Origin of the sequence: Streptomyces sp. NPDC059009 (assembly GCF_042740175.1) — a bacterium.
In the GTDB taxonomy this organism is placed as follows: domain Bacteria; phylum Actinomycetota; class Actinomycetes; order Streptomycetales; family Streptomycetaceae; genus Streptomyces.
Genome location: NZ_JBHYJB010000035.1, coordinates 57672 through 115342, shown reverse-complemented (window position 1 = coordinate 115342; position 57671 = coordinate 57672). Strand labels below are relative to the sequence as shown.

Here is a 57671-nt window from a genome sequence, read left to right as displayed (position 1 = left end):
CGGGCTCGGCGCGCGCGTCGAGAAGATCCTCCGCCTCGCCGAGGAGGAGGCCAAGGACCTGCGCGAGGAGGCCCGGCGCGCGGCCGAGCAGCACCGCGAGCTCGCCGAGTCGGCCGCCCAGCAGGTGCGCAACGACGCCGAGTCGTTCGCCGCCGAGCGCAAGGCCAAGGCGGAGGACGAGGGCGTCCGGATCGTCGAGAAGGCCAAGGGCGAGGCCAACGCGCTGCGGGCCGAGGCGCAGAAGGACGCGCAGTCCAAGCGCGAGGAGGCGGACGCCCTCTTCGAGGAGACCCGCGCCAAGGCCGCCCAGGCGGCCGCGGACTTCGAGACGAACCTCGCCAAGCGCCGTGAGCAGTCCGAGCGCGACCTGGCCTCGCGTCAGGCCAAGGCCGAGAAGCGGCTCGCGGAGATCGAGCACCGCGCCGAGCAGCTCCGCCTGGAGGCCGAGAAGCTCCGCACGGACGCCGAGCGCCGCGCCCGCCAGACGGTCGAGACGGCCCAGCGCCAGGCCGAGGACATCGTGGCGGACGCCAATGCCAAGGCCGACCGCATCCGCAGCGAATCGGAGCGCGAGCTGGCGGCGCTGACGAACCGTCGCGACTCGATCAACGCCCAGCTGACCAACGTCCGCGAGATGCTGGCGACGCTCACCGGTGCGGCCGTGGCCGCCGCCGGTGCGCCCGCCGAGGACGAGCCGATCTCTCGCGGGGTCCCCGCGCAGCAGACCCGCTAGTCCCCACCCCTTCGGGGCACGACGAAGCCCCCTGCCACGCCTAAGTGGCAGGGGGCTTTGTCCCGTTTTAGCGTTGCGGTCATGATCGAGCTCGAGGGGCTGACCAAGCGGTACGGCGAGAAAGTGGCCGTCAATAACCTGACCTTCACCGTGCACCCCGGTGTCGTCACCGGCTTCCTCGGGCCGAACGGCGCGGGCAAGTCCACGACCATGCGCATGATGCTCGGCCTCGACCGGCCCTCGGCGGGCCGCGTCCGGATCGACGGCCGCGCCTACGACCAGATCAGGCACCCGCTGAAGTACATCGGCGCCCTGCTCGACGCGAAGGCCATGCACGGCGGCCGCAGCGCCTACAACCACCTGCTGTGCCTCGCACAGTCCAACGGCATCCCCGCGAGCCGCGTCCGTGAGGTCCTCGACACGGTCGGGCTCACCGCGGTCGCCAAGAAGAAGGCCAAGGGCTTCTCGCTCGGCATGGGCCAGCGGCTCGGCATCGCGGGCGCGCTCCTCGGCGACCCCGAGATCCTGATGTTCGACGAGCCGGTCAACGGGCTCGACCCCGAGGGCATCCACTGGATCCGGAACCTGATGAAGGGGCTCGCCGCCCAGGGCCGCACGGTCTTCGTCTCCTCGCACCTGATGAGCGAGATGGCGCTGACCGCCGACCACCTGGTCGTCATCGGGCAGGGCCGCCTCCTCGCGGACACCTCGATGGCCGACTTCATCAAGCAGAACTCCCGCGGCTACGTACGGCTGCGCTCCCCCCAGCAGGAGCGGCTGCGCGATGTGCTGCACGAGGCCGGGATCGCCGCCGTGGAGGCGGGCAACGGCACCCTCGAGGTGGACGGCCGCTCCTCCGACGAGATCGGTGAACTCGCCGCGCAGCACCAGCTCGTCCTGCATGAGCTGAGCCCGCAACAAGCCTCCCTGGAGGAGGCGTTCATGCAGCTCACGGCCGAGTCCGTGGAGTACCACGCGCACTCCGAGACCAAGCCCCCGGACACCAGCGGCTGGGGCGGTCAGTGGTCGCAGCAGTCACCGCAGAAGCAGCAGGAGGGCTGAGCCGATGTCATCGACACGGGTTCTGAAGTCGGAGTGGACCAAGATCCGCTCGGTGTCGTCGACGGTGTGGACGCTCGGCCTCGCGGTGGTCGTCACCATCGCCCTCGGGCTGCTGATCAGCATTCTGTCCAAGAACGACTACGACAAGCTCAGCACGGAGGACAAGCTCACCTTCGACCCGACCTTCATCAGCTTCGCCGGGATGAGCCTCGGCCAGCTCGCGATGATCGTCTTCGGTGTCCTGGTGGTCTCGAACGAGTACAGCACCGGCATGATCCGCACCTCGCTCGCGGCCGTCCCGCAGCGCGGCAAGTTCCTCTTCAGCAAGGTCGCCGTCGCCACCGCGCTCGCCCTCGTCGTCGGCATGGCCACCGCCTTCCTGGCGTTCTTCGTGGGCCAGTCGGTGCTCGGCACCCACAGGGCGCACATCGGCGACCCGGGCGTGCTGCGCGCGGTCATCGGCGGCGGGCTCTACATGACGCTCATCGCGATGTTCTCGATGGGCGTCGCGGCGATGCTGCGCAGCCCGATGCTCTCGCTCGGCATCCTGATGCCGTTCTTCTTCCTGATCTCCAACATCCTCGGCAACGTCTCGGCGACCAAGAAGATCGGCCGCTTCCTGCCCGACCAGGCCGGCAGCAAGATCATGCAGGTCAAGACGCCGTTCGACGACGACACCCCGTACGGGCCCTGGGGCGGCCTCGCGATCATGGTCGCGTGGGTGGTGGTGGCGCTGATCGGCGGGTACGCGCTGCTGAAGAAGCGCGACGCGTAGCCGTACGGCGGTTCAGTCCTCCTCCGGGGCCGTAGGCGGCGGCAGCAGCTCGTCGAAGCCGTCCCACCCCTCCCACGTCCACACGTCCCGCTCCAGGTCCGGCTGGAGCGGGACGAAGCGCCCGAGCTCGAAGTCGCCCTCGTCCACGTCGAACCAGCGCTCGTCGGCGACCTCGGTGCCCAGGCGTACGGTCCGCGCCGTCAGCCGCACCAGCAGCTTCACGCCGTACGACCGGCTGAGGTCCTTCTCCTGGATCTCGGTGAACGGCAGCTCCGGCACCGGCGCCCCCACCGGTATCCACACCGTGAAGGGCGCCCCGCGCTCGACCGCGAGCCAGTACCGCTCGTCGGCGGGCTGGCCCTTCTCGTCCAGGACCTTCAGCCACTTCTTGTAGATGACGAGGCTGCCGTCGTGCGGCGAGCGCTCCAGGTAGCGCAGGTGCGCGCGGGCGCGCAGGTCCACGACGGAGAGGTTGTCGAAGCGGTTGTAGAAGCGCACCGCGATGATCGCGGCCTGGCTCTCGGCGTGCTCGCGCGCATAGCCGGGGAAGTCGGCGGTCCACGCGTGCGAGATGCTCGCCTTCTCCCGCCACACGAAGGGCCGCAGGGCGAACATCTTGATCACCACGATGCCGAGGAGTACAGCGGGCGCGAGCGCGCCGGTCACCGAGGCGAGGGTGGCGAGGAGCTGGTGGGTGGTGGAGTGCGGCTCGGGGTCGAGGTTGTCGGTGCCCACGCCGGCGCGCAGCACGGTCAGGCTGATGTCGAGAACTCCCTCGACGTCGGTGAACCGCTCCTCCACGGAGCGGGGTGAGCTCTCCGTCAGCGTCCACACCACGCCGATGAGGACGGAGAACACCGCGAGCGCGGCGAGCGTCATCAGCAGCAGCGCGTGGACGGAGCGTCCGGCGATCCACCAGCGAACAGAAGTCCGGTATCGGGGGTGCGCCCGCGGCGCCCCCCCCCCCCCCCCCCCCCCCCCCCCCCCCCACAAACCCCCCCCCCCCCCCCCCCCGGGCCCCCCCCCACTCACGTAATGCGGCTACGCCTCGCGCCGCACCGACAGCAGGTCCTCCAGCTGCTCCTCGCGGGCCTGTGCGGCCACGAACAGGAGCTCGTCGCCCGCCTCGAGGGAGTCCTCACGGGTGGGGGCGAGGACGCGGGTGCCGCGGATGATGGTGACCAGCGAGGTGTCCTCGGGCCACTCGACGTCCCCGACCTGGGTGCCCGCGAGGGCGGACTCGGGCGGGAGCGTGAGCTCGACGAGGTTGGCGTCGCCGTGGCTGAAGCGGAGCAGGCGCACCAGGTCGCCGACGCTCACCGCCTCCTCGACCAGGGCCGACATCAGGCGCGGGGTGGAGACGGCGACGTCCACGCCCCACGACTCGTTGAACAGCCATTCGTTCTTGGGGTTGTTGACGCGGGCGACGACCCGCGGGACCCCGTACTCGGTCTTCGCGAGCAGGGAGACGACGAGGTTGACCTTGTCGTCGCCCGTGGCCGCGATGACCACGTTGCAGCGCTGCAGCGCCGCCTCGTCCAGCGACGTGATCTCGCAGGCGTCGGCGAGCAGCCACTCGGCCTGCGGGACGCGCTCGACCGAGATGGCGGTCGGCGCCTTGTCGATGAGCAGGATCTCGTGCCCGTTCTCCAGGAGCTCACCGGCGATGGAACGGCCCACCGCACCGGCTCCGGCAATGGCGACCCTCATCAGTGACCGCCTTCCTCGGGGCCCTCGGCGAACGCCGCTTCGACCTTGCTGACCTCGTCGGTGCGCATCATCACGTGCACCAGGTCGCCCTCCTGCAGCACCGTCTGCGACGTCGGCAGGATCGCCTCGCCGAGCCGGGTCAGGAAGGCGACGCGCACGCCGGTGTCCTCCTGCAGCTGGCTGATCTTGTGGCCGATCCAGGACGGCGCGGTGTGCACCTCGGCGAGCTGGACGCCGCCGGTGGGGTCGCGCCACAGGGGCTCGGCGCCGGACGGGAGGAGTCGGCGCAGCATCTGGTCGGCGGTCCAGCGGACCGTGGCGACCGTGGGGATGCCCAGGCGCTGGTAGACCTCGGCGCGGCGGGGGTCGTAGATGCGCGCCGCGACATTCTCGATGCCGAACATCTCGCGGGCCACGCGGGCGGCGATGATGTTGGAGTTGTCGCCGCTGGAGACGGCGGCGAAGGCCCCGGCCTCCTCGATGCCGGCCTCGCGCAGCGTGTCCTGGTCGAATCCGACGCCGGTGACCCGGCGTCCGCCGAAGCCGGAGCCCAGGCGGCGGAAGGCGGTGGGGTCCTGGTCGACCACGGCGACCGTGTGCCCCTGTTGTTCCAGGGTCTGGGCAAGAGCGGAACCCACTCTTCCGCAGCCCATGATGACGATGTGCACGACCGTCCTTCCGGCTGTGTCAATACTTTGTGCTCAGGCTGAACGGTAAAAGCGTCTCAGACCGAGCCCCAAGCTACACACGCGCGGTCCGCCGACGGCACCCCCGTGCAGCTCCGGTTGCGCACCGGAGGCGGCCGATCCCGCTCGGCGACGCCGGGTCGGTCCCCCTGCTGCTCGGCGCGTCACTCGGTCCGCTCAGTCCACGCTGAGCAGGAGCTTCTCCAGGGCCTTGACCTGGTGGCTCATCTCCACGAGCTGGAGCTTGGTCGCCTCCTGCTCCGTCCGGGCGCGCTCCACCACCACGCGGTACTGCTCCATGGCATCGGCCCACTGCCGGTCGCGCTCGCGATTGCGCAGCGACTGGAAGTACGCGACGGCCACGACGGCGCCGGCGAGTATGAGGAAGAAAGCGACCGGGATGATCACGTCGTCCATCAGGGCGTCCCCTTGTCTGAGTGCTGTCCGGGCGTGCCCGCTGGATCCTGGCGGACGGCTGCGGTGATCGCAGCCACGTTCAACTGCACGTCGAACGGCGCCAGTTCGAAGTATTTGAGGGCCTTGCCGTCCTCGGAGAGCGCCAGGTTCCCGGTCACCAGACCGGCTTTCTCCAGGCGCTCCAGGTGCATGTAGAGCAGCGGCCGGGACACGCCGAGCCGGCGCGCCAGCTCGCTGACGTAGAGCTGGCCGTCCGCGAGTTCGTTGATGATCCGGATGCGCTGCTCATGGCCCACGGCGGCGAGGAAGGCCAGCAGCTCGGTGCTGTCCATGGCCTCGTCCGCCTTGTCGGCCTCGCCCACCGCTCGCCCTCGCGCTTCTCCGGAACCTGTCAGCCAAGACTTACGCATGGCGGGTTTCGCTGTCAATCCACGTCAGCCCTGATGTCCGGCCCGGGCGCCCCCGAAAGATCTCAGGGTTGACGGTCCGAACCTTCACCTGTCAGCCTCCACTTACATGTAAGTCCGAACTGACACATGAAACGCGGGAACTGATGAGGGTGGGGCTGTGAGAGCAGGGATGGCTGTGACGAGGAAGCGATCGGCCACGGTGCGCGTGGCGCGGTGGAGCGCGCTGCACCCGGGGCGCGCGATCGTCGGGTGGCTGGTGTTCGTGGTGCTGTGCCTGGCGGGCGGGATGGCGCTGGGGACGAACGCCGCGACATCGGCGGACTTCGGCGTCGGCGAGGCGGGGCGCGCCGAGGCCATGGCGACGGAGGGCGGCCTGCAGACCAGGTCCACGGACCAGGTGGTGATCCGCGCCAAGTCCGGCCCGCTGGACCGCGCGGCGGCCGAGGAGGTGGCGCGGGACGTCACCGCCCGCATGAAGAAGCTGCCCGAGGTCCTCGACGTGGAGGCCCCGGTCCGCTCCGCGAACGGCAAGGCCCTGCGCGTGCAGGTCGCCCTGAAGGGCGAGGAGCAGGAGGACCGGGAGAAGGTCCCCGCGCTGCTCGCGGAGACCGAGAAGGTGCAGCGGGCCCACCCGGACCTGGTCGTCGAGGAGTCCGGCAACGCCTCCGTGAGCAAGGGAGTCGAGGACCAGCGCGACGACGACCTCGCGTTCTCCGAGAAGATCACGCTGCCCATCACGCTGATCACGCTGGCCCTGGTCTTCGGCTCCGTGGTCATGGTGGGCGTGCCGCTGCTGCTCGCGATCACCTCGATCATGGCGGCCATGGGGCTGTCGATGGTCGCCTCGCACCTGGTGCCGGACACCGGCGTCGGGATGAGCATGATCCTGCTGATCGGCATGGCCGTCGGCGTCGACTACACGCTCTTCTACCTCAAGCGGGAGCGGGAGGAGCGGGCCCGCGCGGGCGGGCGGCTGAGCTCCGAGGCGCTGGTGGAGGCCGCCGCCGCGACGGCGGGCCGGGCCATCGTGATGTCGGGCCTCGCCGTGGCCGTGTCCACCGCGACGCTCTACCTGGCCGACGACGTGATCTTCTCCTCGCTCGCCACCGGCACCATCCTCGTCGTGGCCGTGGCGGTCGTCAGCTCCGTGACCGTGCTGCCCGCGCTCCTCGTCCGGCTCGGACGGAGCGCGGAGCGCCGGGCGGCCCGCCGCGCCGCCAAGGGCAAGACCCCGAAGCCGTACGCGAAGAAGGGGGAGATGCGCAACGGCAAGGTGTGGACGGCGCTCCTCGCCCCGGCCCGCAAGCACCCCGCGGCCACGCTCCTCGTCTCCGTCCTCGCCATGGTCGGGCTCGCCCTGCCCGCCCTCGACCTGCACCTCAAGGACCCGTCCCGGGACAGCTTCTCGCGGTCGATCCCGGCCATGAAGGACTACGACAAGCTCCTCGCCGACTTCCCCGACCTGCGCATCCGGCACCAGATCGTGGTGCGCGCCGACGCCTCGAAGTCGGCCGTGGTCGACGGCCGGCTGCGCGAGCTCGACCGCAAGACCCAGGCCGACCCGCTCTTCGCGCACCATGCGGGCGAGCCGCGGATCCACAGGTCCGACGACCGCCGCGTCACCACCCTCGAGGTGTTCGCGCCGCACGTGACGTACTCGAAGAAGGCCACCGAGTCGCTCGACCGCATCCGCGAGGACTATGTGCCGGTCACGGTCGGCGCGGTGGCCGGCGCCGAGACCGCCGTCACCGGCGACGTCCCGCGCGGCATCGACTACGTCGCCCACCAGAACGAGAAGATGCCGCTCGTCCTCGGCCTGCTGCTCCTGACCACCTTCGTCATGACGGTCTACACGTTCCGCTCCGTCGTGCTCGGGCTGCTCGGCGCCGTGCTCAACCTGCTCTCCGCCGCCTCCGCGCTCGGGCTGCTCGCCCTGGTCTTCCAGGGGAGCTGGGCCGAGGGGCTGCTCTCCTTCGTGTCGCTCGGCGGGATCTCCTCGCGGGTGCCGCTGTTCCTCTTCGTGATCCTCTTCGGGCTGTCGATGGACTACCAGGTCTTCGTGGTCAGCCGGATCCGGGAGGCGGCGCTGAACGGGGTGCCGACGCGGCAGGCGGTCCTGGACGGGATCGCCTCGTCCGCGAAGGTCGTCACCAGTGCGGCGCTCGTCATGGTCACCGTCTTCGCGAGCTTCGTGATGCTGCACATCCTGGAGATGAAGCAGATGGGCTTCGTGCTCGCTGCGGCCGTGCTGCTCGACGCGTTCGTGATCCGCGTCATGATCCTGCCCGCGGCGCTGCTGCTGCTCGGCGAGCGGACCTGGTGGCCCTCGCGCGCGGTGCGTCGCGCAGGGGAGCACCTGACCAAGAGGTACGCGACCGCGGCCGGTGCGCCGGAGCGCTCGCTGACCGGATACGGGGCACCGGAGCGCCGCTGAATCGAGCAGTTGGGGGAGCGGAGTGGTCGGCATCTTGATGGACCCCTTACGATCCTCTGCGTGTCCAAACTGACCGACGTGCCCAAACGGATCCTCATCGGGCGCGCGCTGCGCAGCGACCGGCTCGGCGAAACGCTTCTGCCCAAGCGCATCGCGCTTCCCGTGTTCGCGTCCGACCCGCTGTCCTCCGTGGCGTACGCACCGGGCGAGGTCCTCCTCGTCCTGTCCATCGCGGGCGTGTCGGCGTACCACTTCAGCCCCTGGATCGCCGTCGCGGTCGTGGTGCTGATGTTCACCGTCGTCGCGTCGTACCGGCAGAACGTGCACGCGTATCCGAGCGGTGGTGGCGACTACGAGGTCGCCACCACCAACCTCGGTCCCCGGGCCGGACTCACCGTCGCCAGCGCCCTGCTGGTCGACTACGTCCTCACCGTCGCCGTCTCGATCTCCTCGGGCATCGAGAACCTGGGCTCCGCGGTGCCCTTCGTGGTCGAGCACAAGGTGCTCTGCGCGGTCGCCGTCATCGTGCTCCTGACGCTGATGAACCTGCGCGGCGTCAAGGAGTCGGGGAAGCTCTTCGCCATCCCCACGTACGTCTTCGTGGCGGGCGTCTTCATCATGATCGCCTGGGGTGCCTTCCGCGGCCTCGTCCTCGACGACACCATGAAGGCCCCCACCGCGGACTACGAGATCAAGCCGGAGCACCAGGGCCTCGCGGGCTTCGCCCTCGTCTTCCTCCTCCTGCGCGCCTTCTCCTCGGGCTGTGCCGCGCTCACCGGCGTCGAGGCGATCTCCAACGGCGTCCCGGCCTTCCGCAAGCCCAAGTCGAAGAACGCCGCGACGACCCTCGCGCTCATGGGCGGCCTCGCCGTCACCATGTTCTGCGGCATCATCGCGCTCGCCATGGTCACCAAGGTCCGCATGGCCGAGAATCCGGCCCACGACCTGGTCCACAACGGCTCGCCGGTCGGCTCGGACTATGTGCAGAACCCGGTGATCTCCCAGGTCGCCGAGGCCGTCTTCGGCAACGGCAGCTTCCTGTTCATCATCCTCGCCGCCGCCACCGCGCTGGTCCTCTTCCTCGCGGCCAACACCGCGTACAACGGCTTCCCGCTGCTCGGTTCGATCCTGGCCCAGGACCGCTACCTGCCGCGCCAGCTGCACACGCGCGGCGACCGGCTCGCCTTCTCCAACGGCATCGTGCTGCTCGCGGGCGCGGCGGCCCTGCTCGTCGTCGTCTACGGCGCCGACTCGACCCGCCTGATCCAGCTCTACATCGTTGGCGTCTTCGTCTCGTTCACGCTCAGCCAGACCGGCATGGTCCGGCACTGGAACCGGCACCTGCGCACCGAGACGAGCCCCGACAAGCGCCGCCACATGATCCGCTCGCGCGCGATCAACACGTTCGGCGCCTTCTTCACCGGCCTCGTCCTGGTCGTCGTCCTCGTCACGAAGTTCACCCACGGCGCCTGGGTCGCGCTGCTCGGCATGGTGATCTTCTACGCGACGATGAGTGCGATCCGCCGCCACTACGACCGCGTGGCCGAGGAGATCGCCGCCCCCGAGGGCCCCTCCGACGACAGCGTGCGCCCCTCCCGGGTCCACTCCATCGTCCTCGTCTCCAAGATCCACCGCCCGACGCTCCGCGCCCTGGCCTACGCCAAGCTGATGCGCTCCCACACGCTGGAGGCCGTCAGCATCAACGTCGACCCGGCCGAGACGAAGGCGCTCAAGGAGGAGTGGAACCGGCGGCACATCGACGTACCACTGAAGATCCTCGACTCGCCGTACCGCGAGATCACGCGCCCGATCATCGAGTACGTGAAGGGGCTCCGGAAGGAGTCCCCGCGCGACGCGGTGTCCGTGATCATCCCGGAGTACGTGGTCGGCCACTGGTACGAGCACCTGCTGCACAACCAGAGCGCGCTGCGCCTCAAGGGCCGCCTGCTCTTCACCCCCGGCGTCATGGTGACCTCGGTCCCGTACCAGCTGGAGTCGTCCGAGGCGGCGAAGAAGCGGGCCCGCAAGCGGTCGGAGTGGAACGCTCCGGGCTCGGTGCGACGCGGCCCCGTGGAGAAGCAGCGGGCGAAGGAGCCGAGCAAGCCCGCGTAGACTGGTCGGTCGTTGTCCGACCGCCCCCCTCTCACGTAGTGGAGTCACCCCGCCATGCAGGCAGAACCGAAGAAGTCGCAGGCGGGGTCACCGGCGGAGGAGAAGAAGTCGCTGGTCGGGGCGGAGTACGAGGTCGAGGTCGGCCCCGTCGCACACGGCGGCCACTGCATCGCCCGTACGTCGGAGGGCCAGGTCCTCTTCGTACGGCACACCCTTCCCGGCGAGCGGGTCGTGGCCCGGGTGACCGAGGGCGAGGAGGGCGCACGCTTCCTGCGCGCCGACGCGGTCACGGTGCTCGACGCGTCCAAGGACCGGGTCGAGGCCCCCTGCCCCTACGCCGGCCCCGGCCGCTGCGGCGGCTGCGACTGGCAGCACGCCAAGCCGGGCGCTCAGCGCCGCATGAAGGGCGAGGTCATCGCCGAACAGCTGCAGCGCCTCGCGGGCCTCACGCCCGAGGAGGCGGGCTGGGACGGCACCGTCATGCCGGCGGAGGGCGACAAGCTCCCCGCGGGCGAGGTCCCCGCCTGGCGCACGCGCGTGCAGTACGCGGTCGACGCGTCGACCGGCAAGGCGGGCCTGCGCCGCCACCGCTCGCACGAGGTCGAGCCGGTCGAACACTGCATGATCGCTGCCCCGGGCGTGACCGAGCTGGGTGTGGAAGAGCGCGACTGGACCGGCATGGAGTCGGTCGAGGCGATCGCGGCGAGCGGCTCCCAGGACCGCCAGGTGATCCTGACGCCGCGTCCGGGCGCGCGCCTTCCGATCGTCGAACTCGACAAGCCCGTCTCGGTGATGAGGGTGGGGGAGAAGGACGGCGGAGTCCACCGCGTCCACGGCCGCCCCTTCGTCCGCGAGCGCGCCGACGGCCGCACCTACCGCGTCGGCAGCGGCGGTTTCTGGCAGGTCCACCCGAAGGCCGCCGAGACGCTGATGCTCGCGGTGATGCAGGGCCTCACGCCCCGCAAGGGCGAGACGGCCCTCGACCTCTACTGCGGCGTCGGCCTCTTCGCGGGCGCCCTCGCCGACCGCGTGGGCGAGAGGGGCGCGGTCCTCGGCATCGAGTCCGGCAAGCGCGCGGTGGAGGACGCCCGCCACAACCTCGCCTCCTTCGACCGGGTCCGCATCGAGCAGGGCAAGGTCGAGGCGGTCCTGCCGCGCACCGGGATCACGGAGGTCGACCTGATCGTCCTGGACCCGCCGCGCGCGGGGGCGGGGAAGGCGACGGTGCGGCATCTGTCGGGGCTGGGTGCGCGAAGGATCGCTTATGTGGCGTGTGATCCGGCTGCGTTGGCGCGGGACTTGGGATATTTCGCCGAGGGTGGGTACAAGGTGCGGACGTTGCGGGCGTTCGATCTTTTTCCGATGACGCATCATGTGGAGTGCGTGGCGATTTTGGAGCCGGCCGCGAAGGGCTCCTGACCTGCGGTTTTGGCCGCGCGAGGTGGGGGCGTTACGGGCGATGTCTTGAGGCTGAAATGACGCTCATTTGACGCTCGTTCTGATAGATCGTCAGTCATCCTGCGGCACGGGCCAGAGCTCTGCAGCTTGGGTATGGCGTGCCGCTGATCCAATGTGGCCTCGGCTGGCCGTTCCAGGCGGCTGGGCCTCCTGTCGGTGCCGCCGCTCGACGACTGAGCCGCAGTTGATCCGGGCACAGGTGGCCGCCGGGGAGGACGGGGCCCCTACTTCCGCTTCCGTGCCCGCTTCGGCTTTCGCTCAACGATCACCGTCTGAGGCGCAGCAGGCACTTCGTCGTCAGACGCCGGCTCAAAGCGCCCTGGGGCGCTCCCACGCATCGCCTCGACGTACGGCGGGAGTACGAAGGTCCGTTGGTCTCGATCGATCGGCACTCCTCCGAGGTGTCCTGAGGCGTCCCTGGCGCCGCGCGCGCCCCCTCTTCGCGCGAGCACTTCGAGCGTGCCGTGGACGCGATCGACCCAGTCCCCACGATCTAGCCGGGGATGCCAGCGTTCCTCTCCCCGCTTGCGGTCCCAGGGCGGGAAACCGAAGGCGTACGACCAGGGAACGGCCTCAGACAGGTACCTCTGAACGCGGTATCTACCAGCGGCCGGAACGGTGGCTTCACCGTCGCTGAGCCTCTTGACGTCGTGAGTGGAGATGATGGCGCAGCCGTAGTGGCGAGGCTCGGCGTGCCTGCAGTCCTTGTACGAACTGAGCCCGGGGCAGGCGTTCCACCGAGCTGGCGGGGCCCAGTATGTTCCGTCTTCGAAGGTGCCCTCGGGCCAGCCGTTGTAGAAGACGTGAAACGCGTAGCGGGCCTGATCAGGGTTGCAACCTTTGATCAATGTGTCGTATTGGAACGCATCTTCGCCGGCGCCAGGGTGCTTCAGCATCCGGTAGGTGTCTCACAGGGGGCGAACAGCGCGGGAGCGCGCCTTAGTTGGCACCGTGCTTCGTCGCGGGCTGGAGCGGTGGGTCATGAGGTCGTCGCAGTGGATGGGCGAGGGGCAGATGGTGCCGCGTTAGAGGTGTGGAGGACGGAACGGCGTAGGGCCCGGACGTACATGGCGAGTTCGGCGGGACCGTCGTCGTCTTGGACGAATGCGGTGCCGATGTCCAGCGGTCGGGGTTTGTGGTCGGGGCGGGGTGAGTCCGTAGAAGACGGTGTCGTTGTGCTGGATGAGTCCGCTGAAGTGCCCGTTTCCGGAGGCGTGTTGCTGGGTCTCTTCGTGGTAGGGGACTCCGAAGAGGTGGGCGACGGCGGTGCGGTCGGCGGCTGCGCGGAGTCGGACGTCGCGCGGATGTCGATGTCACGCTCGCTGTTTCCTTCGCTGCCGGCGCGTGAGGAGACGACGTTCCGGCATCAAGAACGGAAGGGCCGATCTCAAGCGCGGAGCATATTTCGAGCCATTGATCAGCAAGTTTTGGAAATGCGCGGTGTCGGTCCTCGCAGCTGTCGATACCTTCGAAGGTCTGTGTGCGTACTGCACAGGGCCTGAGGGGGATTGAGTGAGTGCCAGCCACGCCGGACAGACCGGATATCGCGTCTCCATTGTTGATGAGGATCCGCTGCGCGCCCGGCGTGAGGCGCGTGAGCTGCTCGCAACCCTCGCTGAAGCTGATCCGCGGGCGGCCCTCGATGTGTCCGGCCGGGAGGCGGTGCGCGACACCGACAAAGGTGGGCCCGTCGCGGACCTGATCGGGTTGGTATTCAGCGGCGGCTCCCTGGCCGTTGCAGGCATCCAGGTGTGGCTGGCTCGCGTACCGCAGAGGACGGTGGTCATCACCCGACCGGACGGGGCGACGCTCCGCATCACCGGTAAGGAGGCCCGTACTGACGAGGAGCAGATCGAGCGGTTCCTCCATGGCGCCTCGGCCGACAACGACGAGGACGGACCGGGAACGGAGTGAGCCAGAACGACCGGTACGCCATGCTCATCGGCGTATCCACATACGACAGCGACCGTTACCCCGATCTCCCGCCCGTTCGGTCGGACCTGCATTACATGCAGGCGGTGCTTCAAAGCCTTGAGATCGGTATGTACAACGAGTGCGAGATGGTTCCCGAGCCCACTCGGGCTGAGATGCTGCATGCCATCGAGGAGTTTCTGGAGGCGCGACAGGCCAGCGAGACGGCTCTGCTCTACTTCAGCGGGCATGGAGAATTCTGCGAAGCCGACGGGCAGTTGTACTTCCTCACACGGGACACCGACCCGGACGATCTGCCGGGCACTGCCGTACCTGCCGAGTTCTTGGAGCGGATGCTCCAGTCGTGCCGGGCCTCCTCGAAGGTCGTTCTGCTGGACTGCTGCTCGAGTGGCTCAGTCGTGCAAGGGTGGACGGCCAAAGGTGCGGCAGACGCAACCAATCGCGAGGCGCCCAGCACACTGCTGAAGCCGACCGGTGTGTACTTCATCACCGCCTCCGACGCGCTCCAAGCTGCATCGGCCATGGCGCCGGCTGGTTCCTCTCTCGGTACCTCCCGCTTTACCGGCGAGATCGTGGAAGGACTGCGCAGCGGCCGGATCAAGGACAGTGGCTGGATCACCCCGGACGACCTCTTCGAGTACCTGACCTCGCAGATGGTTCGTAACGGTGTGCCGGAGGAGCAGCGGCCGACCAAGTCCACGTTCCGGGCGACGCGGTCCCTTCCGCTCGCGCGCTCTGTGGCTCGCTCGGTTCAGCTGCCTGCTCCGCCTCGTGAAGGCGCTCGAGCTGCCCAGCCTGCCGCCTTGCTCAAGGCACAACAGTTGGCCGGTCAAGATGCCAGTGACGGGGTGGACCGGCAGCGGCTCCTGCGCTATTACGCTCGCTGCCTGGGTGCGCAGGCAGCGAGCGGGATGCAGCCCGACCGAGACGGTGGCCGCGGCTCCACGTACTTCTTGCTGGGGCAGGGGGCCGAAACCGTTCAATGCGGCCTTGGGTCCGGTCTTCCTGCTCCACCGCAACTGCCCAGACCGAAGAGCAGGGGCGCGCAGACAGATGAAGCGGGCCTGCAGGAGTACTGGTACGGATATCCGGCCATCACGCTGCCGGAGCGGGGTGGGGACGGTCGGCGACGGGCCGCGGTACGGATAGCGCCGCTGCTGATCCAGCCGATGGAGCTTGCTCCTGATGAGGACGGTCGCGACCGACTTCGCTCCAGCGGAGTTCCGTCCTTGCATACGGGTGTCATCACGGAGCTGCTCGAGGATGACGATGCCGCCGAGCTCCTTGCCCGATGGCAGCCGGCCTGGCAGGAGGGCAACGGCGCTCAAATGGTCACAGCCGTACGGGAGTTGTTGACGGAGTTGGGACTGCCCGAGCTGGAGCCGCTCGACCTGGCCGCACTCAGCGAGCGGTCCGTGATGGATTCTCTGCGGCCCGGTGCCCACAACGCTGCGGTCCTCCTCGCGCCCTCGGGGGTGGAACGGATCGCTACGGAAGCCCTCGTGGACAATCTCCTGCAGATGTCCACGCGCACAGGACAGATTCCCGGTACCGCGCTGGACGCGCTCCTGATGGGCGCCGGTGCCCCAATCGACTCCGGCCGCAATGCTCCGGTCGTCGTGGCTACAGGGCCCTGTAATGAGAGCCAGGAGCAGGTGATCACCTCGGCGATGACGAACCCGCTCACCGTCGCGACGGGTCCGCCTGGCACCGGGAAGAGCGAGGTCGTGACCGCAGTGGTCACCACAGCGGTCGCCGCGGGGGAGTCCGTGCTCGTCGCGTCCACGAACAACGAGGCTGTGGATGTGGTGGCCCAGCGGTGTGATGAGATCTCGCCGGGATTGCTCATGCGGACGGGGAACGCTGCGGCGCTGGAACGTGAGGCCGCGAAGCTGGAACGGCTGCTTGCCCAGCCCATCGAGGCACCTGGGCGCAGTTCGACGACGGTGGCCGGTGAATTGCGCAACCGGCATAAGCGATCCGCCGCACACCGGGTGGAGGCCGCGAGCCTTGTCGGTGAAGAAGTGCGTCTGCTGGAGCTGCTCCGGGAACGGGACCAGCGCTTGGGCGAGCTCGGGCTGCCTGTGGAACTCCTCGAACGGGCATGGGCCGACAGCGAGGTCGCGGTACTCGCACGTTGGGAGGGGCGGGCCCGGAAGGCAGCTCACGCCCGCTGGTTCTCCTTCGGCAGGTGGCGCCGAGGGCGGGCGCTGTCTGCCCTCGCCGGATCCGCAGGGGGCACCCTGCAGAACGCATGGCCGCTCTGGGTGAGGGAGCGGCCCGTCTCGCCCGAACTCCTCCTGGCTCTTGGGGAGGCCGTGGCCGTGGAACGGGCCTTCCGAGAGCTCGTACTGGCGCATCTCGGCCGGGACGAGGAAAGCCTGAAGGAGGCGCGGCTGGAGAGTGCCGTCGGCCTGGCGGAGGCAGCCGGTGAACTGGCCGGAGCTCTGGCCGCCGAGGCCATGGTCCGTGGCCGTTCGCTGATGGGCCAGCGGCTCCAAGCGTTGCGCCAACGCTCTGGATTCCAGCGGAGCCAGCGCAGTCTGATGGCGCACCTGAAGGGGTGGGCCATCAGCACGCACTCGATACGGCAGCTCGAACTGACACCGAAGCTTTTCGACTTGGTCGTGATCGACGAAGCCAGCCAGTGCTCGATTCCATCGGTGCTACCTCTGCTGTTCCGGGCGAAACGGGCATTGATCATCGGTGACCCCATGCAACTGGGGCACATTCCCGGGATCACTGCACAGCAGGAGCGGCAGGCAAGGCTCCGTTCGGGGCTGAGTGCGGCCCAGTTGGAAGACGACCGGCTCACCTACCACGTCTATGCGGCGTACCACGCGGCCGCGCAGCACGGTGAAGCAGCGCTGCTGCTCGACGAGCACTATCGCTGTCATCCGGCCATCGCAGACGTAGTCAACGGCTATTGCTACGCGGGTCAGTTGCAGGTCCTAACCGATGTCCGGAACCAGGTCTCGGCTGTCGACCCCGTGGGGGTGATCGACCCGGCTCCGGTGCTGGGGTGGGTGGACGTATCGCACGGAGAGTCCGCGCGCGGTGCCGGTGGACAGTCCTGGCGTAATGCGGCCGAAGCCGCACAGGTGCGGAAGACGGTGGACGAGCTGCTGATACGGCTGCCCGACGATGCGACGGTCGGGGTGGTCACACCGTTCCGCGCTCAGAAGGAAGCGCTGGCACAAGTGTGGGCAGATGACGATCGGGTGCGGGTCGGTACAGTTCACGCCTTCCAGGGAGGGCAGCGCGACGTGATGGTGCTGAGCCCCGTGGCCACCGACAACACCCCGCCCCGTACGACGCACTGGGTGGCGAGCCAGGTCAACCTGTGGAACGTAGCAGTCACCCGAGCCAAGTCGCAGCTGATCACTGTGGGTAGCCATGCTTTCTGGCAAGGCCAGGCCGGCCTGCCGGCGCTGCTCGCGGAGCGGGCAGCAGTTCTGCGAGCGAGGGTCGAAACGAAACAGGACTCAGTCCTGGGGGCGCGGTCGCTGTCAGCATCGCGTGAAGAACTCGGGGACCGGCTCCAGGAGTACCTAGGTCTTCGTGGCGTCACGGAACTGGAGCGCACAGCGGGAGTCGGAGGGCACACCGTAGATCTGCTGTTAACTGTGGACGGGGCGAACACGGCGGTCCTCATCGATCCCGGGCCCGAGCATGGCCAGGACCCGGCCCGTCATCTGCGGCTGATGCACGCACGCGGGGACTTGCTCATAGGGCTGCCCTCCGGAGGTACGGGAGCGAAGTCCGAGCCCGTGGACCGGATCATCCGGGTTCCGGCTTGGCGAATTCTGGGTGGGGCGGTCACGTTGGACCCACTGTTCGGCAAGCTGCAGAACGTGGTGAATCGGGTCGGGACGGCGAGATGACGAGAGCGCACATCTCAAGTGCCCATGCTGTTGGGCACTTCGAGGGGATGATCCCAGCTGGTGTATAGCCAGGCGGTGCCCCGCTCGTAGACGTTGTTGCGCAGTGCTTCGACAACTGGCCTCTTGCCCGCTCGGCCTCCTCGTCGGCCAGGGCGAGCGCGGCTCGAGCGGCGTCACCCTCCAACCGTTCCTTCTCTGCCCGGACTTGTCGGGAATGCTTGCCGTGCCTCAGGTAGTAGCGGCCATTCGCGGTCACCACGGCGACATGCCCGCTACCACGCCAGGCCCTCTTGATACTTCACCACTCCAACTCCACTCGATGGGGTGCGGATGGGGAGGACGGCGTAGAAAGGACGGAGGGGGATCTAGGTCCGCGAGGGCGAGCGCCAGTGAGCCTGGCCCGCTTGGTGGCCACGGCTTGGGGATCGGGCGGGGGCATTGACACTCTCGAAGTCGGCGATCAGCTCATTCAGGCTCCCAGAGAATGCAGTGCTGCGCCGTCGATCAGCCCGGCGCGGCCTGGGGCATCGGGTGGGTGACCGCGGTGCGGCCAGCCGAAGGGGCGGCAGCTTCATATACATCAGACTGGTACATACGCTAGTCTTGGTACATGTCCATGAAGCGAACCAACGTCTACGCTGATCCCGAGGACCTCGCCATCATCAAGGAGGCGGCGAAGCGCCGCGGCATCAGCGAGGCCGAGATCATCCGGCAGGGCATCCATCTCGCAGCCATGGCCAACCGTGTCTGGGACGAGCCTCTCTTCTCGCGCACTTTCGAGGGGGCCGGTCGGACCCTTGGACAGAGCGAAGTGCGTGACACCGTCGCCGACGCCGTATGCCGCGAGACCGAAGCCGGAACCGCCGCGTGATCATCGTCATCGCGGACACGTCCGGACTCCTCGCGGCGCTCGACTCCGCCCACCCCGAGCATCAGGCGTCGAATGAAGCGATCATGGCCGCCGGCCTGCTGGTGATGTCGCCTCTCCTGCTTGCGGAGATCGATCACGTTGCCACCCGGGAGCTCGGCCGTGAAGCCGCACTCAGTGCGGTCGATGACATCCGGACCTGGATGCGCCGCGGCCGCATCGCCGTCCCCGAGATCACGGAGGATCACCTGGGGATTGCCCAGTCCGTGCGTGCCCGCTACCGGGACCTCGACCTGGATCTGGCGGATGCCGTGAACGTGGCCCTTGCCGCCGACTACGACACTGACGCGGTGCTCACTCTCGACCGCCGAGACTTCCGCGCGGTGCGCCCGCTGGGTCGCCACAAGGCGTTCCGGGTTCTCCCGGATGATCTCCCGCTCTGACGTCGGCATCGTGCGCCCGAGGCGTCGCCTTCGGTAGCCGTGACGCTCGCGGCGCCTCAGCCAAGGGAGGTGGGCCAGAAGAATGCCTCTGACCTGGGGTTTTCCGAGCCCGATTCAGGCCGACACCTTTCCGATGACGCACCACGTGGAGTGCGTGGCCATTCTGGAGCCCGCCGAGAAGGGCCGCTGAGCCGCACGCCCCTCAGTCGGTGACGTCCCCGGCGACCCTCTCGAGCAGTTCCTCGGCTGTCACTTCGCCCGGCTTTTGGTTGAGGCGGGTGCTGTGCCGGGCGGCGCGCTGCAGGGTTGCGTTCACCGGGGTGGGGACGCCGTGCTCGCGGCCGAGCAGCACCATCTCACCGTTGAGGTAGTCCGTCTCGATCGAGCCCGCGCCGCGTGCCAGGCTCTGCCAGGTCGAGCTGTGGGCGCGTTCGCCGGGGATCGGTTGCGGGTCGACCGTGCCGCTGCGCAACTCGGTGAGCTCGGCTCCGCTCGCGTAGGCGATGCCCGCGGCGTCGAGGACCGCCGTGCCCTCGGCCTTCACCCGGGCGATCAGGTCCTGCGCGGCGGCGTCCGAAGCCGAGCCGCACACGGCCTCGACCACGTTGGCGAGGTTGCCGAGGAGCTTGCCGTACTTCCAGCGCATCACGTCCTTCGCCACCGGGGCAAGGAAGTCGGCCTTCTCCAGGTCGTCCGCGATGTGGCGGGCGGTGGTGTCGGAGCCGGATCCGTAGCGGCCGATGACCAGGGCGCCGGTGTACGGGCCGCAGGGCGCGACGACCTCGCCCGGGTCCAGGTGGCTGCTGGGGAGGATCACGCAGACGCCGTACACCTCGCGGAAGCGGCGCAGCGCCAGGCGCTCGTTCTCCACGCCGTTCTGGGCGCAGACCAGCGGCAGGCGTTCGCCCGCGGTGCCGCCGCCCGCCACCGGACGCGTGGCCCATGCGTCCAGGGCGGCCACGCTGTCCTGGGTCTTGACGGCCAGGACGAGGACGTCGTCGGCGCGCAGTTCGACATCCTCGGGACCCACCACGACCGGCACGTCGAGGGTGAGCGTGCCGGTGGGGACCGTGAGCCGCAGTCCGTTGTCGCGGAGCGCCTCGAAGTGCGCGCCGCGGGCGACCAGGACGACGGGCAGGCCGCTCTGATGCAGCCGCCCTCCGATCGAACCGCCGACCGCTCCGGATCCGATGATGATGTAGCGCATTCCGTTCCGCTCCCTGGCTCTCCGCACTCGCCGGGGCGAGCTTGATCTGTTGTGCTGTCAGTTGGTGTTGGTGTTGGTGGTCTCGGTGGTGTCGGTGGTCGTGAAGGCGTTCTCGTTCTCGTGGCCGGTCCAGCGCACCCCCGCCGCATACCACCGCGCGAGCTCCGTCGCGTGCCGCTCGACCTCCTGGTCGTCGGCGCCGGTCAGTACGTAGGCCGCCAGGTAGTGGGCGGACTTCACGCCTCCCTGGTATGTCGCGCCCAGCGTGGCCCGCAGGCGTTCCTCCGCCACGAAGGGCGGGGGGTTCTGGGGGAGGGCCGTGAGTGTGGCTCGTTCCGGGTAGAAGACGACCCAGCCCGCGCTCCGTCCGGGGGCGACGCCGTGGAACCTGGCGTCGGTCAGGGAGTCCGGGGCTACTTGGGCGCGGAACCACTGTTCGTCGAGGTTGTAGCCGGTGGCGGCGTGGATGGCGGGGGCGGTCAGGGCGCCGCCGGTTCTGCTGCCGATCTCGCAGAGGACGAGGCGGTCGTCCGGGGTGTGGAAGACCTCCAGGTGGAAGGTGGTGCACTCGGGGGTGGGGAGTGCGTCGAGGACCTTGTGCGCATAGGTGATGAGGCGGTCCGTCAGGGGGTGGTCGCGGGTGAGCTGGGCCGAGCCCAGGTAGATGCCGTCGTGGAAGGACAGGCAGTCGTTGAGGTAGCGGGAGACGAACGCGGCCACCGGTCGTCCCGCTGACACCAGGCCGTCCACCACGTACATCCGGCCCTCCACGAACCGCTCCACCAGGGCCTGTTCGGGCAGGCCCTCGGTGAGGAGCCGGGCCAGGTCCGCGGGGCCGCGCAGCACCTGGGTGCCGGTGGAGCCGGAGCCCAGGGCCGGTTTCACCACCACGGGGTAGCCGTGTTCGCGGACGAAGCCGAGGAGGTCGAAGAGCACGCGTATCGGGGCGAACTCCGGTACCGCGATGCCGCTTCGGCGCACCAGGGTCTTCATGCGGACCTTGTCGCGGAACGCGAGGGTGCTGGCGAAGTCCTGGCCGGGCAGGCGGAGAAGCTCCCGCAGCCGGGCGGCGCGCAGCAGGTCGCTCTCCATACGGGCGATCACCGCGTCGGGGGGCATGCGCGTGGCCAGGTCGAGGGCCGTGCGTTCCGCGTCGCCGCCCTGGAGGTAGTCGGGGACGGAGACGGCGCCTGGAACGTGCCGGTACTGCGGGAATTTGGCCGCGGAGACCAGGAGTTGAGGCCGGACGCCCGTATCGGCGCCCCACTTGTCGTACGGAGTGTCCGCGTAGTCGCTGTTCACGAAAGCCAGAACACTCCGTTCTGCTCCAGATCTCACCAGCACCTCCCAGGGCTCCTGAAAAGCACGCACCGGCTGCGTGCGGCATCAAGGCTAGGGGTGTGAGCCCAGGTCAGAGCCGTCCTGGTACATACCTCGGCTTTACCTCGGAAAGATTGTTCTGCTCATTTTGACCGTGTAGGAAGAGGGGGAAACCAAGATCTTGATCTTGCGCAAGTGCAAGAGGGGAAGCGGAAGTTGAAGAACCAACGGATTCCTTCGGAGCCGCACTTACCGAGGGGGCTGCACCGTGATTGACGTACTGGTCGTGGACGACGACTTCTATGTCGCCGAGGTCAACTCCCGTTATGTGTCCCGCATTCCGGGATTCCGCGTCACGGGCCGGGCGCACACGGCCGCCGAGGCGCTGCTGGCCGTCGAACGCGGCACCGTCGATCTGATGCTGCTCGACCACTACCTTCCCGACGAGGACGGGCTGCACCTGGTGCGCAGGCTCCGCCGGCTCGGCCACGAGACCGACGTCATCATGATCTCGGCGGCCCACGGGGCGGAGCTCGTGAGTTCGGCGCTGCGCAACGGCGTCCTGCAGTACCTGGTCAAACCGTTCAGTTTCGCGGCGCTGCGGGCCAAGTTGACGTCGTATGCGCAGATGCGGGACCGCCTCGAGCGCTTCGACTCCCTGGGCCAGGGAGAGGTCGACGAGATCTTCGGCACGCTGCACTCGCCCGTCCAGGCGGAAGCGCCGCCCAAGGGGTACTCGGCGGCGACCACCGAGTGCATCCGTGACGTGCTGCTCCGGGCCGGAAAGGCGCTGTCGGCGCAGGAGGTGGCCGAGCTCACCGGAGTGAGCCGCTCCACCGCGCAGCGCTATCTCAAGCATTTGCAGGAGCGCGGCAGCGTTCAACTCGCCCTGAAATACGGGGGTGCCGGACGCCCCGAGCACCACTACGAGTCCGCGCACGGGCCGTCCCGCGTGCGCCGCGGCTGAGCACGCAGTGTGAGGGCGTCCCCGGCGCCCTCGTGCTGGTGCCGCGCGTCGGCAAAAGAAGCGGTCGGCAAAAGGAGCAGAAGGAGCTTTCCGCAGTAAATCCACAGTGCACGCAGAACCGTGTCCGCACTCCGCAGCTGATCTAGTGTCCGACTCGATCCAAAGCCCCTCACCTGCAAGGACACCGGAGACCTGCCATGGGCGTGACACGCCGTACGCTCCGTCTGGGAGCCTTTCTCCTTTCCCCCGGCTATCACGTGGCCTCGTGGCGGCACCCCACGGCCCCCGCGGACGGCGGCCATGACTTCGCCCACTACCGCGAGCTCCTGCACACCGCCGAGCGCGGCAAGTTCGACATGTTCTTCGTCGCCGACGGGGTGGGCATCCGCACCCCGTACCGCAACGCGGACGAGCTGAGCCGCTGGGGCCGCTTCCTCCAGTTCGACCCGCTGACGCTGCTGTCCGCCCTCGCCGTGCACACCACGCACATCGGCCTCGCGGCGACCGCGTCGACGACCTACAACGAACCGTTCCACCTCGCGCGGAAGTTCGCCTCGATCGACCACCTCAGCGCGGGCCGGGCCGCCTGGAACATCGTCACCTCGGTGACGGACGCCGAGGCGAAGAACTTCAACCGCGACTCCCAGCCCGACCACGGTTCGCGCTACCACCGGGCCAGGGAGTTCATGGAGGTCGTCACCGGCCTCTGGGACAGCTGGGACGACGACGCGTTCGGCTACGACAAGGAGTCCGGGCGCTACTTCGACCCCGACAAGCTGCACGTCCTCGACCACAAGGGCGAGCACTTCTCGGTGCGCGGACCGCTCAACGTGGCCCGCCCGCCCCAGGGTTACCCCGTGCTCATCCAGGCGGGCGCCTCCGCGGACGGGCAGGACTTCGCCGCCCGCTGGGCCGAGGTGATCTTCACCGCCGCCCAGAACCTGGACGAGGCACAGAAGTTCTACCGCGGCATCAAGCAGCAGGCCGCCGCCTACGGGCGCGACGCCGACCAGCTGAAGGTGATGCCCGGCCTCTTCCCCGTGGTCGGCCGCACCCGCGCCGAGGCCGAGGACAAGTACGCCGTACTGCAGGAACTGGTCGACCCCGTCGTCGGGTTGGGCCTGCTCACACAGCTCCTCGGCGACATCGACATCTCGGGCTTCCCGCTGGACGAGCCGCTGCCCGAACTGCCCCTCACCGAAGGCAGCACCAGCCGTCAGCAGCTCGTCTACGACAAGGCGCGCCGCGAGGGTCTGACGGTCCGGGAGCTGTACCAGTCCCTGACCGGGGGGCGCGGGCACCGCATCGTCATCGGCACCCCGACGGACGTCGCCGACCTCATGGAGGAGTGGTTCACCGGGGAGGGCGCCGATGGCTTCAACGTCATGCCGCCCGTGCTCCCCGAGGGCCTGGACGACTTCGTCGACCTCGTGGTGCCCGAGCTGCAGCGCCGCGGCCTGTTCCGCACCGAGTACGAGAGCACCACCCTGCGCGGAAACCTCGGCATCGACCGGCCCGCCCGGGGTGCGGCCGCCCAACTCCCGCTCGGCCCGGGCCCGTTCCCCGTACAGAAGTGAGCACCCCTCATGCCGTCGTTCGGTAGAACCCTCCATCAGATACCGCCCTCCCCGCTGGTCACCGTCGACCGGCTGCTGCGCTCGAGCGCGCACGCCGAACCGGTGCCGCTGCAGCAGGGCAGGACCCTCTTCGAGCCGTGCGCGCGCCCCGGCACCTGGGAGCGCGCCGAGTTCGGGATCGCGGCCCACGAGCACGCGCCGCCCGCCGGAGTCCCCGCGCTGCGCTCGGCGTTCGCCGAGGCGGCGAGCGCGCGCCGGGGCACCGCCGTCGACCCCGGCCAGGTCCTGGTCACGAGCGGCGCCACCCACGCCATCGCGGTGACCCTGCACGCGATCCTGAGCCCGGGCGACGAGGTCCTCATCCTCTCCCCGCAGTGGCTGTTCGCGACCGGCCTGGTGTGGGCGGCCGGCGGCACCCCGCGCGAGGTGCCGGTCTTCCTGGAGCTCAGCGAGGACCCCGGCTTCGACTTCATCGCCGAGATCGAGCGGGCCGTGGGACCGCGCACCCGCGCGATCTACTTCAACAACCCCAACAACCCGACCGGCTTCCGCCTGGACGAGCAAGCCCTGGGCGCGCTCACCGACCTCGCCGAACGCCACGACCTGTGGCTGATCGCCGACAACGCGTACGAGAACTACGACTTCCACGACGACGGCTTCCTCGACGCGGCGACCGTTCCCGGCGCCGCCGAGCGCACCTTCTCGGTGCACAGCTGCAGCAAGACGTACGCGATGCCCGGCGCCCGCGTGGGCCATCTGATCTCGCCGCCCGGCGCGGAGGAGGTCCTCACCAAGTGGTCACTGCACACCCTGTATTCGGTGTCCACGGCCGCGCAGCACACCGCGTTCCGGGCGCTCGCCACCTCCGCCGACGAGCTCGCGCGGCGCCGCGCGGTGGCCGAGCGCGCCTGGCACCTCGCCGACGGCGCCCTGGAGATCCCGCACACCCGCATCGCGGGCGGGCTCTACACCTTCCTCGACCTTGCCCGGTACGGCGACGGCGAGGAGTTCGTGCGGCGCTGCGCCGAGGCCGGGGTGGGACTCGCACCGGGCCGGGTGTTCGGCGCCCACTGCGACGGGTGGGCCCGGCTCTGCTTCACCGCGGCGCCCGAAGAGGCGGTCGTGGACGCCATCGGCCGTATCAACAAGATCTACTGGGAGGGCGGCCGTGACCGCTGACACCATGGTGGCCAGGCCCGGAGCGGCTTCCGCGCTGGCTCCGTATCTGCACCGGTACGACAGTCCGGCACAGCTCGGGCTCAAGATCAACGCGTATCGGGGCTACGAGGTCGAGGGCCTCGCCGAGGCGCTGCGCGCACCGGACCTGCTCGGCGCCCCCGTCGAGTGCGTGATGGTCGGCGACTCGTACTTCATGACCCACCTCGGACGCAGTGGCACCACGCTGACGGGCGCCGAGGAGCAGGAGTGGGGCCTTGCCACGCTCACCGGCCTGGTGGCCGAGGTGCGCAAGGCGATGGACGCCGAATTCTCTTCGGCCAGGCGGCCGTTCCTGCTCGCCGACCTGCCGGACGGGGCGACCCACAGCCCCGCCACGGCACGCGCCGCCGCCGAGCGCTTCGTCGCGGCCGGTGCGGACGCGGTCAAGATCGAGGTGGCGGGCGAGGGCGAGTTCGACTGCATCGAGGCGGTCGCCGCGACCGGCACGCCCACCCTGGCCCACCTCGGCTACACCCCGCAGAGCGGCGGCCTGACCCGGCACGGCGACGCCCTGGACGGCGCGCTCGCGCTCTTCGCGCAGGCCCGCAGGGCCCGGTCGGCGGGCGGCTGCGGACTGATCGTCGAGATGGTCAGCGAGGCCGTGAACCAGGCGCTCAGCCGCCCGCACCCCGAAGGGCTGCCGCTGTACTCGGTGTTCAGCGGCCGGGCCCGCTGGGGCGGCCAGAGCCTCAACCTGTGGGACGCCGTCGTGCGCCCCGTGCCCGGCGGCCGCTACTTCCCGCCGACCCCGGTGATCGACGCGGCCGAGGTGGCGGAGCGCTACACCCCGGAGCTGATCGCCGACCGCATGCGCGAGCTGCTGCGGCTCAGCCTCGCGGGCTGGTTCCCGCTCTCCCCGCGCACCGCCCTGACCCCCCGTGAGACGGCCGAGATCACCGGCATCGACCCCTGGAGTGCCTCATGACCACCGCCGAACCGGTCGCCGCGCATGCCGTGACCCCCGGATCGGACACGGCCGTCTTCGACGAGCTCGAATCGGCCGTACGCACCTACTGCCGGCGCTTCCCCGCCGTCTTCACGCGGGCCTCGGGCCACCGGATGTGGGACGCGGACGGCCGCGAGTACATCGACTTCCTCTCCGGCGCGGGCGCGCTCAACTACGGCCACAACCCGGCCGAGGTGCGCGCCGCCCTCATCGACTACCTCCAGGCCGAAGGACCGGTCCACGGCCTCGACCTGCACACCGGCGCCAAGGCCGCGTTCCTGCACCGCTTCCGCGAGGTGGTGCTCGCGCCGCGCGGGCTCGACCACCGGGTGCAGTTCACCGGGCCGACCGGCACCAACGCCGTCGAGGCGGCGTTCAAGACGGCCCGCAGGGTCACCGGACGCACCGACATCATCGCCTTCACCGGCGGCTTCCACGGCCTCTCGCTCGGCGCGCTCGCCGCGTCCGCCACCTCGTTCAAGCGCGGGGCGGCCGGGGTGCCGCTCGGCCACGTCACGCGCATGCCCTACGAGGGCTACGCGGGCGAAGGCGTCGACACCATCGACTACCTGACCCGGATGCTCGACGACCCGGGCAGCGGCGTCGACCTGCCCGCGGCCTTCGTGGTGGAGACCGTGCAGGGCGAGGGCGGCCTCGCGGCGGCGAGCGCGCCGTGGCTGCGCAGGCTCGCCGACGTCGCCCGCGAGCGCGGCATCCTGCTGATCGTCGACGACATCCAGGCCGGGTGCGGGCGCACCGGCACCTTCTTCAGCTTCGAAGAGGCGGGCATTGTCCCCGACCTCATCTGCCTGTCCAAGTCCATCAGCGGCTTCGGCCTGCCCATGGCCCTCGTCCTGGTCCGCCCCGAGCTCGACCAGCTGGGCCCCGGCGAGCACAGCGGCACCTTCCGCGGCAACAACCTCGCCTTCGTGACCGCCACGGCGTGCCTGGAGCGCTGGGCCGACGCGTCCTTCGCCGACCAGGTGCGGCGCAACGCCGACGACTTCGCGGACCAACTGTCCAAGCTTGCGGCCCAGTTCACCGCGCTGGGCTGCACGGTGCGCGGCCGTGGCCTGATCCGCGGGCTCGGCTTCACCGACCCGTCCCTCGCCGACCGGGTCTCGCGGGCGGCCTTCGCACGCGGGCTGCTCGTGGAGACGTCCGGGGCCACCGGCCAGGTCCTCAAGATCATGCCGCCGATCGTGGCGACCGCCGAGGAGCTGGCACCCGGCCTCGCCCTGCTGGCCGAAGCCATCGCATCGGCCGCCCAAGACGCCGTAAACGAAGGGGAGTCGAGTTGAGCATCACCGAGCACGAGCACACCGTCGAGGACGGGTTCGGCCACATCGACGAGACCGTGCTGCGCCGGATCGCCGACTCCTGGCCCCGGCGCGCCACGATCCGCACCGACCTGGACCAGATAGCGGAGCCGGAGGAGTACGACGAGCAGCTGCCGGACTACCCGGAGCGCCTGCTGCCGTTCGCCGACCACCCGCTGTACCTCGCGGCCACGCCCGAGCAGCGCCAGCGGGTCCTCACCATGGCCTGGCTCGTCTACAACGAGCGGGTCATCGCGGCCGAGGAGTACGTCGCCAACCCGACCTTCGCCATGATCATGCACGGCGCCTTCCCCGGTGCCGACAGCGTCCAGCTCAAGCGCGCCGTCCAGCAGACGCACGTGGACGAGGTCTGGCACACGTACATGCACATGATCGCGATGCAGCGGACCCGTGAGGTCCGGCAGATCACCGGCGAGCCCGCCTACCCGCACACCGTCACCTACCGCCGCCTCCTCGAGGCCGACGCGCAGGTGTCGGAGCGCTGGGAGCGCGACCTGCTGAAGCTGGTGTGGACGACGGTCTCGGAGATCAGCGTCAACGCCTATCTGGAGCTGCTCTCCCGCGACAAGACCGTCCAGCCGCTGCACGCCCTGGTGCCCCGGCTGCACGCCCGCGACGAGTCCGCGCACTCCTCCGTCATGGTCGAGGTCGCCAAGGCGCTGTACGTGCACATGAACACCGAACAGCGCCGCTCCTTCGTCGCCTCACTGCCCAAGGCGCTGCACGCCTTCGTGGAACAGGACTTCGCGGTGTGGCCCGGCATCCTGAAGGCGGCGGGCTTCGAGAAGGCCGACGAGATCGTCGAGGACTGCCGCCGCCAGGCCGGCACCGGCCTGCTGGTGCGCGACTTCTCCGGAGTACGGCGCATCGTGCGCGAGATGGAGCTCGAGGACCAGGTCGACTTCGACTTCGGGACCGAGTGACGTGAAGCTCACCGCGGGCGGCCGCAGGCTCGCCGCCGCAGCCCTCGTCCAGTCGCTCGGCATCGGCCTGTTCATGGCGAGCTCCATGGCCTACTTCACCCGGCAGGTCGACCTCTCGGCGAACCAGGTGGCCTCCGGGCTCGCCCTCGCCGGTGTCGTGGCGCTGGGGATCTCGCTGCTCGGCGGGGTCCTCGCCGACCGGTACGGGGCGCGGCGGGTGCTCGCCGCCGTGTACCTGGGGCGGGGGGTGTGCTGCGCGGCGTACGTCTTCGTCACGGACTTCTGGCAGTTCATGGTGGTGACGCTGTGCGCGGTGGCGTGCGACAGGGCGGGGCCCCCGGTGCTCCAGGCGCTGGTCGCCGTGGCCGTGCCGGAACGCCAGGAGCGCACGAGGCTGCTCGCGGTGGTCAACGTCGTACGCAACTGCGGCCTCGGGGTCGGCGCGATGGCGGCCGGTGTCGCGCTCGCCAGCGACACCCAGGGCGCCTACCGGGTCACGCTGTTCGCCATCGGGCTCGCCTTCCTGGGCGGTGCGGTGCTGGTGCTGCGGGTGCCGGAGCCGGCCGAGCCCACGGCCGAAGCCCCCACGGAGGCGACCGGGCAACTGCCGGTCAGGAAACGGGTGTTGCCCGACGCGCGCTATCTGACGCTGACGGGTCTCAACTTCCTGCTGTTCTTCTTCGACACGATGCTGCTCATCGCGATGCCCGTGTGGATCCTGGAGCACACGGACGCTCCACGGGCCACCGTGTCCGTGCTGTTCGCGCTGAACACCGTGCTCGTCGTGGTGCTGCAGATCCCGGTCAGCAAGCTGGCGACGAGCCAGCGGCGCACCACGCGGATGCTGACGTGGACGGGCGCCGTGCTCGCGGTGAGCAGCCTGTGCTTCGCCGCGTCCGGCTCCGCCGGGGGCGGGCCCGCGGTGGCGTGGCTGGCCGCCGCCGTGGTGACGCTGTCCCTGGCCGAGGTGATCGCCAACTCCGCGGTGTGGGACCTGTCCATCGCCCTGGCCCCCGAGGAGCAGCGCGGCCGCTATCTGTCCGTCTTCAACCTGAGCGTGGCCGGACAGCGGGTCCTCGGCCCCGTCATGGTCACCGGACTGCTGCTCGGCTCCGGGGCGCTCGGCTGGGTGGTGGCCGCGGCGGTGCTCGTGGCGGCGGGCGGTGCGGCCGAGCGGGTCGCCCGCGCGGCCGGGGAACGGATGCGCGGCGGGGTGCCCGTCGATGCGTGAACTGCCCGTCCTGGCCTGTATGCCCGGACTGCCCGTCCTGGCCTGTGCGTCCGCCGCGGTGTTCCTCGGTGCGCTGGTCCAGGGCAGTCTGGGAGTGGGGCTGGCCCTGGTGTCGGCGCCGGTGGTGCAGATCGCCACGCCGGACCTCATGCCGGGGTCGCTGCTGCTCGTCGCCGCCGTCCTGGCCGCGCTCGGGGCGGTCAGGGAGCTCTCCCACACCGACTGGTACGGCGTCTCCTGGGCGCTGGCCGGGCGGATCGCGGGCACGGCGGTGGCCTCGTACGTGATCCTCGTGGTCTCGGGGCCGACGCTCGACCTGCTCTCGGCGGGCATCACTCTGGGCGTCGTCTCCCTCCTCGCCTTCGACCCGGCCAGGCTCGCCAGGAACCGGGGCACGCTGATCGCCTCCGGTGCCGTGGCGGGCCTGACGGGGACGACGTCGTCCATCGGCGGGCCCTTCATCGCGCTCGTCTACCACCAGGAGCCGGGGCCCACGGTCCGCGGCACCCTCGGGGTCTTCTACACGGCGGGGGCGCTGCTCTCGCTCGGCTCCCTCACCGTCGTCGGCCGGCTACCGGGCGAGCAACTTGCCTTCGGGGCCCTGCTGTTGCCCGCCGTGGTGGCCGGCTTCGCGCTGTCGGGGCCGGTCCGGCGGCAGGTGGACGACAGCGGCCGGATGCGCGGCGCGGTGCTCGCCCTGGCGGTCGCCGCGGCGCTCGTCCTGATCGTCCGGGGGCTGGTCGCCCTCCGCGCGGGATGAGAGCGGCGGTGCGCCCTGAGCGGGCCGCGGCACAAGCACCGAGACCTGAGCACACATACGGAGAAAGGAACGGATCATGCGGGTGGGCATAGCGGGACTGGGGTCGATGGGCGGGGGGATGTGCCGCCGCCTCGCGGAGCGCGGGTTCGACGTCGTCGCGTACGACGCCGACGCGGGCGTCGCCACGGCGGCCGCTGAGCACCCGGGCGTGCGCGCGGCGGAGTCCGCCGCGGACCTGGCCGCGCCGGTGGTGGTCACCATGCTGCCCGACGGAGCGGCCGTCCGGCAGGTGGCCGACGAGCTGCTCCCGCACCTCGCCGCCGGCTCCCTGATCGTCGACACGGGCTCCTCGGCGCCCGAGGACACCCTCGCTCTCGGCCGCGCGGCCGCCGCGTACGAGGTGGCCGTGGTGGACGCGCCGGTCTCCGGCTCCCCGGCCGCCGCGCGCGCGGGCGAGCTGACGCTGATGGCCGCGGGTGAACCCGGGGACGTGGAGCGGGCGGAGCAGGTGCTCGGCGCGCTCGGCCGGGTGTACCGGGTGGGCCCCGCGGGCGCGGGCCACGCGCTGAAGGCACTCAACAACCTGCTCTCCGCGGTCAATCTCGCCGCGGTCGCCGAAGTCATGCTCGCCGGGCGGGCGTTCGGCCTCGAACCCGCGGCGATGCTGGAAGTGATCAACGCCTCCACCGGCCGCAACCACGCCTCGCAGACCAAGCTCCCCGACCATGTGCTGCCCGGCACCTTCGACTCGGGCTTCGCGCTGCGCCTGATGCTCAAGGACATCCGCATCGGCACCTCGCTGCTCGACTCCGCGGGCGGCCCCGCCGCCTTCGGACACGCCTGCCGGGAGCTGTGGGAGAAGGCGTACGACGAACTCCCGGCCGGCGCCGACAACGTCGAGGTCGTGCGCTGGCTCGAGAACGCATCGGGACGGGAGCTGCGCACATGACGTACAAGCACGAGAACGAGCACGAGCACGAGGGTGAGGGCGAGGGCGTGAAGGGGAACGCACCGCGGATCGCGGTCATCGGCGGCCAGGTCGCCGCTCTGAAGAAGGCGCGGCAGGCCGGATTCGACATCGTCTGGCTGCACGGCCCGCACGAACTCGACCCGGCGGGCCTCGAGTTGGTGGCCGAGGCCCACCTCACGGACTACCGCGACCCGCAGGCCGTCGCCGATCTCCTCACCGCCGTGCACCGGCACCGGCCGCTGGCCCGGGTCGTCTCGATCATCGAGGACGGCCTGGAGTCGGCGGCGGCCGCGACGACGGCGCTCGGCCTGCCCGGCACCGGCCTCGACACCGTCCGCCTGCTGCAGGACAAGCTGGCCTTCCGGACGCTGCTCGCCGAGCGGGGCATCGAGGGGGTCGCCGCCCGCCTCGGGCACGACGAGGCCGACATCCGCGCCTTCGTCGACGAGTTCGGGCCCGCGGTGATCAAGCCCAGGTACGGCTCCGGCAGCCTGGGCGTGCGCCTGGTGCACGGCCCCGAAGCGGTCCCCGAAGTCGCCGCCTGGGCAGCGGAGTTCGGGCTGCACACATTCATCATGGAGCAGTATCTGCGGGGCCCCGAGTTCAGCGTGGAGGCGTTCAGTTTCGCGGGCGAGCACGTGGTCGTCGCGTACACGGCCAAGGAGAAGCTGGACTCGTTCGTCGAGGTCGGGCACGTGCAGCCGGCGGCTCTCGACGCGGACACCACGGCCGGGATCGAGTCGCTGGTCGCCAGGATGCTGGACGCGGTCGGAGTCACGGACGGGCCCTCGCACTCCGAGGTCATCGTCACCGCCGACGGCCCCCGCCTGGTGGAGTCCCACAACCGGCGCGGCGGCGACCGGATCACCGACCTGGCGGCCGAGGTGTACGGGACGGACATCGACGCGCTGGGCTTCCTCTGGTACGCGGGCCGCACCGCGCCCCTCACGCCGGGCCCGGCCGGCGGCGGCGGCGCCATCCGCTTCCTGACCGCGGAGCCGGGCGTCGTCGAGTCCGTGACCGGGGCCGACGAAGTGCGCGCCGATCCACGGGTGGTGACCCTGCAGCTCTCCGTCGAGCCCGGTGACACGGTGGCCCCCATCGCCTGGTCGTACGACCGGTCGGGCCTGCTCATGGTCCGCGGCGACTCGGCCGACGAGGCGCGCGCCCTGGCCCATGAACTGGCGGACCGGATCAGCATCAAGACCCGGCCCGACACGGCCGCGTCGGGCACAGCGCGCTCCATCGCGGCCGTGGCCCCCCGGCCCGAACGGCTGCTCGGCACCACGCCCCCCGGGGCGGAGCAGTGACCACCGCGGCGCCCACGGTCGGCGCGGCCCAACTGCGCACCGCACTGCGCGGGCACGCCTCCGGGGTCGCGGTGCTCACCGCGGCCGCACCCTCGGGTCCCGCCGGGGTGACGATCACGTCGTTCACCTCGGTGAGCGCCGAACCGGCTCTGGTCTCCTTCGCGCTCGCCGAGACGTCCTCGACCCGGGCGAGGATCAAGGACTGCCAGAGGTTCGGGATCCAGCTGCTCGGCGCCGACCAGCGCGACGTGGCCGAGCGGTTCGCGGCCACGGACGTCGACCGGTTCGCGCCGCCCACCCGCTGGCACGCCGGCCCGCACGGGGTGCCGCTGCTCGACGACTGTGCCGCGTGGCTGGTCGCCGCGCGGCACCGGCAACTCGCGCTGGGCGACCACGAGTTGATCGTCTGCTCCGTGGAACACGTACGGATCGGCTCCCGGCGCGGCAGCCTGGTCCATCTGCACGGGGGCCTGCACGCCGCCCCGGGGACACCTTCCGCCCCAAGACCCTGAGGCCGTACGTGTCAGCGGCGGGGTTCGACCTTCAGGTCGCCCTGCGTCTGCATGCGGGCGAGGTCGCTCGCGAGATAGGCGTGCGGATAGCCCAGCTCGATCGTGCTCGCCTCGTCGAGGCGGGCCAGTTGAGCGGGGGTGAAGGCGACCTCCAGGCTGCCCAGGTTGTCCTCCAGTTGCGCGGGGGTGCGGGCGCCGATGATCGGTGCCGTCACGCCCGGGCTCTGCAGGGTCCAGGCCAGTGCGACCTGGGCGGGGGTGCGGCCCAGCTCCGTGGCGACCTCCTTCACGACATCGGCGATGCCGAGGGCGCGTTCGGTGACCCAGCCCAAGTCCCGGTTGAAGCTCTTGCGGGTGCTCTCGTCGGAGCCGGCGCCCGCCCCGGTCAGGTCGTCGCGGCTGTACTTGCCCGTGAGCACCCCGCCGCCCATCGGCGAGTACGGGACCACCCCGAGGCCCATCTCCCGCGCCATGGGGATCAGGTCGCGCTCCCCGGTCCGCTGGATCAGGCTGTGCTCGATCTGCAGCGCGACCAGGGGCGACCAGCCGCGCAGGTCGGCGATCGCCTGCATGCGCGACACCTGCCAGGCCGGGGCGTTGGAGATCGCCACGTACAGGACCTTGCCCTGGCGGACCAGGTCGTCCAGGCCGCGCAGGACCTCCTCGACCGGCGTCGTGAAGTCCCATACGTGCAGGTAGAGCAGGTCGATGTAGTCCGTGTCCAAGCGGCGCAGGCTCGTCTCCACCGATGCGGACAGGGGCTTGCGGTGATTGCCCCCGGAGTTCGGGTCGCCGGGGCGGCGGAGCGTCGAGTACTTCGTCGCGAGCACCAGGCTCTCGCGGTGGTCGCGGGCGAATTCGCCCAGCAGGCGCTCGGAGTTGCCGTCGGTGTAGGTGGTCGCGGTGTCGATGAAGTTGCCGCCGCGCTCGACATAGAGGTCGAACAGCTTGCGCGCCTCGTCCCGCTCGGCGCCCCAGCCCCATTCGGTGCCGAAGGTCGCCGCGCCCAGCGCCAGGGGTGAGACGCGCAGCCCGGAGCGGCCGAGCAGCCGGTAGGTGTCGAGGGTGAGGGATGACGATGACATGGTGTGCTCCCGTACTGGTGATGCGTTGTCGGGAACCAGCCTGTGACCGTCGTGAGGCGGGGGTAAGGGAGAGATCTTCCTGGGAATGCCAGTCCTACCCTGGGCGTTGGAGCGATCGTGACGACCTCCACCGTGGACGCGACCCAGGAGCTGGCCGCGTTCCTGCGGACCCGGCGCGAACGCCTGGACCCGGACGAGTTCGGCCTCCCGTCGCGTCGGAGGTCCCGGCGGACCCCGGGGCTCCGCCGCGAAGAGGTCGCCGAACTGGCCGGGGTGAGCATCGACTACGTCGTGCGCCTCGAACAGGGCCGCGGGCTGCGGCCCTCGGCGGACGTGGTGGAGGCGCTCTCCCGCGCGCTGCGCCTGGCCCCCGACGAACGCGCCTACCTCTTCGACCTGGCCCGGCAGCGCCCCCGCAGCTCCGACAAGCCCGCCACCACGGCGCCGCCGCCGCTGGCCCGGCTGGTCGCCGACCTGGCACCGCTGCCGGCCATGCTCTTCAACCACCGTTACGACATCCTGGCCTGGAATCGCGAAATGGCCAGGCTGCTCCTGGATTTCGACACCCTGCCGCCGACGCAGCGCAATGTGATGTGGCTGTGCCTGATGCATCCGCTGACGCGCGAGTTCTACGCCGACCGCGAACGCGTCGTACGGGAGGGAGTCGCCCATCTGCGTGCCGCGTGGGCCGCGCATCCGGAGGACCGGGTGCTGAGCGACCTCATCGCCGAATTCACCGCTCACGACGAGGAGTTCGCGCACTGGTGGGCCGAGCGGGACGTCAAGGTCAACGGCCGTGGGCACAAGGTGATGCGGCACCCCGAGGTCGGTGAGGTCGCGGTGCACTACGAGGTGCTGGCGCCGCTCCAGGATCCGGATCAGCGGCTGGTGATCTACCGTGCGGCGGACGGGGAGAGCCAGGCGGCGCTGGATCGGTTGTCCGCGCCGTGATGTCCGCGTCGTGATGTCCGCGAGTGACGTTCCCCGGCGGGGCCGATCCGTGTCGGTGTTGGGCTGAACGGGTGAGTGGCGTAAGAATGGGCCGGTGCAGAAATTGAGTGCGAGTCAGGGCGGGGGGCTGCGGTGAACAGCCACGACGTCACCGACGAACAGTGGGAAGGGCTCGCCCAGGTCGTACCGTTGCGCAGCCGCAACGAATGGCCGTCCTGGCCGGGTCACCGGGCGCTGCCCGAGGCGGAGACCGAGGCGCGGCGCAGGTTCGTCGTGATACGGGTCAACGTCTTCGCGGACGCCCGTGAGGTCGCCGAGACCTTGATGGCGGAGATTCCCGTCCTCCTCGACCTGACCGGGGCCGAGAGCGACACCGCCAAGCGCGTCCTGGACTTCAGCAGCGGCGTCGTGCTGGGGCGGGGCAGCGGCATGCACCGGGTCGACCGCAATGTGTTCCTGCTGACTCCGCCCGGCACGGAGGTCCAGGGGCTGGTGGAGGCCGTCGCCCAGCCGTAGGACGTGGACGCGTGGACGCGTAGAGGCGTGGAAGGCGTACGAGGGGCGCAGGGCTCGTAGCGCCGTGGTGCTGTAGCGCCCCGGGCGCACTGTGTCCGTCTTTTGGGTGGCCATCGCCCGTTCGTAGGAAGGTCACTTGGGCAAAACGGTTCGCCTTTCGGCGTCCGCCTACGGTCCGGGACATGACTGCGGCTCCCCTTGACCGGCCCGAGGTCGCCGAACTGCGCCTGTCCGCCTTCGCCGGGCATCGGTCCGCCGTCCTGCCGCTCGGGCCGGTGACCCTGATCGCCGGGCCCAGCGGCAGCGGCAAGAGCAGTGCGCTGCGGGCCTACGCGGCCCTCGGCCGGCTCAGCGCGGGCGAGGAGCTCGCGGACGTCTTCGCCGATCCCGTCGCGTGTGTGCCCGAGCGGGCGCGGGCCGACGGTCAGCGGCGGCGCGGCTTCCGCATCGGCTGTACGGTCGACGGGCCCGCCGGTGCCGTCCGGCTCGACCTCGCCGTGCAGGCCGAGCCCGAACTCCGCGTCGTGGGGGAGCGGTTGACGCTGGGGCCGCTCGTCCTGCTGGAGACCGCGCTGCGCGACCCGTCGCGGTCCGTCGTCCAGGCCGCCTGGTACACCGGGGGCAACGCCCAGGTCACCCGTGGTCCGCTGCCCGACGACCGGCTCGGCACCGCGCTGCTCCCGCTGCGCGTCGCGGGCCGGACGGACGGGCAGCGTCTGGTGCTGGCGGCGGCGGAACAGGTCGTCGTCGCGCTGCGGTCGGCCTTCGCCTGTGACCCGAAGCCGGGCCTGATGCGTCGTCCGCTGCCGCCGGGGCGGGTGGGGGACGGGCGGCTCCTCGGGGGCTGCGAGAACCTCGCGGCGGTGCTGTGGCGCACCCGGGAGGAGTGCGGGAACCGGCACGCACGGCTGGTCGCGGAGGTGCGCAAGGGGTGCGCGGGGCGGGTCGACGACGTGCTCGTGACGGAGGCCGACGACGGCTCGCTGCACGCCTTCCTCGACCGGGGGGACGGGGTCAGGACCCCCGTCGGACGGCTCGGGGACGGGGAGTTGAGGCACCTCGCGCTCGCCCTGGTGCTGCTGACCGGGCCGGGGGTGCTCGAGGTCGACACCGTCGCCGAGGTGCCCGCCGCGTACCAGGCGTTCACCGTGCTCGGCGACCGGTTCGACCGCGCACTCGACCGCCATCAGCTGCGGGCGCTCACCGCGCTCGCGGGAGAGATGTGCGAGCGCGGGCACGTCCGGTTCGTGGGCGCGGTCGGCGACGCGGCGGGGGCCGTGGGGCTCGACGGAGTCACGGTGGTAGACCTGGAGCGTGACGGAACTTGACGTAGCGGGGCTGCAGCGCAGGCTGGCCGAGTTCGCGGCGGCGCGGAACTGGCAGCCCTACCACACCCCGAAGAACCTGGCCGCGGCCCTCAGCGTGGAAGCCTCCGAACTCGTCGAGATCTTCCAGTGGTTGACCCCCGACGAGTCGGCGCGGGTGATGGCGGACCCCGAGTCGGCGCACCGGGTGACGGACGAGGTCGCCGACGTCCTCGCCTACCTGCTGCAGTTCTGCGAGGTGTTGGGGATCGACGCGCTGGCCGCGCTCGACGCGAAGATCGACCGGAACGAGCAGCGTTTTCCGATGCCAGGGCGTCCTGCCCGCTCCTAGATCAATGTCACTCTCCGGAGTGGACGACTGATCCACAGTCGATTAATTGTCCACAGATTTCCGGCTTCCCCTGGCTTTTCTGCGCCCGGACTCTCACTGTGGGTAGTGAGCAGGCGAGTTCGGTGGACGTGCGGCGGGCGTGCGGTGTGCGCGCGGAGTGGATCGGGGACTGCACATGGATGCGATGCGGCTCATCGAGGCGAGCAGGCGCGCCCTGGAGCGGAGCCAGGAGCCGGCGGACATCGTGGTGGAGGTGTGGCAGGCGCAGGCGATCGCCCAGGCGATAGGCGCGCGCCTCGCGGTCGCGGGGCCACCGGAGTTGAGAGGCGAGGCCCTCGGGCTCAGCGAGCTCGGCGGCCGGGGCTGCGGGGTCCTGGATCCGCCGTCGCTCGGCGTCGAGGGCATACGCGCCGCGCGGCTCTCCGAGGTGGGTGACGTCCCGGCGGTCCTGCACGGACTCGATCTGCTGCTCGGCGAGGTCGGCATCGCGCTGGTCGCTGTCGCGATGGGCGCGGACGAGGAGGGGGCCTACTGGCAGTGTGTGGAGGCGATCGACGCCGCCGACGAGTCGAGGGACCGGGTCCTGGAGATGATGCGCAGACTCGAGGCCCGTGAACAGGGGCTGCCCGAGCCCGACTCGGCGGCGGGGTCGTCCTAGAGCTTGGTCCGTCGGGCAGGTCCTGGATCCGTCGGACAGGTCCTGGCCGTGGGCCGCCTGACCGTCAGGAGCGGCCTGGCTCGTCGCCGGAGGCGGGCGGGCGGCTGTCCGGGGACTGGGGCAGGGCGGTGGACGACGGCGTGGCGGCGGACTGCTGGAGGTCCGCGTCGAGCTGGGTCAGGTCGGCGTTGAGCGCGGCCATCAGCTCCTCCATCTGCTGCAGCAGGCCCTTGGGCCTGCCCTCCTGCTCGGGCGCGGATGCCATGGACGGCACCGGCGAGTCGTGCGCGGCCCCCTGCTCGGGCACGGCTTCCTGGGACATGACGGCCTCCTAGGCCCTCGCCCTTCCCCCGGGGGAAAGGCAGTTGATGCAGCACCACAGGGAAAGGATCAACGGGTGCGGGCGACGCTCCGGCCATGTGAACGCCGGTGCGGGTGCCGGGCGGTCCGGCTCCGCCCGAGCCAACGATCACCCTGGGAGCGGGTCACTGGGGCGGACGCCAGGCGCCCGCCGGGTTGACGGATTTTCACCCGACCGGGGCGGCGGGGGATCGGCGGGATCGACGGGGTTGACGGGCGTTCGAGCGTGCAGGATGGAGCCATGGATCTTCGAATCTTCACCGAGCCCCAGCAGGGCGCCGCATACGAGACGCTGTTGTCCGTCGCCAAGGCCACCGAGGACCTCGGCTTCGATGCCTTCTTCCGGTCCGACCACTATCTGCGGATGGGTTCCTCCGACGGGCTGCCGGGGCCCACGGACGCCTGGATCACCTTGGCGGGCCTGGCCCGTGAGACGAAGCGGATCCGGCTCGGCACGCTGATGACGGCGGGCACGTTCCGACTGCCCGGGGTCCTCGCGATCCAGGTCGCGCAGGTCGACCAGATGTCGGGCGGCCGGGTCGAACTGGGGCTCGGCGCGGGCTGGTTCGAGGAGGAGCACAAGGCGTACGGGATTCCTTTCCCCAAGGAGAAGTTCGCGCGGCTCGAGGAGCAGCTGGCGATCGTCACCGGGCTGTGGGGCACGGAGGTCGGCAGGACGTTCAGCCACGACGGGGCGCACTACCAGCTCACCGACTCGCCCGCACTGCCCAAGCCCGCGCAGGCCAAGGTGCCGGTCCTGATCGGCGGTCACGGCGCGCGGCGGACCCCGCGGCTCGCCGCGCAGTACGCCGACGAGTTCAACATCCCGTTCGCCTCGATCGAGGACAGCGAGCGGCAGTTCGGCCGGGTCCGGGCCGCCGCCGAGGAGACCGGACGCAAGGGCGACGACCTGGTGTACTCGAACGCGCTGGTGGCGTGCGTCGGCAAGGACGACGCGGAGGTCGCCCGGCGGGCCGCGGTGATCGGCCGCGACGTCGACGAGCTGAAGCTGAACGGGCTCGCGGGATCCCCGGCCGAGGTCGTCGACAAGATCGGCCGGTACCAGGCGATCGGCTCCCGGCGGATCTACCTCCAGTGCCTCGACCTGAAGGACCTGGACCACCTGGAGCTGATCTCCTCGCAGGTGCAGTCGCAGCTGGCGTAGACGTTCCTGCGCACGATGTCCCCCCTCGCCCCGGTCAAGGACGAAAACCCCTGGTCGGGGCGGGCGAACCCGGTCATACTCGGACGCGTGTTCCTGACGATCAGCACCACCGGCTGCCCGGAGCGCCCCGCGACCGACCTCGGGTTCCTGCTGCACAAGCACCCCGACAACGCGCAGGCGTTCTCCACCTCCTACGGCACCGCGCACGTCCTCTACCCCGAGGCGTCCGCGGAGCGGTGCACGGCCGCGCTGCTCCTGGAGGTCGACCCCGTGGCGCTGCAACGGCGCGGCAGGGGCAAGAACGGCAAGGCGCGGGGCGGCGCCCCGGACGCGGCGCTCGCGCAGTACGTGAACGACCGCCCGTATGCCGCCTCTTCGCTGCTCGCCGTGGCGCTCAGCAGCGTCTTCTCCAGCGCCATGCGCGGCCAGTGCCGGGCCATGCCCGAGCGCGCCGGGCAGCCCCTGCCGCTGCGCGTCGAGGTGCCGGCGCTCCCCGCGCGGGGCGGCGCGAAGCTGGTGCGGGGGCTCTTCGAGCCGCTGGGATGGACGGTGAGCGCGGAGGCCGTGCCGCTGGACGAGGAATTCCCGGAATGGGGCGACTCGCGGTACGTACGGCTCGTGCTCGAGGTGCCGGACGGGCGCCTCACGCTGTCCGATGCGCTGCGTCACCTCTATGTCCTGCTGCCGGTGCTCGACGACGCCAAGCACTACTGGGTCTCCGCCGACGAGGTCGACAAGCTGCTGCGCGCCGGTGAGGGGTGGCTCGCCGAGCACCCCGAGCAGAAGCTGATCACCAGCCGCTATCTGGCGCGGCGCTGGTCGCTGACGCGCGAGGCGATGGAGCGTCTTGAGCTGGTCCGGCTCGCCGACTCGGACGACACGGACGTCGAGGAGATCGACAACGCCGTGGACGAGGAGAGCGCCGCATGTGATTTTGAAGAGGGCTCGGAGAAGCCGGTGCCGCTCGCGGTGCAGCGGCGTGCGGCGATCACCGATGCGCTGCTGGCGGCGGGTTCGGCCCGGGTGCTCGACCTCGGCTGCGGGCAGGGCCAGTTGGTGCAGGCGCTGCTCAAGGACGTGCGGTTCACGGAGATCGTCGGTGTCGATGTGTCGATGCGGGCGCTCACCGTCGCCTCGCGGCGGCTGCACCTGGACCGGATGGGGGAGCGGCAGGCCGAGCGGGTCAAGCTCTTCCAGGGCTCCCTCGCGTACACGGACAAGCGGCTCAAGGGGTATGACGCGGCGGTGCTCAGCGAGGTCATCGAGCACCTCGACGAGGAGCGGCTGCCCGCCCTGGAGTACGCGGTGTTCGGCTCCGCGCGCCCCCGCACCGTCCTCGTGACGACGCCGAACGTGGAGTACAACGTCCGCTGGGAGACCCTCCCGGCCGGGCACGTCCGCCACGGCGACCACCGCTTCGAGTGGACCCGCGAGGAGTTCCGCGCCTGGGCCCGCCGGGTCGCCGAACGGCACGGCTACGACGTCGGGTTCACTCCCGTCGGCGACGACGACCCCGAGGTGGGCCCGCCCACGCAGATGGCCGTATTCACCCAGACCGCCAAGAAGGAGGGGCAGGCCGCATGACGAACGACACCAACACCACCGGCACCACTGGTACCGCACGCACCCTCCCCGTCACCGACCTCTCCCTCGTGGTCCTGATCGGCGCCACCGGCTCCGGCAAGTCCACGTTCGCGCGGCGGCACTTCAAGCCCACCGAGGTGATCTCCAGCGACTTCTGCCGCGGCCTGGTCGCGGACGACGAGAACGACCAGAGCGCGAGCCGCGACGCCTTCGACGTGCTGCACTACATCGCGGGCAAGCGCCTCGCGGCGGGCCGGCGCACCGTCGTGGACGCCACCAGCGTCCAGCCCGAGAGCCGCAAGCAGCTCATCCAGCTCGCCCGCCAGTACGACGTGCTGCCCATCGCCATCGTCCTGGACGTGCCCGAGGAGGTCTGCGCCGAGCGGAACGCCGCGCGCGCCGACCGCGCCGGGATGCCGCGCCGCGTCATCCAGCGCCACCAGAGCGAACTGCGCCGCTCGCTGCGCCACTTGGAGCGCGAGGGGTTCAGGAAGGTGCACATCCTGCGGGGCGCGGCGGAGATCGACGGCGCCGAGATCGTCACCGAGAAGCGCTTCAACGACCTCTCCCACCTCACCGGACCTTTCGACATCATCGGCGACATCCACGGCTGCGCGAGCGAGCTGGAGACCCTGCTCGGCAAGCTCGGCTACGCGGACGGGGCGCACCCGGAGGGCCGTACCGCCGTCTTCGTCGGCGACCTCGTCGACCGCGGCCCGGACACGCCGGGCGTGCTGCGCCGCGTGATGTCCATGGTCGACGCGGGCACCGCCCTGTGCGTGCCCGGCAACCACGAGAACAAGCTCGGCCGCCACCTCAAGGGCAAGAAGGTCCAGCCGACCCACGGACTCGCCGAGACCATCGAGCAGCTGGGCGGGGAGAGCGCGGAATTCCTCGGCCAGGTACGGAAGTTCGTGGACGGGCTCGTCTCGCACTACGTCCTGGACGAGGGCCGGCTCGTGGTCTGCCACGCCGGGCTGCCGGAGAAGTACCACGGCCGCACCTCGGGCCGGGTCCGCTCGCACGCGCTGTACGGGGACACGACCGGCGAGACCGACGAGTTCGGCCTCCCGGTGCGCTACCCGTGGGCCGAGGAGTACCGGGGCAAGGCCGCGGTCGTCTACGGCCACACGCCCGTGCCCACCGCGACCTGGCTGAACAACACCATCTGCCTGGACACGGGCGCCGTGTTCGGCGGCAAGCTGACCGCGCTGCGCTGGCCGGAGCGCGAGCTCGTCGAGGTGCCGGCCGAGCAGGTCTGGTACGAGCCGGTGAAGCCGCTCGCCACGGAGGCGCCGGGCGGCCACGAGGGGCGCCCGCTCGACCTCGCGGACGTGCACGGCCGCCGCGTCGTGGAGTCCCGGCACGCGGGCCGCGTCTCGGTGCGCGAGGAGAACGCCGCCGCGGCCCTGGAGGTCATGAGCCGCTTCGCGGTCGACCCGCGCCTGCTGCCGTATCTCCCGCCGACGATGGCGCCGACGGCGACGTCGCAGCGCGAGGCCCGCGGCGGAGCCGCTGATGAACACTTCCTGGAGCACCCGGCCGAAGCCTTCGCGCAGTACGCCTCGGACGGGGTCGAGCGGGTCGTGTGCGAGGAGAAGCACATGGGCTCGCGGGCGGTGGCCCTGGTGTGCCGGGACGCGGAGGCGGCGCGCGAGCGGTTCGGTGTGGACGGGCCGAGCGGTGCCCTCTACACCCGTACCGGGCGCCCCTTCTTCAAGGACGCGGCCATGACGGAGGAGATCCTGGCGCGGCTGCGCACCGCCGTCACCGAAGCGGGCCTGTGGAAGGAGCTCGACACTGACTGGCTGCTCCTGGACGCCGAGTTGATGCCCTGGTCGCTCAAGGCGTCGGGGCTGCTGCGCTCGCAGTACGCGGCCGTGGGCGCCGCCTCGTCGGCGGTGTTCCCGGGCGCGGTGGCGGCCCTCGAAGCGGCGGCGGCGCGCGGCGTCGACGTGGCGGAGCTGCTCGGCAAGCAGCGCGAGCGGGCCGTGGACGCGGCCCGGTTCACGGACGCGTACCGGCGCTACTGCTGGACGACGGACGGGCTCGACGGGGTGCGGCTCGCGCCGTTCCAGGTCCTGGCCGCGCAGGGCCGCAGCCTCGCCGGGATGCCGCACGACGCCCAACTCGCCCTGATCGACCGCATGGTGGAGCACGACACGACGGGCCTGCTGCAGACCACCCGGCGGCTCTTCGTCGACACCGGCGACGAGGCGTCGGTCCAGGCGGGCGTCGACTGGTGGCTGGAGATGACCAGCCGCGGCGGCGAGGGCATGGTCGTCAAGCCGGTCGAGGCGGTGGTCAGGAACGGCCAGGGCCGCCTGGTGCAGCCGGGCATCAAGTGCCGGGGCCGCGAGTACCTGCGGATCATCTACGGTCCCGAGTACACCCGGCCGGACAACCTGGACCGGCTGCGCGGCCGCTTCCTCGGCCACAAGCGCTCGCTCGCGATCCGCGAGTACGCGCTCGGCCTGGAGGCGCTCGACCGGCTCGCGGAGGGCGAGCCGCTGTGGCGGGTGCACGAGGCGGTGTTCGCGGTGCTCGCGCTGGAGTCGGAGCCGGTGGACCCGCGCCTGTAGCCACCGGGGCGATCCGTACGAAGTTGCACGGGCGAGAGCCGCCCGGCCGGGGAAAGATGGAACCCATGGGATTCCATGTCGACTCCGAGACCGGGCGGCTGCGCCGCGTCATCCTGCACCGACCGGACCTGGAGCTCAAGCGGCTCACCCCCACCAACAAGGACGCCCTCCTCTTCGACGACGTCCTCTGGGTGCGCCGGGCGCGCCAGGAGCACGACGGCTTCGCGGACGTGCTGCGGGACCGGGGCGTCGACGTCCATCTCTTCGGTGACCTCCTGACGGAGGCGATGGACGTCCCCGAGGCCCGTCTCCTCGTCCTGGACCGGGTCTTCGACGAGAAGGAGTACGGGCCGCTCGCCACTGACCATCTGCGCGCGGCCTTCGAGACGATGGACTCCGCCGAGCTGGTGGAGGCGCTGGTCGGCGGCATGACGAAGCGGGAGTTCCTGGCCCGGCACCCGGAGCCGACGTCGGTGCGCTTCCACGTGATGGACCTGGACGACTTCCTGCTCGGCCCGCTGCCCAACCACCTCTTCACCCGCGACACCTCCGCCTGGATCTACGACGGGGTGTCGATCAACGCGATGCGCTGGCCCGCGCGGCAGCGCGAGACCGTGCACTTCGAGGCGATCTACCGCCACCACCCCCTCTTCAAGGCGGAGCACTTCAACGTCTGGTCCGAGGGCCAGGCGGACTACCCCTCCACCATCGAGGGCGGCGACGTCCTGGTGATCGGGCAGGGCGCCGTCCTCATCGGGATGAGCGAGCGCACCACGCCGCAGGCCGTGGAGATGCTCGCGCACAAGCTGTTCGCGGCCGGTTCGGCGCAGACGATCGTGGCCCTCGACATGCCGAAGAGCCGGGCGTTCATGCACCTGGACACGGTGATGACGATGGTCGACCGGGACACCTTCACGCAGTACGCGGGGCTCGGCATGCTCCGCTCGTACACCATCGAACCGGGCGTGGGGGACCGGGAGTTGAAGGTCACCGACCATCCGCCGGAGCACATGCACCGGGCCATCGCCGCCGCGCTCGGGCTGAGCGGGATCCGGGTGCTCACGGCCACCCAGGACGTGCACGCGGCGGAGCGGGAGCAGTGGGACGACGGCTGCAACGTGCTCGCGGTGGAGCCGGGCGTCGTGGTCGCGTACGAGCGGAACTCGACCACCAACACCCATCTGCGCCGGGAGGGCATCGAGGTCATCGAGATCCTGGGCAGCGAGCTGGGCCGGGGGCGGGGCGGGCCGCGCTGCATGAGTTGCCCGGTGGAGCGGGACGCGGTGGGGTCGTAGGGAGCCTCCGTCCGCGATCCCGGGGCCTACGGGTCCCCCTCGGGGAGCTGTATATAAATGTGGGTCGTCGTATAGACTTCCAGTGTTCCCCTGATTCGATCCCGCCACCCCGGAGCCCGCCATGGCGAAAGACCGCCCCGCCCTCACCGGCCGCCACTTCCTCAAGGAGGTGGACTTCACCGCCGAGGAGTTCCGCGGTCTGGTCGATCTCGCCGCCGAGCTCAAGGCCGCCAAGAAGGCGGGGGCCGAGACGCCGGCCCTGCGCGGCAAGAACATCGCGCTGATCTTCGAGAAGACCTCCACCCGCACCCGCTGCGCCTTCGAGGTCGCGGCCGCGGACCAGGGCGCCTCGACCACGTATCTCGACCCCTCGGGCTCGCAGATCGGGCACAAGGAGTCCGTGAAGGACACCGCGCGGGTTCTCGGCCGGATGTTTGACGCCATCGAGTACCGGGGCGACAGCCAGCCCGGCGTCGAGCAGCTCGCCGCCCACGCGGGCGTGCCCGTCTACAACGGCCTGACCGACGACTGGCACCCCACGCAGATGCTCGCCGACGTGCTCACGATGGCCGAGCACGGCGGCGGGCCGCTCACGGAGACCGCCTTCGCCTACCTCGGCGACGCCCGCTTCAACATGGGCAACTCCTACCTGGTCACCGGCGCCCTGCTCGGCATGGACGTGCGGATCGTCGCGCCCCGGGCCTACTGGCCGGCCGAGGAGGTCGTGGCGCAGGCGCGGAAGCTGGCCGAGGCGAGCGGCGCGCGCGTCACGCTCACCGAGTCCGTCGAGGAGGGCGTCCGGGGCGCCGACTTCATCGCCACGGACGTCTGGGTCTCGATGGGGGAGCCCAAGGAGGTGTGGGACGAGCGCATAACGGCCCTCAAGCCCTACGCCGTCACGATGGACGTGCTGCGCGCGAGCGGCAACGCCGACGTGAAGTTCCTGCACTGCCTGCCGGCCTTCCACGACCTGGGCACGAAGGTCGGCCGCGAGATCCACGAGCGGCACGGCCTGACCTCGCTCGAGGTCACCGACGAGGTCTTCGAGTCGGCGCACTCCGTCGTCTTCGACCAGGCGGAGAACCGGCTGCACACGATCAAGGCGGTCCTGGTCGCGACGCTCGGCCCGGAATCCTGAACCCCGCTCAGCACGGAATCCTGAACCACACCGCCTTGCCGGACTCCGTCGGCCGGTGTCCGCAGTCCGAGCTCAGGGTGCGGATGAGCAGCAGGCCCCGCCCGTGCTCCTGCCAGGGGTCGGGTTCCGCGCAGCCCGCCGTGGTGAGGTCGCCCGGCGGCAGCGGGTTGCTGTCGTGCACCTCGACCCGGCAGCCGGTCGGCAGCAGCTCGATGACCAGCTCTATCGGGGCGTCGCCCGCCGTGTGCTCCACGGCGTTCGCCACCAGCTCGGCCGTGAGCAGCTCCGCGGTGTCCGTGTCGGCCCCCGACTCCAGGTCGGTGAGGGCGGTGCGGACGAGGGCGCGGGCGATGGGCACCGCGGCCGTGGTGTGCGGCAGAGCGATGCGCCAGGAGGCGAGAGGCCGGGGAGGTTCGGGCAAGGCGGGTCCGTTCGGGGAGCAGGCGCGGGCGGTCCTGCTTTCAACGGTACGAATCTTAAGCGGCCCGTCGACAGGGGCTCCTGTCGGGCGTGGGCGGGACGTAGGGCCCTAGGGCAGGCCCCCCCGTCGCCCCGTCGGCGATGGCGAGATCTATCGCGTACTCCTGACGACAGTCACAAATGAGTGATAACTTCGAAGAGCCACCCTGACTGAGGCGCTCCGCGCCGTCCCTCCTCGCCCCGGAGGCCGCACGTCATGAGTCCCTTCACCGGCTCCGCCCCGCGCACCCCCGACTGGCAGCACCTTCGCTACGAGGTCGAGGACGGCGTCGCCACCGTCACGCTCGCCCGCCCCGACAAGCTCAACGCGCTCACCTTCGGCGCCTACGCCGACCTGCGCGACCTGCTTGCCGAGCTCTCCCGCGAGCGGGCCGTGCGCGCCCTCGTGCTCGGCGGCGAGGGGCGCGGCTTCTGCTCGGGCGGCGACGTGGACGAGATCATCGGCGCCACGCTCGCCATGGACACCGCACAGCTCCTCGACTTCAACCGGATGACGGGGCAGGTCGTGCGGGCGATCCGCGAGTGCCCGTTCCCGGTGATCGCCGCCGTGCACGGGGTGGCCGCGGGGGCGGGCGCCGTGCTCGCGCTCGCCGCGGACTTCCGGGTGGCCGACCCGAGCGCGCGGTTCGCGTTCCTCTTCACCCGCGTCGGGCTCTCCGGCGGCGACATGGGCGCCGCCTATCTGCTGCCCCGCGTCGTCGGCCTCGGCCATGCCACGCGGCTGCTGATGCTGGGCGACGCGGTGCGCGCACCGGAGGCCGAACGGATCGGTCTGATCAGTGAGTTGACCGAGGAGGGCCGTGCCGCCGAGGCCGCGCAGGCCCTGGCGCGGCGGCTCGCCGACGGGCCCGCCCTCGCCCACGCCCAGACCAAGGCGCTGCTCACCGCCGAGCTCGACATGCCGCTCGCCGCCGCCGTGGAGATGGACGCGGCGACTCAGGCGCTGCTGATGAACGGTGAGGACTACGCCGAGTTCCACGCCGCGTTCACGGCCAAGCGCTCGCCCAAGTGGCGGGGGCGGTGAGGGAGTTGACGATCTCCCTGGAAGGCGATGGTGCCGCGGCCGCCCGGCGCGTCGCCGTCGTCGGCGGCGGACCCGGCGGGCTGTACGCGGCGGTGCTCCTCAAGCGCCTCGACCCCACCCGCGAGATCACCGTGTGGGAGCGCAACGCGCCCGACGACACCTTCGGCTTCGGCGTCGTCCTCTCGGACGAGACGCTCGGCGGCATCGAGCACGCCGACCCCGCCGTGTACGCCGCGCTCCAGGCGGAGTTCGTGCGCTGGGACGACATCGACATCGTGCACCGGGGGCAGCGGCACACCTCGGGCGGCCACGGATTCGCCGCGCTCAGCCGCAAGCGGCTCCTCGCCGTCCTGCACGAGCGCTGCCGGGAGCTCGGCGTGGACCTCCGCTTCTGTACGGAGGCGCCGTCCGCCGCCGAACTCGCCGCGACACACGAGCTGGTGATCGCCGCCGACGGCGTGCACAGCCTCACCCGCGCGGCGCACGCCGACGTGTTCAAGCCCACGCTCACCACGCACCGCTGCCGCTACATCTGGCTCGCCGCCGACTTCGCCTTCGACGCCTTCCGCTTCGAGATCGCCGAGACCGAGCACGGCGTGATGCAGCTGCACGGATACCCGTACGCGGCGGCGGGGACGGGCACGGCAGCAGCGTCCGGCGCCTCCACCGTCATCGTCGAGATGCACGAAGAGGTGTGGGAGGCCGCCGGTTTCGCCGAGCTCGACCAGGCCGCCTCCGCCGAGCGGTGCGCCAAGATCTTCGCGGACGCCCTCGGGGGGCGCCCGCTGCGCTCCAACAACTCCTCCTGGATCAGCTTCCGCACGGTCGTCAACGAGCAGTGGTCGTACGGCCATTGCGTGCTCCTCGGGGACGCCGCGCACACCGCCCACTTCTCCATCGGCTCCGGCACCAAGCTCGCCGTCGAGGACGCCCTCGCGCTCGCCGCCTGTCTTCAGGAGCAGCCCGACATCCCGGCCGCCCTCGCCGCGTACGAGGAGGAGCGCCGCCCCGTCGTCGCCTCCACCCAGCGCGCGGCCGCCGCCAGCCTGCAGTGGTTCGAGGAGCTGGGGCTCTATGTGGACCAGGCGCCCCGGCAGTTCGCCTTCAACCTGCTCACCCGCAGCCGCCGCGTCACCCACGACAACCTCCGGCTGCGCGACGCGGGCTTCACCCAGGCCGTGGAGCGGGAGTTCGGCTGCCCCGAGGGCACCCCGCCGATGTTCACGCCGTTCCGGCTGCGCGGGCTGACCCTGCAGAACCGCGTCGTGGTCTCGCCGATGGACATGTACTCCGCCGAGGACGGTGTGCCCGGCGACTTCCACCTGGTCCACCTGGGCGCGCGGGCGCTCGGCGGGGCGGGCCTGGTGATGACGGAGATGGTGTGCGTCACCGAGGACGGCCGGATCACGCCGGGCTGCGCCGGGCTCTACACCCCCCAACAGGAGGCGGCCTGGCGGCGGATCACCGACTTCGCGCACGCCCAGGCGCCGGGCACCGCGATCGGCGTGCAGCTCGGGCACTCGGGCCGCAAGGGCTCCACGAAGCTGATGTGGGAGGGCATCGACGACCCCCTCGACGAGGGCAACTGGCCGCTCGTGGCCGCCTCCCCGCTCCCGTACAAGGAAGGCAGCCAACGCCCCCGCGCACTCACCACCGGTGAACTCGCCGTGCTCACCCTCCAGTTCAAGGCGGCCGCCCGGCGCGCCGCCCGTGCGGGCTTCGACCTCCTCGAACTGCACTGCGCCCACGGCTACTTGCTCTCCGGCTTCCTCTCCCCGCTCACCAACCTCCGCGACGACCAGTACGGCGGCCCGCTGGAGAACCGGCTGCGCTTCCCGCTCGAAGTCTTCGACGCGGTACGGGAGGTGTGGCCGGCCGAGCGGCCCATGACGGTCCGGATCTCCGCGACGGACTGGGCCGAGGGCGGCACCACGGCCGACGACGCGGTCGGGATCGCCCGGGCCTTCGCCGCCCACGGGGCGGACGCCGTCGACGTCTCCACCGGGCAGGTCGTCGCCGACGAACAGCCCGCGTACGGCCGCTCCTACCAGACCCCGTACGCCGACCGCATCCGCAACGAGACCGGCATCCCCGTCCTCTCGGTGGGCGCCATCTCCTCCTGGGACGACGTCAACTCCCTGATCCTGGCCGGGCGCACGGACCTGTGCGCGCTGGCCCGGCCGCACCTCTACGACCCGCACTGGACGCTGCACGCCGCCGCCGAACAGGGCTACAGCGGCCCCGGCGCCAGCTGGCCCGCCCCCTATCGCGCGGGCAGCAGACGCCCCCAGACGGGCCGCACGGACGGCCCCAAACCCCGGCTCACGCTGGGGCGTTGAGCCCCCATACGGAGACGTCCTACGGAGATGTCTCAGGGGACGTCGCGAACGCCGCGGCCGCCGCGCGCAGCCGCCCGTGCAGCTCGCGGAAGACCGCCGCCGAGCGCGCCCCCGGCCAGTCCGCGGGCAGCAGCTCGGCGGGCAGGCCCGGGTCGGCGTAGGGCAGGTGCCGCCAGGAGTCCAGGGCCAGGAGATAGTCCCGGTACGCCTCCTCGGGCGGGGTGTCCGGGCGCGAGTGCCAGGCGCGCAGGACCGGTTCGTGGCGGTCGAGGAACGCCTCGTGCTGCTTGGCGAGCGCCGACAGGTCCCACCACCGGGCCACCGACTCGGCGGTGGCCGCGAAGCCGAGGTGCGTGCCCCTGAACAGATCGACGTAGGCGGCGAGTTGGAGCCGCTCCAGGGTGTGCCGGGTCTCCTCGTACAGGTGCGCAGGCGCGATCCACACGCCCGGCGCCGCCGTGCCGAAGCCGAGCCCCGCGAGCCGCGAGCGCAGCACGTGCCGCTTCTGCCGCTCCGGCTCGGGGACGGAGAAGACGGCGAGGACCCACTCGCCCGCCGTGTCCGGGCCGGGGGCGGCGTAGATGCGCCGGTCGCCGTCGTCCAGGAGCTGGCGGGCGTCCGGCGACAGCTCGTACCCGGCCGCGCCCGACTCCGTGCGGGCGGGCAGCAGCAGGCCGCGGCGCTTGAGGCGGGAGACCGACGAGCGCACGGCGGGGGCGTCGACGCCCACGGGCGCGAGCAGCCGGACCAGCTCCGCGACCGGGACGGGGCCGGGCCGCGTACGCCCGTACGCGCCGTAGAACGTGACGATCAAGGACCGTGGGGTGCGCTGCTCGGACACGTGATCACTCTACGGTTCCGGGCGCGGGCTCCTGCTCCCGGTCGACCGGGCCCGCCCGCAGCCGGAAGCGCTGGAGCTTGCCCGTCGCGGTGCGCGGCAGGGCGTCGAGGAAGACGATCTCGCGCGGGCACTTGTAGGGGGTCAGCTCGGCCCTGACGAACTCCTGCAGCCGTCCGGCGTCGCGCGGGGCGCCCGCGCGCAGCACCACGTACGCCGCGACCAGCTGGCCGCGCCGCTCGTCGGGCAGCCCCACCACGGCCGTCTCCACCACGTCCGGGTGGCGCAGGAGGGCCTCCTCCACCTCGGGGCCCGCGATGTTGTACCCGGCCGAAATGATCATGTCGTCCGCGCGCGCGACGTAGCGGAAGCAGCCGTCGGGGTCCCGGACGTAGGTGTCCCCGGTGACGTTCCAGCCGTGCCGCACGTACTCCTGCTGGCGCGGATCGGCGAGATAGCGGCAGCCGACGGGCCCGCGCACCGCCAGCAGACCCGGCTCGCCGTCCGGCAGCGTGCGCCCCGCCTCGTCGACGACGCGCGCGTGCCACCCCGGCACCGGGCGGCCCGTGGTCCCCGGGCGGATCGCCTCGTCGGCGGCGGAGATGAAGATGTGCAGGAGCTCCGTCGCGCCGATGCCGTTGATGATGCGGTGGCCGGTGCGCTCGTGCCACGCCTGCCAGGTCGCGGCGGGCAGGTTCTCGCCCGCCGAGACGCAGCGGCGCAGCGAGGAGATGTCGTACGCGGAGTGCTCGGTGTGCTCGGAGTGCTCGGCGAGTTCGTCGAGCATCGTGCGGTAGGCGGTCGGTGCCGTGAACACGACGCTCACCCGGTGCTCGGTGACCGCGGCCAACAGCTGCTTGGGGCCCGCCTGTTCGAGCAGCAGCGTGGAGGCTCCCGCGCGCAGCGGGAAGATGACGAGCCCGCCGAGGCCGAAGGTGAAGCCGAGCGGCGGGCTGCCCGCGAACACGTCCTCCGGGACGGGCTTGAGGACGTGGCGCGCGAAGGTGTCGGCGATCGCCAGGACGTCGCGGTGGAAGTGCATGCAGCCCTTGGGGCGCCCGGTGGTGCCCGAGGTGAACGCGATCAGGGCGACGTCGTCGGCCGCCGTGTCCACGGCTTCGTAGGGCTCCTCGTGGGCGGCCGCCCGGGAGAGCAGGTCGTCGGGGCCCTCGCCGCCGTACGTGGTCACACTCTGGCCCGCGATCCCCGCCTTCGTCAGGTCGTCGAGCGAGCGGGCGTCGCACAGCGCGTGCCGGACCTCCGCGATCTCGCACATCGTGGCCAGCTCGTGCGGGCGGTGCTGCGCCAGGACGGTGACCGCGACGGCGCCCGCTTTCATCACCGCGAGCCAACAGGCCGCCAGCCAGGGCGTGGTGGGGCCGCGCAACAGTACGCGGTTGCCGGGGACGACGCCGAGCTCGCCGGTCAGGACGTGCGCGAGGGAGTCGACGCGGCGCCGCAGTTCGCCGTACGACCACACCTCGCCGGAGCCCGAGCGGAACGCGGGCCGGTCGGCGCCGAACCGCGCCGCCGTGTGGTCCAGGAGCTCGGCCCCGCAGTTGACCCGGGGCGCGTAGTGCAGCTCGGGCCGGTCGCGGACGAGGGCGGGCCACTGCTCGACGGGCGGGAGGTGGTCGCGCGCGAAGGTGTCGGTGTGGGCCGAAGGTGTCAGTCCGGAGGTGCCGCTGGCGTCCATGGAGGTGCGCCCCCTTGCCGAGGTCCTGTCGAGCCGAGGTCTTGCCGACGGGGTGGAGAGCCAGGGCCTGCCCGGCGGATCCTGCCGCGGTCGCGGGCTCTGGTGCGCACATCTGCCGTGTTGTCGTCGGTCGCCAACGCTCCGCGTTGACTCCCTCCTCCGCCTTGCAGCTGCACGTACCAGAGCCCGCTCACCGGCGATGAATTGGTGAGCTCGAAATTCTGCGGCCGGATCCGCCGGGCAGGTCCTGGCGCTTCGAGCGTATCGTGATGGTGACGACAGTCAACGGTGCGCGATAAAGGAGGGGTCCTGGGTGTCGGCATTCTCCCTTGAACCGGAGCAAACCGCCTGGGCACAGGAGTTGCGTGTCCTGGCCGCGACGCGGCTTCGCCCGCTGGCGGAGCGGGGCGAACCGGGCCGGGTGAACCGTCCGCTGGTTGCGGAGCTGGGCCAACTGGGGCTGCTGGAGGCGCTGTTCGCGGATAAGGAGGGACCACGGAGCGGTGCGCTCGGGCTCTGTCTCCTGCGGGAGTCCCTCGCCCGCTCCTGCACCGAGGCCGAGACCGCGCTCGCCCTGCAGGGGCTCGGCGCGCACCCCGTCCACGCCCACGGCACCGTGCGCCAGCGCGAGGAGTGGCTCGCTCCCGCCCGCGAGGGGCGGGCCGTCGCGGCCTTCGCGCTCTCCGAGCCGGACGCGGGCTCGGACGCGGCGGCGCTCACGCTGCGGGCGGAGCGCGACGGCGCCTCGGGCTGGCGGCTCACCGGGGAGAAGCGCTGGATCTCCAACGCCCCCGAGGCCGACTTCGCCACCGTCTTCGCCCGCACCACCCAGGACGCGGGCGCCCGCGGCGTCACCGCCTTCCTCGTGCCCACCGACCGCCCGGGGCTCGGCGGCGAGCCGCTCGACATGCTCTCGCCGCACCCCATCGGGACCCTCACCTTCGACGGCGTGCGCGTCACCGAGGACGATGTGCTCGGCGAGGTCGACCGCGGGTTCCGGGTCGCCATGACCACCCTGAACCGGTTCCGGCCCAGCGTCGGCGCCTTCGCCGTCGGGATGGCGCAGGCCGCGCTGGACGCCACGCTCGCGCACACCTCTCAACGCCGGGCGTTCGGCGGGGTGTTGAGCGATCTGCAGTCCGTCTCCCACCAGGTCGCCGAGATGGCGCTGCGCACCGAGTCGGCCCGCCTGATGGTGTACGCGGCCGCGGCGGCGTACGACCGGGGGGACCCCGGCATCGCGCGCCGCGCCGCGATGGCCAAGCTGCTCGCCACCGAGACCGCCCAGTACGTCGTCGACGCGGCCGTCCAGCTGCACGGCGCCCGCGCCCTCCAGCGCGGCCACCTCCTCGAACACCTCTACCGCGAGGTGCGCGCCCCGCGCATCTACGAGGGCGCCAGCGAGGTCCAACGGTCCATCATCGGCAAGGAGTTGTACGCCGACCACGCAGACTCGCTCACCACGGAAGGGCCGTCCGTATGACCCTGCACCGCGTCAATCCCGTCGAACTCTCCCCGCCCACGGGCTTCTCGCACGCCGTGACCGCGACCGGCGGCCGTCTCGTCTTCCTCGCGGGCCAGACCGCCCTCGACGGGGAGGGCAAGGTCACGGGCGAGACCCTGCCCGAGCAGTTCGAGACCGCCCTCACCAACCTCCTCACCGCCCTGCGCCACGCCGACGGCACCCCCGCCGACCTGGCCCGCGTCACGGTGTACGCCACGGACGTCGCCGACTACCGCGTCCACGCCGCCGAACTCGGGCGCATCTGGCGGCGGTTGGCGGGGCGGGACTATCCGGCCATGGCGGTGGTGGGCGTCGTCCGGCTCTGGGACGAGCAGGCGCTGGTGGAACTGGACGGGGTCGCGGTTCTGGAATGAACCGCGACCCCGTCCTGAAACGCCGACCGGTGGACTGCCTGAAACGCCTGCTCGCGGACTAGATGTCGCGGAAGGTCTCGATCTGTGCGCCCACCGAGTTGAGGCGCTCCGCCAGGTCCTCGTAGCCGCGGTTGATCACGTACACGTTGCGCAGCACCGAGGTGCCCTCCGCCGCCATCATCGCGAGCAGCACGACCACGGCCGGGCGCAGCGCCGGCGGGCACATCATCTCGGCGGCGCGCCAGCGCGTCGGGCCCTCGACCAACACCCGGTGCGGGTCCAGGAGTTGCAGGCGCCCGCCGAGCCGGTTGAGGTCCGTGAGGTAGATCGCGCGGTTGTCGTAGACCCAGTCGTGGATGAGGGTCTTGCCCTGCGCCACGGCCGCGATGGCCGCGAAGAAGGGGACGTTGTCGATGTTGAGGCCGGGGAACGGCATCGGGTGGATCTTGTCGATGGGCGCCTCAAGTTTGGAGGGGCGCACCGTGAGGTCCACGAGGCGGGTGCGGCCGTTGTCCGCCGCGTACTCCGCTGAGCGGTCCTGGTCCAGGCCCATCTCCTCCAGGACCGCGAGCTCGATCTCCATGAACTCGATCGGCACCCGGCGGATGGTGAGCTCCGACTCGGTGACCACGGCGGCGGCGAGCAGGCTCATCGCCTCGACCGGGTCCTCGGAGGGGGAGTAGTCGACGTCCACGTCGATGGTCGGCACGCCGTGCACCGTGAGGGTGGTGGTGCCGATGCCCTCGACCTTGACGCCCAGGGCCTCCAGGAAGAAGCAGAGGTCCTGGACCATGTAGTTGGACGAGGCGTTGCGGATGACCGTCGTGCCCTCGGCGCGGGCGGCGGCGAGCAGCGCGTTCTCCGTCACGGTGTCGCCGCGCTCGGTCAGCACGATCGGGCGGTCGGGGGAGACGCCGCGCTCCACCTCCGCGTGGTAGAGCCCCTCGGTGGCCGCGATGTCCAGGCCGAAGCGGCGCAGCGCGATCATGTGTGGCTCGATCGTGCGGGTGCCGAGGTCGCAGCCGCCCGCGTACGGCAGCTTGAAGCGGTCCATGCGGTGCAGCAGCGGGCCCAGGAACATGATGATCGAGCGGGTGCGGATGGCCGCCTCCGCGTCGATGGCGTCCATGTCGAGCTTCGCGGGCGGCACGATCTCCAGGTCCACCCCGTCGTTGATCCAACGGGTGCGCACACCAATGGAGTTGAGGACTTCGAGGAGCCGGTAGACCTCTTCGATGCGGGCGACGCGGCGGAGTACCGTGCGGCCCTTGTTGAGGAGGGATGCGCAGAGCAGCGCCACGCACGCGTTCTTGCTCGTCTTGACGTCGATGGAGCCGGAGAGGCGGCGGCCGCCGACGACGCGCAGGTGCATGGGACCCGCGTACCCGAGCGAGACGATTTCACTGTCGAGAGCCTCGCCAATCCTGGCGATCATCTCAAGGCTGATGTTCTGGTTGCCGCGCTCGATGCGGTTGACGGCACTCTGGCTGGTGCTGAGTGCCTCGGCGAGCTGCGACTGCGTCCAGCCCCGGTGCTGCCGGGCGTCGCGGATGAGCTTGCCGATGCGTACGAGGTAGTCGTCTGCCATGGGACGAAGGCTATCTCAGATATGAGATGAGTCGCGCGGCGGGGTGGGCCAAACGGGAAGGATCCCTTCCGGGCCTGCCCGGACCGGGAGTTCGGCCCCGGAGCCAGGCCCGGACACCGGGACCGTCAGCCGCAGCCGCACCCACGGTGCCTGCCGCCGTGCACGGACGCGAAGGCCGTGGGCCGGGGCCCCGCCGACGCCCGCGCGAGCCGGGTCGCAGCAGCGCGGCCCGACGCCGTGGAGGCGTCGTGCACCACTGTGCCCCCGACGAGCGTCAGGCGCACCTCGGCGCTGCTGATATCGGCCACCGGACACCGCGTCACATCGCGGTCCAGCAGCACCAGATCGGCCGACTTGCCCCGCTCGACGGTCCCGGTGAGATGCTCCATGCGGAGTTGACGCGCGGTGCCGAGGGTGTGCATGCGCAGCGACGTCGTCCGGCTCAGCCCCTCCTGTTCGCGGTACAGATCGCCGCCCTCGCCGTCCGTGCCCGTGCGGTCGACGGCGGTGCGGACCTGGTTCCACACCTGCAAGGGGTCGACGGGCCAGTCCGAGCCGCCGGACAGGGGCGCGCCATGGCGCTGGAGACTGCGCGCCGGGTAGAGCAGGCGGTGGCGGGCGGCGCCGATGTAGGGGAGCAGGGAGTCCATGGTCCAGGTGTTGCGGGTGGCCCACTGGAGCTGCATGCAGGCGATGGCGCCGAGTTGGGCGAAACGGGGGAAGTCGTCGGGGTGCACCAGCTGGAGGTGGGCGGCGGTGTTGCGCAGATCGCGGCGCCCGGTGGCGCGCAGTGCGTACGCGTAGCCGTCGAGCGCGGTGCGCACGGCGCGGTCGCCGAGGGCGTGCGCGTGCATCTGCCAGCCCGCCGCGTTGAAGGCCGCGCTGAGCTTGCCGTAGTCGGCGGCGGAGACATAGAGCTCGCCGCGGTGGTCGGTCGGCCTGCCGTCCTTGTCGAGGTACGGCTCCAGGAGGGCGGCGGTCTGCGCCGGGTACTCGATGACGCCGTCGAGGAACACCTTGACGGTGCCGAAGCGCAGGCCCGGCACGTCGTCGAAGTCGGCGCGCAGGCCGCGGGCGTAGGCGAGGGCGGCGGCCGGGTCCTTGGTCTTGTCGGTGTCGATGCGCAGCGCCGGCACGAAGCGCTGGAGGAGCTGCCCGGTCTCGGCGAGGGACCGGTAGACCGTCAACTCGTCGTGCCCGACGACGGCTTCCATGAAGGTGGTGATCCCGGACGCGGCGGCCTGGGCGAGGATCTTCGCGGCGGCCGCGTGCAGCTCCTTGGGGCTCGGCTCGGGGATGTGCCGCGTGACGAGGGGCTGGGCGTCGTCCTTGAGCACGCCCGTGGGCTTGCCGTCCTTGCCCTTGACGATCTTCCCGCCGACCGGGTCGGGGGTGTCGGCGGTGATCTTGGCGATGTCGAGGGCGCGCTGGTTGACCCAGATGTTGTGGCCGTCGCCGCCGCGCAGCGCGACGGGGTGGCGGGTCGGCAGGGCGTCGAGCATGTCGTGGTGCGGGGCGGTGCCGTGCGGGAGCAGGCCCACGGGATTCCAGTCCTCCACCACCAGCCAGCCGTCGGGCTCCTGGTCGGCGGAGTCCTTGAGGAACCCGGTGAGGGTCTTCTGCAGGTCCGCCA

At 71.0% G+C, this 57671-nt stretch carries 49 protein-coding genes (2 of these 49 cut by a window edge); 35 read left to right on the top strand and 14 right to left on the bottom strand.

The window, feature by feature from the left end; all coding sequences use genetic code 11:
* The 3 genes from ACFWYM_RS30990 to ACFWYM_RS30980 all read left to right on the top strand — a co-directional run.
* Positions 1-733 carry the 3' portion of a cellulose-binding protein gene (locus ACFWYM_RS30990; protein ID WP_384844708.1) on the top strand. 203 nt of this gene lie to the left of the window's left edge, so the window shows 733 of its 936 coding nt (coding positions 204-936); its start codon lies beyond the left edge, outside the window; it ends in the stop codon at positions 731-733.
* An 81-nt stretch (positions 734-814) separates the two neighbouring features.
* A complete protein-coding gene (locus ACFWYM_RS30985) occupies positions 815-1795 on the top strand; it encodes an ABC transporter ATP-binding protein (RefSeq protein WP_384844705.1) in 981 nt (326 codons plus the stop codon).
* A 4-nt stretch (positions 1796-1799) separates the two neighbouring features.
* Positions 1800-2570 (top strand): ABC transporter permease, encoded by a 771-nt coding sequence (locus ACFWYM_RS30980; protein ID WP_384844702.1) that lies wholly within the window; start codon positions 1800-1802, stop codon positions 2568-2570.
* Positions 2571-2582: 12 nt separating this feature from the next.
* Here the strand turns inward: ACFWYM_RS30980 and ACFWYM_RS30975 are convergent, their stop codons facing one another.
* The 5 genes from ACFWYM_RS30975 to ACFWYM_RS30955 all read right to left on the bottom strand — a co-directional run bounded on the left by ACFWYM_RS30975 (position 2583) and on the right by ACFWYM_RS30955 (position 5715).
* Positions 2583-3449, bottom strand: coding sequence for a hypothetical protein (locus ACFWYM_RS30975; RefSeq protein WP_384844699.1), 867 nt, complete (start codon positions 3447-3449; stop codon positions 2583-2585).
* Between the two features lie 162 nt (positions 3450-3611).
* Entirely contained in the window at positions 3612-4280 is a 669-nt protein-coding gene (locus ACFWYM_RS30970; RefSeq protein WP_384844696.1) for a potassium channel family protein, read from the bottom strand.
* A complete protein-coding gene (locus ACFWYM_RS30965) occupies positions 4280-4948 on the bottom strand; it encodes a potassium channel family protein (RefSeq protein WP_384844693.1) in 669 nt (222 codons plus the stop codon). The genes ACFWYM_RS30970 and ACFWYM_RS30965 overlap by 1 nt, the downstream gene beginning before the upstream one ends.
* 195 nt (positions 4949-5143) lie before the next feature.
* Positions 5144-5383, bottom strand: a complete 240-nt coding sequence (locus tag ACFWYM_RS30960; RefSeq protein ID WP_384844690.1) for a hypothetical protein — start codon at positions 5381-5383, stop codon at positions 5144-5146.
* A complete protein-coding gene (locus ACFWYM_RS30955) occupies positions 5383-5715 on the bottom strand; it encodes an ArsR/SmtB family transcription factor (protein WP_384844727.1) in 333 nt (110 codons plus the stop codon). Before ACFWYM_RS30955 ends, ACFWYM_RS30960 begins: the two co-directional genes overlap by 1 nt.
* Before the next feature lie 253 nt (positions 5716-5968).
* On the opposite strand from ACFWYM_RS30955, the gene ACFWYM_RS30950 reads away from it, so the two are divergent.
* From ACFWYM_RS30950 to ACFWYM_RS30920, 7 genes are all read left to right on the top strand, one after another.
* Entirely contained in the window at positions 5969-8227 is a 2259-nt protein-coding gene (locus ACFWYM_RS30950) for an MMPL family transporter (RefSeq protein WP_384844687.1), read from the top strand.
* A 60-nt stretch (positions 8228-8287) separates the two neighbouring features.
* On the top strand, positions 8288-10339 hold the full coding sequence (locus ACFWYM_RS30945) for an APC family permease (protein WP_384844684.1): 2052 nt from the start codon (positions 8288-8290) through the stop codon (positions 10337-10339).
* 54 nt (positions 10340-10393) lie between these two features.
* Positions 10394-11758 carry a class I SAM-dependent RNA methyltransferase gene (locus ACFWYM_RS30940; protein WP_384844681.1) on the top strand — a complete coding sequence of 455 codons (1365 nt, stop codon included), beginning with the start codon at positions 10394-10396 and terminating at the stop codon, positions 11756-11758.
* 1551 nt (positions 11759-13309) lie between these two features.
* Positions 13310-13711, top strand: a complete 402-nt coding sequence (locus ACFWYM_RS30935; RefSeq protein WP_384844678.1) for a hypothetical protein — start codon at positions 13310-13312, stop codon at positions 13709-13711.
* Positions 13708-17613, top strand: a complete 3906-nt coding sequence (locus ACFWYM_RS30930) for an AAA domain-containing protein (RefSeq protein WP_384844675.1) — start codon at positions 13708-13710, stop codon at positions 17611-17613. Before ACFWYM_RS30935 ends, ACFWYM_RS30930 begins: the two co-directional genes overlap by 4 nt.
* Before the next feature lie 610 nt (positions 17614-18223).
* Positions 18224-18484, top strand: a complete 261-nt coding sequence (locus ACFWYM_RS30925; protein ID WP_384844672.1) for a CopG family transcriptional regulator — start codon at positions 18224-18226, stop codon at positions 18482-18484.
* On the top strand, positions 18481-18924 hold the full coding sequence (locus tag ACFWYM_RS30920; RefSeq protein WP_384844669.1) for a PIN domain-containing protein: 444 nt from the start codon (positions 18481-18483) through the stop codon (positions 18922-18924). Before ACFWYM_RS30925 ends, ACFWYM_RS30920 begins: the two co-directional genes overlap by 4 nt.
* 202 nt (positions 18925-19126) lie before the next feature.
* Here ACFWYM_RS30920 and ACFWYM_RS30915 read toward each other — a convergent pair whose 3' ends face one another.
* Together ACFWYM_RS30915 and ACFWYM_RS30910 are read right to left on the bottom strand one after the other, a co-directional pair.
* Positions 19127-20131: a ketopantoate reductase family protein gene (locus ACFWYM_RS30915; RefSeq protein WP_384844666.1), complete on the bottom strand. Its 1005-nt coding sequence runs from the start codon at positions 20129-20131 to the stop codon at positions 19127-19129.
* Between the two features lie 57 nt (positions 20132-20188).
* Positions 20189-21433, bottom strand: coding sequence for an acetyl-CoA carboxylase biotin carboxylase subunit family protein (locus ACFWYM_RS30910; protein WP_384844663.1), 1245 nt, complete (start codon positions 21431-21433; stop codon positions 20189-20191).
* 286 nt (positions 21434-21719) lie between these two features.
* On the opposite strand from ACFWYM_RS30910, the gene ACFWYM_RS30905 reads away from it, so the two are divergent.
* The 11 genes from ACFWYM_RS30905 to ACFWYM_RS30855 all read left to right on the top strand — a co-directional run bounded on the left by ACFWYM_RS30905 (position 21720) and on the right by ACFWYM_RS30855 (position 33205).
* A complete protein-coding gene (locus ACFWYM_RS30905; RefSeq protein ID WP_384844660.1) occupies positions 21720-22418 on the top strand; it encodes a response regulator in 699 nt (232 codons plus the stop codon).
* 197 nt (positions 22419-22615) lie between these two features.
* A complete protein-coding gene (locus ACFWYM_RS30900) occupies positions 22616-23995 on the top strand; it encodes an LLM class flavin-dependent oxidoreductase (RefSeq protein WP_384844657.1) in 1380 nt (459 codons plus the stop codon).
* 9 nt (positions 23996-24004) lie between these two features.
* Positions 24005-25174 carry a pyridoxal phosphate-dependent aminotransferase gene (locus ACFWYM_RS30895; protein ID WP_384844654.1) on the top strand — a complete coding sequence of 390 codons (1170 nt, stop codon included), beginning with the start codon at positions 24005-24007 and terminating at the stop codon, positions 25172-25174.
* Complete coding sequence (locus ACFWYM_RS30890) at positions 25164-26138, top strand: 3-methyl-2-oxobutanoate hydroxymethyltransferase (RefSeq protein ID WP_384844651.1); 975 nt, start codon at positions 25164-25166, stop codon at positions 26136-26138. The genes ACFWYM_RS30895 and ACFWYM_RS30890 overlap by 11 nt, the downstream gene beginning before the upstream one ends.
* Positions 26135-27460, top strand: coding sequence for a diaminobutyrate--2-oxoglutarate transaminase (ectB, locus tag ACFWYM_RS30885; protein WP_384844648.1), 1326 nt, complete (start codon positions 26135-26137; stop codon positions 27458-27460). The genes ACFWYM_RS30890 and ectB overlap by 4 nt, the downstream gene beginning before the upstream one ends.
* The gene (locus tag ACFWYM_RS30880; RefSeq protein ID WP_384844645.1) at positions 27457-28422 is read left to right on the top strand and encodes a diiron oxygenase; all 966 of its coding nucleotides are present in this window, start codon (positions 27457-27459) and stop codon (positions 28420-28422) included. Before ectB ends, ACFWYM_RS30880 begins: the two co-directional genes overlap by 4 nt.
* A gap of 1 nt (position 28423) precedes the next feature.
* Complete coding sequence (locus tag ACFWYM_RS30875) at positions 28424-29653, top strand: MFS transporter (RefSeq protein WP_384844642.1); 1230 nt, start codon at positions 28424-28426, stop codon at positions 29651-29653.
* Positions 29646-30413, top strand: a complete 768-nt coding sequence (locus ACFWYM_RS30870; protein ID WP_384844639.1) for a TSUP family transporter — start codon at positions 29646-29648, stop codon at positions 30411-30413. The genes ACFWYM_RS30875 and ACFWYM_RS30870 overlap by 8 nt, the downstream gene beginning before the upstream one ends.
* 76 nt (positions 30414-30489) lie before the next feature.
* Positions 30490-31362, top strand: coding sequence for an NAD(P)-dependent oxidoreductase (locus tag ACFWYM_RS30865; protein WP_384844636.1), 873 nt, complete (start codon positions 30490-30492; stop codon positions 31360-31362).
* Complete coding sequence (locus tag ACFWYM_RS30860) at positions 31359-32693, top strand: ATP-grasp domain-containing protein (RefSeq protein ID WP_384844633.1); 1335 nt, start codon at positions 31359-31361, stop codon at positions 32691-32693. Before ACFWYM_RS30865 ends, ACFWYM_RS30860 begins: the two co-directional genes overlap by 4 nt.
* The gene (locus tag ACFWYM_RS30855) at positions 32690-33205 is read left to right on the top strand and encodes a flavin reductase family protein (RefSeq protein WP_384844630.1); all 516 of its coding nucleotides are present in this window, start codon (positions 32690-32692) and stop codon (positions 33203-33205) included. Before ACFWYM_RS30860 ends, ACFWYM_RS30855 begins: the two co-directional genes overlap by 4 nt.
* 11 nt (positions 33206-33216) lie before the next feature.
* Here ACFWYM_RS30855 and ACFWYM_RS30850 read toward each other — a convergent pair whose 3' ends face one another.
* Positions 33217-34290 (bottom strand): aldo/keto reductase, encoded by a 1074-nt coding sequence (locus ACFWYM_RS30850; protein ID WP_384844627.1) that lies wholly within the window; start codon positions 34288-34290, stop codon positions 33217-33219.
* Positions 34291-34407: 117 nt separating this feature from the next.
* Between ACFWYM_RS30850 and ACFWYM_RS30845 the strand changes: the two genes are divergently transcribed.
* The 5 genes from ACFWYM_RS30845 (at position 34408) to ACFWYM_RS30825 (ending at position 38071) form a co-directional block, all read left to right on the top strand.
* Positions 34408-35241 (top strand): helix-turn-helix transcriptional regulator, encoded by an 834-nt coding sequence (locus tag ACFWYM_RS30845; RefSeq protein WP_384844624.1) that lies wholly within the window; start codon positions 34408-34410, stop codon positions 35239-35241.
* A gap of 132 nt (positions 35242-35373) precedes the next feature.
* The gene (locus ACFWYM_RS30840; RefSeq protein ID WP_384844622.1) at positions 35374-35757 is read left to right on the top strand and encodes a cell division protein SepF; all 384 of its coding nucleotides are present in this window, start codon (positions 35374-35376) and stop codon (positions 35755-35757) included.
* 182 nt (positions 35758-35939) lie between these two features.
* Complete coding sequence (locus tag ACFWYM_RS30835; RefSeq protein WP_384844618.1) at positions 35940-37085, top strand: AAA family ATPase; 1146 nt, start codon at positions 35940-35942, stop codon at positions 37083-37085.
* Positions 37072-37413: a nucleotide pyrophosphohydrolase gene (locus tag ACFWYM_RS30830; protein WP_384844615.1), complete on the top strand. Its 342-nt coding sequence runs from the start codon at positions 37072-37074 to the stop codon at positions 37411-37413. The genes ACFWYM_RS30835 and ACFWYM_RS30830 overlap by 14 nt, the downstream gene beginning before the upstream one ends.
* A gap of 175 nt (positions 37414-37588) precedes the next feature.
* Positions 37589-38071 carry a DUF6099 family protein gene (locus ACFWYM_RS30825; protein ID WP_384844612.1) on the top strand — a complete coding sequence of 161 codons (483 nt, stop codon included), beginning with the start codon at positions 37589-37591 and terminating at the stop codon, positions 38069-38071.
* A 64-nt stretch (positions 38072-38135) separates the two neighbouring features.
* Here ACFWYM_RS30825 and ACFWYM_RS30820 read toward each other — a convergent pair whose 3' ends face one another.
* Positions 38136-38393: a hypothetical protein gene (locus ACFWYM_RS30820; protein WP_384844609.1), complete on the bottom strand. Its 258-nt coding sequence runs from the start codon at positions 38391-38393 to the stop codon at positions 38136-38138.
* Between the two features lie 279 nt (positions 38394-38672).
* On the opposite strand from ACFWYM_RS30820, the gene ACFWYM_RS30815 reads away from it, so the two are divergent.
* The 5 genes from ACFWYM_RS30815 to argF all read left to right on the top strand — a co-directional run bounded on the left by ACFWYM_RS30815 (position 38673) and on the right by argF (position 46195).
* Positions 38673-39596, top strand: coding sequence for an LLM class F420-dependent oxidoreductase (locus ACFWYM_RS30815; protein WP_384844606.1), 924 nt, complete (start codon positions 38673-38675; stop codon positions 39594-39596).
* An 87-nt stretch (positions 39597-39683) separates the two neighbouring features.
* Positions 39684-41180, top strand: coding sequence for a 3' terminal RNA ribose 2'-O-methyltransferase Hen1 (locus tag ACFWYM_RS30810; protein ID WP_384844603.1), 1497 nt, complete (start codon positions 39684-39686; stop codon positions 41178-41180).
* Positions 41177-43762, top strand: a complete 2586-nt coding sequence (locus tag ACFWYM_RS30805) for a polynucleotide kinase-phosphatase (protein ID WP_384844600.1) — start codon at positions 41177-41179, stop codon at positions 43760-43762. Before ACFWYM_RS30810 ends, ACFWYM_RS30805 begins: the two co-directional genes overlap by 4 nt.
* Before the next feature lie 65 nt (positions 43763-43827).
* Positions 43828-45057 carry an arginine deiminase gene (locus ACFWYM_RS30800; RefSeq protein WP_384844596.1) on the top strand — a complete coding sequence of 410 codons (1230 nt, stop codon included), beginning with the start codon at positions 43828-43830 and terminating at the stop codon, positions 45055-45057.
* A gap of 121 nt (positions 45058-45178) precedes the next feature.
* Positions 45179-46195, top strand: a complete 1017-nt coding sequence (argF, locus tag ACFWYM_RS30795) for an ornithine carbamoyltransferase (protein ID WP_384844593.1) — start codon at positions 45179-45181, stop codon at positions 46193-46195.
* Positions 46196-46202: 7 nt separating this feature from the next.
* Here the strand turns inward: argF and ACFWYM_RS30790 are convergent, their stop codons facing one another.
* A complete protein-coding gene (locus tag ACFWYM_RS30790) occupies positions 46203-46616 on the bottom strand; it encodes an ATP-binding protein (RefSeq protein WP_384844590.1) in 414 nt (137 codons plus the stop codon).
* Between the two features lie 255 nt (positions 46617-46871).
* Here ACFWYM_RS30790 and ACFWYM_RS30785 point away from each other — a divergent pair, with 255 nt between their 5' ends.
* The gene (locus tag ACFWYM_RS30785; RefSeq protein ID WP_384844587.1) at positions 46872-47699 is read left to right on the top strand and encodes an enoyl-CoA hydratase family protein; all 828 of its coding nucleotides are present in this window, start codon (positions 46872-46874) and stop codon (positions 47697-47699) included.
* A complete protein-coding gene (locus tag ACFWYM_RS30780; RefSeq protein ID WP_384844584.1) occupies positions 47696-50038 on the top strand; it encodes a bifunctional salicylyl-CoA 5-hydroxylase/oxidoreductase in 2343 nt (780 codons plus the stop codon). Before ACFWYM_RS30785 ends, ACFWYM_RS30780 begins: the two co-directional genes overlap by 4 nt.
* Before the next feature lie 19 nt (positions 50039-50057).
* Here ACFWYM_RS30780 and ACFWYM_RS30775 read toward each other — a convergent pair whose 3' ends face one another.
* Both ACFWYM_RS30775 and ACFWYM_RS30770 read right to left on the bottom strand, forming a co-directional pair.
* Positions 50058-50879, bottom strand: a complete 822-nt coding sequence (locus ACFWYM_RS30775; protein WP_384844581.1) for a PaaX family transcriptional regulator C-terminal domain-containing protein — start codon at positions 50877-50879, stop codon at positions 50058-50060.
* Between the two features lie 4 nt (positions 50880-50883).
* Positions 50884-52572 (bottom strand): AMP-binding protein, encoded by a 1689-nt coding sequence (locus ACFWYM_RS30770; protein WP_384844578.1) that lies wholly within the window; start codon positions 52570-52572, stop codon positions 50884-50886.
* A gap of 313 nt (positions 52573-52885) precedes the next feature.
* Between ACFWYM_RS30770 and ACFWYM_RS30765 the strand changes: the two genes are divergently transcribed.
* Positions 52886-54055: an acyl-CoA dehydrogenase family protein gene (locus ACFWYM_RS30765; RefSeq protein WP_384844575.1), complete on the top strand. Its 1170-nt coding sequence runs from the start codon at positions 52886-52888 to the stop codon at positions 54053-54055.
* Positions 54052-54450, top strand: coding sequence for a RidA family protein (locus tag ACFWYM_RS30760; protein WP_384844572.1), 399 nt, complete (start codon positions 54052-54054; stop codon positions 54448-54450). Before ACFWYM_RS30765 ends, ACFWYM_RS30760 begins: the two co-directional genes overlap by 4 nt.
* Before the next feature lie 58 nt (positions 54451-54508).
* On the opposite strand, the gene ACFWYM_RS30755 is transcribed toward ACFWYM_RS30760, so the two are convergent.
* Both ACFWYM_RS30755 and ACFWYM_RS30750 read right to left on the bottom strand, forming a co-directional pair.
* A complete protein-coding gene (locus ACFWYM_RS30755) occupies positions 54509-56038 on the bottom strand; it encodes a helix-turn-helix domain-containing protein (RefSeq protein WP_384844569.1) in 1530 nt (509 codons plus the stop codon).
* Between the two features lie 125 nt (positions 56039-56163).
* On the bottom strand, positions 56164-57671 hold the 3' portion of the coding sequence (locus ACFWYM_RS30750; RefSeq protein ID WP_384844566.1) for an amidohydrolase. It continues 376 nt past the right edge of the window; 1508 of the gene's 1884 nt are visible here — the last part of the coding sequence; its start codon lies beyond the right edge, outside the window; its stop codon occupies positions 56164-56166.

Coding starts and splice junctions, on each gene's coding strand:
- ACFWYM_RS30985 (WP_384844705.1), top strand. CDS start 815: ATGATCGAGCTCGAGGGGCTGACCAAGCGGTACGGCGAGAAAGTGGCC.
- ACFWYM_RS30980 (WP_384844702.1), top strand. CDS start 1,800: ATGTCATCGACACGGGTTCTGAAGTCGGAGTGGACCAAGATCCGCTCG.
- ACFWYM_RS30975 (WP_384844699.1), bottom strand. CDS start 3,449: ATGACGCTCGCCGCGCTCGCGGTGTTCTCCGTCCTCATCGGCGTGGTG.
- ACFWYM_RS30970 (WP_384844696.1), bottom strand. CDS start 4,280: ATGAGGGTCGCCATTGCCGGAGCCGGTGCGGTGGGCCGTTCCATCGCC.
- ACFWYM_RS30960 (WP_384844690.1), bottom strand. CDS start 5,383: ATGGACGACGTGATCATCCCGGTCGCTTTCTTCCTCATACTCGCCGGC.
- ACFWYM_RS30955 (WP_384844727.1), bottom strand. CDS start 5,715: ATGGACAGCACCGAGCTGCTGGCCTTCCTCGCCGCCGTGGGCCATGAG.
- ACFWYM_RS30940 (WP_384844681.1), top strand. CDS start 10,394: ATGCAGGCAGAACCGAAGAAGTCGCAGGCGGGGTCACCGGCGGAGGAG.
- ACFWYM_RS30925 (WP_384844672.1), top strand. CDS start 18,224: ATGTCCATGAAGCGAACCAACGTCTACGCTGATCCCGAGGACCTCGCC.
- ACFWYM_RS30915 (WP_384844666.1), bottom strand. CDS start 20,131: ATGCGCTACATCATCATCGGATCCGGAGCGGTCGGCGGTTCGATCGGA.
- ACFWYM_RS30900 (WP_384844657.1), top strand. CDS start 22,616: ATGGGCGTGACACGCCGTACGCTCCGTCTGGGAGCCTTTCTCCTTTCC.
- ACFWYM_RS30895 (WP_384844654.1), top strand. CDS start 24,005: ATGCCGTCGTTCGGTAGAACCCTCCATCAGATACCGCCCTCCCCGCTG.
- ectB (WP_384844648.1), top strand. CDS start 26,135: ATGACCACCGCCGAACCGGTCGCCGCGCATGCCGTGACCCCCGGATCG.
- ACFWYM_RS30870 (WP_384844639.1), top strand. CDS start 29,646: ATGCGTGAACTGCCCGTCCTGGCCTGTATGCCCGGACTGCCCGTCCTG.
- ACFWYM_RS30865 (WP_384844636.1), top strand. CDS start 30,490: ATGCGGGTGGGCATAGCGGGACTGGGGTCGATGGGCGGGGGGATGTGC.
- ACFWYM_RS30860 (WP_384844633.1), top strand. CDS start 31,359: ATGACGTACAAGCACGAGAACGAGCACGAGCACGAGGGTGAGGGCGAG.
- ACFWYM_RS30850 (WP_384844627.1), bottom strand. CDS start 34,290: ATGTCATCGTCATCCCTCACCCTCGACACCTACCGGCTGCTCGGCCGC.
- ACFWYM_RS30835 (WP_384844618.1), top strand. CDS start 35,940: ATGACTGCGGCTCCCCTTGACCGGCCCGAGGTCGCCGAACTGCGCCTG.
- ACFWYM_RS30825 (WP_384844612.1), top strand. CDS start 37,589: ATGGATGCGATGCGGCTCATCGAGGCGAGCAGGCGCGCCCTGGAGCGG.
- ACFWYM_RS30820 (WP_384844609.1), bottom strand. CDS start 38,393: ATGTCCCAGGAAGCCGTGCCCGAGCAGGGGGCCGCGCACGACTCGCCG.
- ACFWYM_RS30815 (WP_384844606.1), top strand. CDS start 38,673: ATGGATCTTCGAATCTTCACCGAGCCCCAGCAGGGCGCCGCATACGAG.
- ACFWYM_RS30805 (WP_384844600.1), top strand. CDS start 41,177: ATGACGAACGACACCAACACCACCGGCACCACTGGTACCGCACGCACC.
- ACFWYM_RS30800 (WP_384844596.1), top strand. CDS start 43,828: ATGGGATTCCATGTCGACTCCGAGACCGGGCGGCTGCGCCGCGTCATC.
- argF (WP_384844593.1), top strand. CDS start 45,179: ATGGCGAAAGACCGCCCCGCCCTCACCGGCCGCCACTTCCTCAAGGAG.
- ACFWYM_RS30785 (WP_384844587.1), top strand. CDS start 46,872: ATGAGTCCCTTCACCGGCTCCGCCCCGCGCACCCCCGACTGGCAGCAC.
- ACFWYM_RS30770 (WP_384844578.1), bottom strand. CDS start 52,572: ATGGACGCCAGCGGCACCTCCGGACTGACACCTTCGGCCCACACCGAC.
- ACFWYM_RS30760 (WP_384844572.1), top strand. CDS start 54,052: ATGACCCTGCACCGCGTCAATCCCGTCGAACTCTCCCCGCCCACGGGC.
- ACFWYM_RS30755 (WP_384844569.1), bottom strand. CDS start 56,038: ATGGCAGACGACTACCTCGTACGCATCGGCAAGCTCATCCGCGACGCC.